Origin of the sequence: Weissella sagaensis, assembly GCF_010306265.1 — a bacterium.
Classification (GTDB): domain Bacteria; phylum Bacillota; class Bacilli; order Lactobacillales; family Lactobacillaceae; genus Weissella; species Weissella sagaensis.
In genome coordinates this window covers 173,015-230,685 of record NZ_BLKA01000003.1, presented here as the reverse complement: position 1 = coordinate 230,685, position 57,671 = coordinate 173,015, and the positions used below count along the sequence as shown (strand labels likewise).

General features: G+C 37.2%; 51 protein-coding genes, 9 tRNA genes, 1 rRNA gene, 2 riboswitches and 1 other annotated feature (1 of these 64 cut by a window edge). Of the genes, 48 read left to right on the top strand and 13 right to left on the bottom strand.

Annotated features, from left to right (window positions below; translation table 11 throughout):
* The 4 genes from G7Y65_RS05120 to G7Y65_RS05105 all read left to right on the top strand — a co-directional run.
* Positions 1 to 429, top strand: partial view of a Ppx/GppA family phosphatase gene (locus G7Y65_RS05120; RefSeq protein ID WP_150189949.1) — the 3' portion only. 516 nt of this gene lie to the left of the window's left edge; the window shows 429 of its 945 coding nt (coding positions 517-945); its start codon lies off the left edge, out of view; the stop codon is at positions 427 to 429.
* A gap of 203 nt (positions 430 to 632) precedes the next feature.
* Positions 633 to 749, top strand: a 5S ribosomal RNA gene (gene rrf, locus G7Y65_RS05115).
* Between the two features lie 7 nt (positions 750 to 756).
* Positions 757 to 829: transfer RNA gene (locus G7Y65_RS05110), tRNA-Asn, on the top strand.
* 58 nt (positions 830 to 887) lie between these two features.
* A complete protein-coding gene (locus G7Y65_RS05105; protein WP_052348413.1) occupies positions 888 to 1,214 on the top strand; it encodes a hypothetical protein in 327 nt (108 codons plus the stop codon).
* Between the two features lie 65 nt (positions 1,215 to 1,279).
* On the opposite strand, the gene G7Y65_RS05100 is transcribed toward G7Y65_RS05105, so the two are convergent.
* A complete protein-coding gene (locus G7Y65_RS05100; RefSeq protein WP_042493109.1) occupies positions 1,280 to 2,155 on the bottom strand; it encodes a LysR family transcriptional regulator in 876 nt (291 codons plus the stop codon).
* A gap of 105 nt (positions 2,156 to 2,260) precedes the next feature.
* On the opposite strand from G7Y65_RS05100, the gene G7Y65_RS05095 reads away from it, so the two are divergent.
* Together G7Y65_RS05095 and G7Y65_RS05090 are read left to right on the top strand one after the other, a co-directional pair.
* Positions 2,261 to 3,892: a malolactic enzyme gene (locus tag G7Y65_RS05095; RefSeq protein WP_042493108.1), complete on the top strand. Its 1,632-nt coding sequence runs from the start codon at positions 2,261 to 2,263 to the stop codon at positions 3,890 to 3,892.
* 3 nt (positions 3,893 to 3,895) lie between these two features.
* Complete coding sequence (locus G7Y65_RS05090) at positions 3,896 to 4,852, top strand: AEC family transporter (protein WP_165314693.1); 957 nt, start codon at positions 3,896 to 3,898, stop codon at positions 4,850 to 4,852.
* A gap of 109 nt (positions 4,853 to 4,961) precedes the next feature.
* Here G7Y65_RS05090 and G7Y65_RS05085 read toward each other — a convergent pair whose 3' ends face one another.
* Positions 4,962 to 5,315, bottom strand: a complete 354-nt coding sequence (locus G7Y65_RS05085) for an iron-sulfur cluster biosynthesis family protein (protein WP_042493105.1) — start codon at positions 5,313 to 5,315, stop codon at positions 4,962 to 4,964.
* A gap of 199 nt (positions 5,316 to 5,514) precedes the next feature.
* Here G7Y65_RS05085 and G7Y65_RS05080 point away from each other — a divergent pair, with 199 nt between their 5' ends.
* Positions 5,515 to 5,766, top strand: a complete 252-nt coding sequence (locus tag G7Y65_RS05080; protein WP_042493103.1) for a GlsB/YeaQ/YmgE family stress response membrane protein — start codon at positions 5,515 to 5,517, stop codon at positions 5,764 to 5,766.
* Positions 5,767 to 5,781: 15 nt separating this feature from the next.
* On the top strand, positions 5,782 to 6,438 hold the full coding sequence (locus tag G7Y65_RS05075; RefSeq protein ID WP_042493102.1) for a hypothetical protein: 657 nt from the start codon (positions 5,782 to 5,784) through the stop codon (positions 6,436 to 6,438).
* Positions 6,439 to 6,497: 59 nt separating this feature from the next.
* Here G7Y65_RS05075 and G7Y65_RS05070 read toward each other — a convergent pair whose 3' ends face one another.
* A complete protein-coding gene (locus G7Y65_RS05070) occupies positions 6,498 to 7,340 on the bottom strand; it encodes a MurR/RpiR family transcriptional regulator (RefSeq protein ID WP_042493101.1) in 843 nt (280 codons plus the stop codon).
* Positions 7,341 to 7,493: 153 nt separating this feature from the next.
* Here G7Y65_RS05070 and gnd point away from each other — a divergent pair, with 153 nt between their 5' ends.
* The 8 genes from gnd to G7Y65_RS05030 all read left to right on the top strand — a co-directional run bounded on the left by gnd (position 7,494) and on the right by G7Y65_RS05030 (position 16,413).
* Positions 7,494 to 8,402: a phosphogluconate dehydrogenase (NAD(+)-dependent, decarboxylating) gene (gnd, locus tag G7Y65_RS05065; RefSeq protein WP_165314692.1), complete on the top strand. Its 909-nt coding sequence runs from the start codon at positions 7,494 to 7,496 to the stop codon at positions 8,400 to 8,402.
* A gap of 126 nt (positions 8,403 to 8,528) precedes the next feature.
* Positions 8,529 to 9,218: an FGGY family carbohydrate kinase gene (locus tag G7Y65_RS05060; RefSeq protein ID WP_042493096.1), complete on the top strand. Its 690-nt coding sequence runs from the start codon at positions 8,529 to 8,531 to the stop codon at positions 9,216 to 9,218.
* A 604-nt stretch (positions 9,219 to 9,822) separates the two neighbouring features.
* Positions 9,823 to 11,082 (top strand): tyrosine--tRNA ligase, encoded by a 1,260-nt coding sequence (tyrS, locus tag G7Y65_RS05055; protein WP_042493094.1) that lies wholly within the window; start codon positions 9,823 to 9,825, stop codon positions 11,080 to 11,082.
* Between the two features lie 130 nt (positions 11,083 to 11,212).
* Complete coding sequence (locus G7Y65_RS05050) at positions 11,213 to 12,247, top strand: branched-chain amino acid aminotransferase (RefSeq protein ID WP_165314691.1); 1,035 nt, start codon at positions 11,213 to 11,215, stop codon at positions 12,245 to 12,247.
* A gap of 387 nt (positions 12,248 to 12,634) precedes the next feature.
* Positions 12,635 to 13,735 (top strand): PTS sugar transporter subunit IIC, encoded by a 1,101-nt coding sequence (locus G7Y65_RS05045; RefSeq protein WP_165314690.1) that lies wholly within the window; start codon positions 12,635 to 12,637, stop codon positions 13,733 to 13,735.
* A gap of 111 nt (positions 13,736 to 13,846) precedes the next feature.
* Positions 13,847 to 14,182, top strand: coding sequence for a thioredoxin family protein (locus G7Y65_RS05040; RefSeq protein ID WP_042493086.1), 336 nt, complete (start codon positions 13,847 to 13,849; stop codon positions 14,180 to 14,182).
* A 71-nt stretch (positions 14,183 to 14,253) separates the two neighbouring features.
* Positions 14,254 to 14,489, top strand: a binding site (T-box leader).
* Positions 14,490 to 14,540: 51 nt separating this feature from the next.
* Positions 14,541 to 15,011: a free L-methionine (R)-S-oxide reductase MsrC gene (msrC, locus tag G7Y65_RS05035; RefSeq protein WP_042493085.1), complete on the top strand. Its 471-nt coding sequence runs from the start codon at positions 14,541 to 14,543 to the stop codon at positions 15,009 to 15,011.
* A gap of 55 nt (positions 15,012 to 15,066) precedes the next feature.
* Complete coding sequence (locus G7Y65_RS05030; RefSeq protein WP_042493084.1) at positions 15,067 to 16,413, top strand: dihydrolipoyl dehydrogenase family protein; 1,347 nt, start codon at positions 15,067 to 15,069, stop codon at positions 16,411 to 16,413.
* A gap of 110 nt (positions 16,414 to 16,523) precedes the next feature.
* Here the strand turns inward: G7Y65_RS05030 and G7Y65_RS05025 are convergent, their stop codons facing one another.
* Positions 16,524 to 17,699 (bottom strand): MFS transporter, encoded by a 1,176-nt coding sequence (locus G7Y65_RS05025; RefSeq protein WP_042493083.1) that lies wholly within the window; start codon positions 17,697 to 17,699, stop codon positions 16,524 to 16,526.
* Positions 17,700 to 17,888: 189 nt separating this feature from the next.
* Positions 17,889 to 17,987, top strand: a riboswitch (purine riboswitch).
* Positions 17,988 to 18,098: 111 nt separating this feature from the next.
* Between G7Y65_RS05025 and G7Y65_RS05020 the strand changes: the two genes are divergently transcribed.
* The 5 genes from G7Y65_RS05020 to G7Y65_RS05000 all read left to right on the top strand — a co-directional run bounded on the left by G7Y65_RS05020 (position 18,099) and on the right by G7Y65_RS05000 (position 24,258).
* A complete protein-coding gene (locus G7Y65_RS05020) occupies positions 18,099 to 19,403 on the top strand; it encodes a nucleobase:cation symporter-2 family protein (protein WP_042493081.1) in 1,305 nt (434 codons plus the stop codon).
* Between the two features lie 5 nt (positions 19,404 to 19,408).
* A complete protein-coding gene (locus G7Y65_RS05015; RefSeq protein ID WP_165314689.1) occupies positions 19,409 to 19,981 on the top strand; it encodes a xanthine phosphoribosyltransferase in 573 nt (190 codons plus the stop codon).
* A gap of 253 nt (positions 19,982 to 20,234) precedes the next feature.
* Positions 20,235 to 21,104 (top strand): NAD(P)-dependent oxidoreductase, encoded by an 870-nt coding sequence (locus tag G7Y65_RS05010; protein ID WP_165314688.1) that lies wholly within the window; start codon positions 20,235 to 20,237, stop codon positions 21,102 to 21,104.
* A 26-nt stretch (positions 21,105 to 21,130) separates the two neighbouring features.
* On the top strand, positions 21,131 to 22,723 hold the full coding sequence (gene asp1, locus G7Y65_RS05005; RefSeq protein ID WP_165314687.1) for an accessory Sec system glycosyltransferase Asp1: 1,593 nt from the start codon (positions 21,131 to 21,133) through the stop codon (positions 22,721 to 22,723).
* Positions 22,724 to 22,728: 5 nt separating this feature from the next.
* Positions 22,729 to 24,258 carry a glycosyltransferase gene (locus tag G7Y65_RS05000; protein WP_042493073.1) on the top strand — a complete coding sequence of 510 codons (1,530 nt, stop codon included), beginning with the start codon at positions 22,729 to 22,731 and terminating at the stop codon, positions 24,256 to 24,258.
* Between the two features lie 57 nt (positions 24,259 to 24,315).
* Here the strand turns inward: G7Y65_RS05000 and G7Y65_RS04995 are convergent.
* Positions 24,316 to 24,386, bottom strand: a tRNA-Cys gene (locus tag G7Y65_RS04995).
* Positions 24,387 to 24,599: 213 nt separating this feature from the next.
* On the opposite strand from G7Y65_RS04995, the gene G7Y65_RS04990 reads away from it, so the two are divergent.
* The 7 genes from G7Y65_RS04990 (at position 24,600) to G7Y65_RS04960 (ending at position 25,286) form a co-directional block, all read left to right on the top strand.
* Positions 24,600 to 24,672: transfer RNA gene (locus tag G7Y65_RS04990), tRNA-Val, on the top strand.
* A gap of 2 nt (positions 24,673 to 24,674) precedes the next feature.
* Positions 24,675 to 24,748, top strand: a tRNA-Asp gene (locus G7Y65_RS04985).
* Positions 24,749 to 24,756: 8 nt separating this feature from the next.
* Positions 24,757 to 24,829, top strand: a tRNA-Phe gene (locus tag G7Y65_RS04980).
* 40 nt (positions 24,830 to 24,869) lie between these two features.
* Positions 24,870 to 24,940: transfer RNA gene (locus G7Y65_RS04975), tRNA-Trp, on the top strand.
* Between the two features lie 14 nt (positions 24,941 to 24,954).
* Positions 24,955 to 25,027, top strand: a tRNA-His gene (locus G7Y65_RS04970).
* A gap of 50 nt (positions 25,028 to 25,077) precedes the next feature.
* Positions 25,078 to 25,161: transfer RNA gene (locus G7Y65_RS04965), tRNA-Leu, on the top strand.
* 41 nt (positions 25,162 to 25,202) lie between these two features.
* Positions 25,203 to 25,286: transfer RNA gene (locus G7Y65_RS04960), tRNA-Leu, on the top strand.
* Between the two features lie 123 nt (positions 25,287 to 25,409).
* On the opposite strand, the gene G7Y65_RS04955 is transcribed toward G7Y65_RS04960, so the two are convergent.
* Positions 25,410 to 26,141 (bottom strand): alpha/beta hydrolase, encoded by a 732-nt coding sequence (locus tag G7Y65_RS04955; RefSeq protein ID WP_165314686.1) that lies wholly within the window; start codon positions 26,139 to 26,141, stop codon positions 25,410 to 25,412.
* A gap of 11 nt (positions 26,142 to 26,152) precedes the next feature.
* Positions 26,153 to 27,079, bottom strand: a complete 927-nt coding sequence (locus G7Y65_RS04950; protein WP_042493070.1) for an ArsR/SmtB family transcription factor — start codon at positions 27,077 to 27,079, stop codon at positions 26,153 to 26,155.
* A gap of 216 nt (positions 27,080 to 27,295) precedes the next feature.
* Here G7Y65_RS04950 and G7Y65_RS04945 point away from each other — a divergent pair, with 216 nt between their 5' ends.
* From G7Y65_RS04945 to G7Y65_RS04900, 10 genes are all read left to right on the top strand, one after another.
* On the top strand, positions 27,296 to 28,558 hold the full coding sequence (locus G7Y65_RS04945) for an extracellular solute-binding protein (RefSeq protein ID WP_165314685.1): 1,263 nt from the start codon (positions 27,296 to 27,298) through the stop codon (positions 28,556 to 28,558).
* Positions 28,559 to 28,596: 38 nt separating this feature from the next.
* A complete protein-coding gene (locus G7Y65_RS04940; RefSeq protein ID WP_081839301.1) occupies positions 28,597 to 29,505 on the top strand; it encodes a carbohydrate ABC transporter permease in 909 nt (302 codons plus the stop codon).
* A 20-nt stretch (positions 29,506 to 29,525) separates the two neighbouring features.
* The gene (locus G7Y65_RS04935) at positions 29,526 to 30,368 is read left to right on the top strand and encodes a carbohydrate ABC transporter permease (protein ID WP_137600505.1); all 843 of its coding nucleotides are present in this window, start codon (positions 29,526 to 29,528) and stop codon (positions 30,366 to 30,368) included.
* Positions 30,369 to 30,374: 6 nt separating this feature from the next.
* Entirely contained in the window at positions 30,375 to 30,740 is a 366-nt protein-coding gene (locus G7Y65_RS04930; RefSeq protein WP_137600504.1) for a hypothetical protein, read from the top strand.
* A 19-nt stretch (positions 30,741 to 30,759) separates the two neighbouring features.
* Complete coding sequence (locus tag G7Y65_RS04925) at positions 30,760 to 32,601, top strand: glycoside hydrolase family 2 protein (RefSeq protein WP_042493065.1); 1,842 nt, start codon at positions 30,760 to 30,762, stop codon at positions 32,599 to 32,601.
* 43 nt (positions 32,602 to 32,644) lie between these two features.
* The gene (locus G7Y65_RS04920; protein ID WP_042493063.1) at positions 32,645 to 33,751 is read left to right on the top strand and encodes an ABC transporter ATP-binding protein; all 1,107 of its coding nucleotides are present in this window, start codon (positions 32,645 to 32,647) and stop codon (positions 33,749 to 33,751) included.
* Positions 33,752 to 33,963: 212 nt separating this feature from the next.
* Positions 33,964 to 34,866 (top strand): 3-hydroxyacyl-CoA dehydrogenase, encoded by a 903-nt coding sequence (locus G7Y65_RS04915; RefSeq protein ID WP_275669043.1) that lies wholly within the window; start codon positions 33,964 to 33,966, stop codon positions 34,864 to 34,866.
* Positions 34,867 to 35,202: 336 nt separating this feature from the next.
* The gene (locus G7Y65_RS04910) at positions 35,203 to 36,342 is read left to right on the top strand and encodes a trans-sulfuration enzyme family protein (protein ID WP_042493060.1); all 1,140 of its coding nucleotides are present in this window, start codon (positions 35,203 to 35,205) and stop codon (positions 36,340 to 36,342) included.
* Between the two features lie 87 nt (positions 36,343 to 36,429).
* Positions 36,430 to 37,452 carry a dTDP-glucose 4,6-dehydratase gene (gene rfbB / locus G7Y65_RS04905; protein WP_042493058.1) on the top strand — a complete coding sequence of 341 codons (1,023 nt, stop codon included), beginning with the start codon at positions 36,430 to 36,432 and terminating at the stop codon, positions 37,450 to 37,452.
* A 65-nt stretch (positions 37,453 to 37,517) separates the two neighbouring features.
* The gene (locus tag G7Y65_RS04900) at positions 37,518 to 38,471 is read left to right on the top strand and encodes an aldo/keto reductase (RefSeq protein WP_042493056.1); all 954 of its coding nucleotides are present in this window, start codon (positions 37,518 to 37,520) and stop codon (positions 38,469 to 38,471) included.
* Positions 38,472 to 38,581: 110 nt separating this feature from the next.
* Here the strand turns inward: G7Y65_RS04900 and G7Y65_RS04895 are convergent, their stop codons facing one another.
* Positions 38,582 to 40,063: a hypothetical protein gene (locus tag G7Y65_RS04895; RefSeq protein ID WP_165314683.1), complete on the bottom strand. Its 1,482-nt coding sequence runs from the start codon at positions 40,061 to 40,063 to the stop codon at positions 38,582 to 38,584.
* A gap of 244 nt (positions 40,064 to 40,307) precedes the next feature.
* On the opposite strand from G7Y65_RS04895, the gene G7Y65_RS04890 reads away from it, so the two are divergent.
* Together G7Y65_RS04890 and G7Y65_RS04885 are read left to right on the top strand one after the other, a co-directional pair.
* Positions 40,308 to 41,138 carry a class A sortase gene (locus G7Y65_RS04890; RefSeq protein ID WP_137600501.1) on the top strand — a complete coding sequence of 277 codons (831 nt, stop codon included), beginning with the start codon at positions 40,308 to 40,310 and terminating at the stop codon, positions 41,136 to 41,138.
* Between the two features lie 69 nt (positions 41,139 to 41,207).
* A complete protein-coding gene (locus G7Y65_RS04885) occupies positions 41,208 to 41,885 on the top strand; it encodes an SDR family oxidoreductase (protein WP_137600500.1) in 678 nt (225 codons plus the stop codon).
* 89 nt (positions 41,886 to 41,974) lie between these two features.
* Here G7Y65_RS04885 and G7Y65_RS04880 read toward each other — a convergent pair whose 3' ends face one another.
* Complete coding sequence (locus G7Y65_RS04880; protein ID WP_042493049.1) at positions 41,975 to 42,358, bottom strand: winged helix-turn-helix transcriptional regulator; 384 nt, start codon at positions 42,356 to 42,358, stop codon at positions 41,975 to 41,977.
* 109 nt (positions 42,359 to 42,467) lie between these two features.
* On the opposite strand from G7Y65_RS04880, the gene G7Y65_RS04875 reads away from it, so the two are divergent.
* Positions 42,468 to 42,974 (top strand): type 1 glutamine amidotransferase domain-containing protein, encoded by a 507-nt coding sequence (locus G7Y65_RS04875; RefSeq protein ID WP_165314682.1) that lies wholly within the window; start codon positions 42,468 to 42,470, stop codon positions 42,972 to 42,974.
* A gap of 83 nt (positions 42,975 to 43,057) precedes the next feature.
* Here G7Y65_RS04875 and G7Y65_RS04870 read toward each other — a convergent pair whose 3' ends face one another.
* Positions 43,058 to 44,068 carry a LacI family DNA-binding transcriptional regulator gene (locus G7Y65_RS04870; RefSeq protein WP_042493047.1) on the bottom strand — a complete coding sequence of 337 codons (1,011 nt, stop codon included), beginning with the start codon at positions 44,066 to 44,068 and terminating at the stop codon, positions 43,058 to 43,060.
* Positions 44,069 to 44,193: 125 nt separating this feature from the next.
* Between G7Y65_RS04870 and G7Y65_RS04865 the strand changes: the two genes are divergently transcribed.
* The 7 genes from G7Y65_RS04865 to dhaL all read left to right on the top strand — a co-directional run bounded on the left by G7Y65_RS04865 (position 44,194) and on the right by dhaL (position 53,795).
* The gene (locus G7Y65_RS04865; RefSeq protein ID WP_042493046.1) at positions 44,194 to 46,239 is read left to right on the top strand and encodes a beta-galactosidase; all 2,046 of its coding nucleotides are present in this window, start codon (positions 44,194 to 44,196) and stop codon (positions 46,237 to 46,239) included.
* 14 nt (positions 46,240 to 46,253) lie between these two features.
* Complete coding sequence (locus tag G7Y65_RS04860; RefSeq protein ID WP_150189534.1) at positions 46,254 to 48,155, top strand: sugar MFS transporter; 1,902 nt, start codon at positions 46,254 to 46,256, stop codon at positions 48,153 to 48,155.
* A gap of 166 nt (positions 48,156 to 48,321) precedes the next feature.
* Positions 48,322 to 49,878, top strand: coding sequence for a hypothetical protein (locus tag G7Y65_RS04855; protein ID WP_042493045.1), 1,557 nt, complete (start codon positions 48,322 to 48,324; stop codon positions 49,876 to 49,878).
* 73 nt (positions 49,879 to 49,951) lie between these two features.
* A riboswitch (SAM riboswitch) is annotated at positions 49,952 to 50,039 on the top strand.
* A 97-nt stretch (positions 50,040 to 50,136) separates the two neighbouring features.
* Positions 50,137 to 51,330: a methionine adenosyltransferase gene (gene metK / locus G7Y65_RS04850; RefSeq protein ID WP_042493044.1), complete on the top strand. Its 1,194-nt coding sequence runs from the start codon at positions 50,137 to 50,139 to the stop codon at positions 51,328 to 51,330.
* A 452-nt stretch (positions 51,331 to 51,782) separates the two neighbouring features.
* A complete protein-coding gene (gene dhaM / locus G7Y65_RS04845; protein WP_042493042.1) occupies positions 51,783 to 52,181 on the top strand; it encodes a dihydroxyacetone kinase phosphoryl donor subunit DhaM in 399 nt (132 codons plus the stop codon).
* A 9-nt stretch (positions 52,182 to 52,190) separates the two neighbouring features.
* Entirely contained in the window at positions 52,191 to 53,177 is a 987-nt protein-coding gene (gene dhaK / locus G7Y65_RS04840) for a dihydroxyacetone kinase subunit DhaK (RefSeq protein ID WP_042493041.1), read from the top strand.
* Positions 53,178 to 53,195: 18 nt separating this feature from the next.
* Entirely contained in the window at positions 53,196 to 53,795 is a 600-nt protein-coding gene (dhaL, locus tag G7Y65_RS04835) for a dihydroxyacetone kinase subunit DhaL (RefSeq protein ID WP_042493040.1), read from the top strand.
* A 62-nt stretch (positions 53,796 to 53,857) separates the two neighbouring features.
* Here the strand turns inward: dhaL and G7Y65_RS04830 are convergent, their stop codons facing one another.
* From G7Y65_RS04830 to murQ, 3 genes are read right to left on the bottom strand one after another with little or no spacing between them, the layout of a single operon-like run.
* Positions 53,858 to 54,700 (bottom strand): MurR/RpiR family transcriptional regulator, encoded by an 843-nt coding sequence (locus G7Y65_RS04830; RefSeq protein ID WP_137600498.1) that lies wholly within the window; start codon positions 54,698 to 54,700, stop codon positions 53,858 to 53,860.
* 27 nt (positions 54,701 to 54,727) lie between these two features.
* Positions 54,728 to 56,704 (bottom strand): glucose PTS transporter subunit IIA, encoded by a 1,977-nt coding sequence (locus tag G7Y65_RS04825; RefSeq protein ID WP_165314681.1) that lies wholly within the window; start codon positions 56,702 to 56,704, stop codon positions 54,728 to 54,730.
* Between the two features lie 18 nt (positions 56,705 to 56,722).
* The gene (murQ, locus tag G7Y65_RS04820; RefSeq protein ID WP_165314680.1) at positions 56,723 to 57,610 is read right to left on the bottom strand and encodes an N-acetylmuramic acid 6-phosphate etherase; all 888 of its coding nucleotides are present in this window, start codon (positions 57,608 to 57,610) and stop codon (positions 56,723 to 56,725) included.
* Between the last annotated feature and the right edge of the window lie 61 nt (positions 57,611 to 57,671).

Genomic DNA, 57,671 nt, shown 5'->3' with positions numbered 1-57,671 from the left:
ATTGAAGCTTCCGAGTTATTTAAGGCAGTTATTAGTATGAACGATATTTATCAAAATATTTGGTGGTTAAAAAATGGGATGAATTTACCAATTATTGGATTAGGTGGTAGCAATCGTACACTGGCTAAAATTAATCGACGTCGTGATCAATTATTTAATATGGAAGATATTCACGGTTACAAAATTAAAGGGACACAGGCGAATAAGACCTTTGAGGATATTATTGGGTTAGATTGTGAAGGCCGTAAGGAAGTGCCTGGAATTAGTCGAGATCGTGCTGACATTATCGTTGGTGGGTTAATACCGATTGTATTATTAATGAATACTTTAGATTCTGAAAAAATTACATTTTCTACTAGTGGTTTACGTGTGGGTATTTTATATGAACATTTACATGATATACTGCGGGCAAATGTGGAAGGTGAATAAAAATACATGTTAAAAGTTTGTGGGTCTGACAGTTTTGTTAGGTTTGCAAGCTTTTTTTAATAGGGTAATTTATTTGTCGTGTTATTTATTAATAGCGCAATGAATCGCATAGTTGTGACATATTATATTAAAAGGTATTGACAGGGACTTAATTTAGAGATAATATAGTTAACCGTAGGTGATATACTTATATAGATATAACGTGTCGTGATGATGGCACTGAGGTCACACCTGTTCCCATACCGAACACAGAAGTTAAGCTCAGTAACGCCAAAAGTAGTTGGAGGATCGCCTCCTGCGAGGATAGGACGTCGCGATGCATATCATTCCGAATTAGCTCAGTTGGTAGAGCACACGACTGTTAATCGTGCTGTCGTCGGTTCGAGCCCGACATTCGGAGTCTGATAGCCATTCCATTGTGAATGGCTTTTTTTGTATCTAAACGGAGGTGGGATAGAATGAAATTAACGATGGAAGAACAAATCAAACAATTAACGGTAGCGTTAGAGCAAGCTCGAAAAGAAGCAGAAAAATGGCAAACAGGTGCTGAAATTTATGAAGCACAAGCAACTGAATTACAGGAAACCATGCAATTAATGGCGCAAGAAATTGAAAAATTGCGTCATGAAAACGAGGTACTTCGTCAAAAACAGGTTCAGGTGCAGACCATGATCCCAGTTAAGCAACAGCGAGTGGTAGCTGATCAAGAGTTAGCCCATTATCGTATTATTGAAGATGCGTTAATTAGTAAAATTCAACAATTAGAACAACAACTAAGAAAATAAAAATGTTATAGACAGTTTTCAAAAGCCACTGCGTTTTATACGCAGTGGCTTTTTTGTGGCGATATTTATTGAAAGGCACTTTTAATAATTTCGCTAACTTTAATTTGATCTTGTGTCATGTAGTGCTGTTTTCTAAATGCCATATAGACATGGAAATTAGGTTGGGGTTGATCAATTAGACCAATTTTTTTTAAACCGATTTCGTCTTTTTGCATCGCTAATTCTGTTAGAAATGCTAAACCAATACCTTCGCGAACTAAGTTTTTCATAGCTGTAACGTTATTGCTTTGATAAATAATATGAGGTTGAACACCTGATTGATTAGAAAGTGTTTTAAAAGCTTTTGGATGAACGAATTGCTCGTCCAAAGAGATGAAGGCATCATTGGCAAAATCGGCGAAAGAGGCGAAGTTTCGTGGGTCATTGGCCTTGGCAACGATAATAAATGGAAAGCTAGCTAATTCAACAACTTCTAAGTCAGTTAAATCAAAATTTTCGGTAGCACCTATCAGTGCAATATCGATATTACCTTGACGTAAGAGTGTTAATAATTTGGAACTACCGACTTCTTCAGTCTCAATTAACTGCAAAACATTAGCTTTCAGTAGCTTTTTTGCGACCTTTGAAAATAAATATGTCTCAATAATGGGAGGCAATCCTAAATGAATTTTATGACGATTTAAGCGTTGAATTTCTTTGGTGGCAGTTGACCATTCAACCTGTATATGGCGAGCACTTTGTAATAAAATGGCACCTGCTTCAGTTAAATTAACTTCTTTATGCGCTTGATTTCGTGTGAATAATGTTGCGCCAACTTCTTGCTCTAATCGCTTTATGGCATAAGTAATAGTCGGTTGAGTCACATGAAATTGTTCAGCAACTAATGTGTAGTTTTTATGGACAGCTAAACTCTCAAAATAAGCCAAATCTTTTAAATGCATGCTATTCACCTAATATAAATATTTTTTATGTAAACGGTCGCTTTTGACTATACCAGTTTTAAAAGTTTATTATACGCTATTGTACTTAATAGGAGGTAATTTGAGATGAAAAATGGAATGCAAATTTTGCAAGATCCTTTTAGCAATAAAGGAACTGCCTTTACAATGGCAGAACGTGAAGAACTGGGCTTAGTTGGTTTGTTGCCAACTAAAATTCAATCATTAGGTGAGCAAGTTGCACAAGCTTACGAACAATATAATACTAAAGTTAGTGATATTGAAAAACGCCTATTTTTGAGCCAAATTTTTAATGAAAACCGTACTTTATTTTATGCAGTATTAGGTGCACATTTGACTGAAATGATGCCAATTGTCTATTCACCAACTGTTGGTGAAACAATCGAACACTATTCAGAGCTATTTGTGAATCCACAAGAAGTTTCTTTTTTGGATATTCACCATCCAGAAAATATCGCTGATAGTTTGAAGAATGCTGCTAATGGTCGTGATATTGATATGATCGTTATCACAGATGGTGAAGGTATTTTAGGTATTGGTGACTGGGGTGTACAAGGAGCTGACATTGTTGTTGGTAAGTTGATGGTTTACACAGCAGCTGCTGGTATTGACCCACGCCGCGTTTTGCCAGTTGTTTTAGATGCTGGCACAAATCGTGAGTCACTTTTGGAAAATGATGGTTACCTTGGTAATCGTCATGAACGTGTTCGTGGTGATGAATACTTTAACTTTATCGATCAATTGGTTGATGAAGCTGATCAAATTTTCCCAAACTTTTACTTGCACTTTGAAGATTTCGGTCGTTCAACAGCAACAAAATTGTTAACACGTTACCAAGACCGTTTGGCTACGTTTAACGATGACATCCAAGGTACTGGAATTGTTGTAACAGCGGCAGTATTGAGCGCATTAAAGATTACTGGTGAGAAATTAACTGATCAAACTTATATTACATATGGTGCTGGTTCAGCTGGTGTTGGTATCGCTAATCGTGTGTTGCAAGAATTTATTAATGCTGGTTTGACAGCAGAAGAGGCTCGTAAGCACTTTTACTTAGTTGATCGTCAAGGTTTGCTATTTGATGATGATGAGAATTTAACGCCAGAACAACGTCCATTTGCTCGTTCACGTGATGAATTTGATAATGACACTGATTTAACAACTTTAGAAGCAACTGTTAAGGCTGTACACCCAACGATTTTAGTTGGAACATCTGGTCAAGCAGGTCACTTTACTGAAGAAATTGTTCGTGAGATGGCTGCTCATGCAGAGCGTCCAATTATCTTGCCATTATCAAACCCAACTAAGTTACACGAAGCAATTCCAGAAGATGTCATTAATTGGTCTGAAGGTCGTGCGTTGGTAGCAACTGGTATGCCATTTGAACCGGTTAATTATGATGGTGTTGCGTACCACATTGGACAAGCTAACAATGCCGTTGTTTATCCTGGTATTGGGCTAGGTGTGATTGCAAGTAAGGCAAACTTATTGACTGAAAATATGCTGTCAGCTTCAGCTACAGCTTTGGGTGAATTGGTTGATACTAGCAAGGTTGGTAGTGCTATTTTGCCATCATTTGAGAAGCTATCTGAAATTTCAACGGCAGTGGCGACAGCTGTTGCACAAGCCGCTATTGATGATGGTGTTGCACAACAACAAGGGGATGCTAAGACGTTGGTAGAAAAATACCAATGGCACCCAGTTTATGGAGAGGACTAAATCATGGATGCAATAGTAACCTCATTAAGCAGCATCGTTAAAATTATTTTTGTTGTGTTAATTGGTATTTATTTACGTAAAAAGGACCATTTCCACGATACTTTTAAAAAAGATTTGGAATTTTTAATTGTTAATGTTGCCTTGCCAATTTCTGTTTTTGTGGGTATTCAAGAAAATTTGACGCGTAAATTACTTGGATCATTTGGTATGAGCGTGTTGTTTGTCGCAGCAGCATTCTTTATTCTTTATGTTTTAAGCTTCATTGCTAATAAAGTATTTAATATTCGTGTGGGTCGTCGTGGTATTATCACGAATACTTTTACCAATGATAATGTTATCTTTATTGGTTTGCCATTAGCATTAGCTATTTTTGGTACTAAGGCAATGCCATTTTATTTGGTTTATTACTTAGTTAATACAATTTCAACATGGGCAATTGGTATTTTCTTTATTCAAAATGATACGACTGAGAAAAATGAAAAATCATCATTTAATTGGAAGAAGCTTGTGCCAGCACCAGTGCTTGGTTTTGTGATTGGTATTATTTGGTTATTGATTGGTTTACCATTGCCAGAAGTTGCAGGTTCAAGTTTGAACATGGTGGGTGGATTAGTAACACCACTTGCTTTGCTATACTTGGGTATCATTATTGCAGATGCCGGTTTGAGTTCACTAAAGATTGAACGTGATACCATTATTGCTTTAATTGCGCGTTTTGTTATTGGTCCAGCAGTTATGTTTATGATGTTGAAGTTTATTCAACAAACACCATTTGCATTATCTGGTTTAGGTGTAAAAGTTATTTTCCTAATGTCGGGTATGCCAGCTTTGACAGCAATGGCATTACTTGTTGGTCAAGCTAAAGGTGATACAAAGTTTGCAAGTAACGTTATTACAATTTCAACTTTGCTATTTATTATTTTAGTGCCTGCTTACTTGGCAATCGCAAACTTAATCTAAGTGTTAAAAATAACGATTTAAATAAAAATAAGCATTTTCTAATATAAAAAACAGGCAGTTATCGATATATCGGTAACTGCCTGTTTTTGATTTATGATAGCAAATATAACTATGCTGTTGTTTGTAAATTACGTAAAGTCACGCTAGGATCTAAAATACCAGCATCGCTAGATAAACTATAGCGTAGGTAACGATCAACATCTAATTTTAAATTGGGTTCTAATTGGCTAGTTGTGTAGTCTTTGATGTAGACCGGACCAAAGTCACTGTCAATTGTTTCATTAAAATCAGCTGATAAATCATCAGTTTGGCAAAGTACAAGATTAAAAGCCACATCAAATGTGCATGTTGCAGAATCAGAAAATGGACCGACACCATCATCTAAATCTAAAGCGATAGTTGTGTTTGGTGTGATAAGTTTTGAAATACGCTCTTTAGCAGCGTCTGTAAATGTTAAGTACATAATAATCCCCTTTTAAGGATATTGTAACAGTAACATTAAATATTTAAAAGTAAATTGACACGTCAATAAATGTATTCTTACTAAGGTAAAAGTCATAATATTTTATATATATAAGAAAATTGTGTATACTTATCGTAGTGTTGTATGTGATAACATTGTGTATGATTATCATCGGTTTATATAGAGAAGGAGATTTATTATGTTTCATTTGATTTGGGTATTAATTATCGGTGCTGTTATTGGTGCTATTGCGGGTGCTGTTACTAAGAATGGTGGCTCAATGGGTTGGATCGCAAATATTGTAGCTGGACTAATTGGATCATGGTTAGGTGAAAAGGTCCTTGGTTCTTGGGGACCTCACGTTGCTGATATGGCAATTATCCCATCAATTATTGGTGCCGTTATCATTGTAATCATTGTTTCTTGGCTATTAGGTCGTGCAAAGAAATAATTAGAGGAGTGGGTTGTGGTTAAACAAGGTCATTATGCTGGCGTTCAGTCTAACAAAAAAAGGCGTTCAATACGTCAACGTCAGACAAAGCCAGTTGCAAATAAAATTACTAGACAAGATGTTAGTGAGTTTATACAAGGGCGTTATGTTTTAACGCAGCGTGGTACGTCAGATCTGGTTGATGAAACAATGCAACGTTTTTTATCAACATGGCTATTGCAAGCAACATCAGCAGATTCAGATGTTTGGGATATGAAAATAATTACCCAACAGACCTTCACGCATATTGCTAACCAAGTACCTTGGCAATTTTATGCGGTTATTGTGAAACAGTGGGATAAATTAAGCCATTTTTTGATTAAAGAAGTACCTGCTGTGCCAGTCGCAACGCCAATAAAATTAATGCAACAAGTGTTTGATATAAAGCTTTTAATCAGTCAACAATTGGCTATTAATTGGTATCTAACGCGTTTTAATACTGAAAGTCAGCTAGCAACGATTAAAACAACAGATATTTCACAATTAGTGAAATCATTTGTCGCAGCTGATGAAATAGTTTGGCAAAATGTTGCTGTTGTTTATTCAACAATCCCATTCAAGATTAAAACAGATGATGTAACAACAAAAAAATGGTTAGTTAAGCTAAATAGTTTACAACCTGAACAAGTTTAAAAAAATCCTGCTAGTTATTAGATTGATTGATGTCTAAGATTAGCAGGATTTTTAAATTTTTATTCACGACTAGCTTCAATTGTTCGACGCGTCTTTTCAACGACAGCCTGTGTTTTATCACCTAATTGTACGCCAATTAAGGTGAATAAACTGTCAATGATAGCAATTTGAGCTACTAGTGAAGACATAGATTCGCTACGAATATTAACTTCTTCAGCGACGCTTGCTAGAGTGACTGAGGCAAGTTTAGCTAATTCGGACTTGGGGTAAGCAGTGATTGCAATAATTTTGACGTGATTGTCTTTTAGACGTCGGGCAATGTTTAACGTATTGTGGTTACGACCAGAATGTGAAATAACAATAGCAACATCTTGACTTGTCATATGCACGGTTTGCATTAATTGCACATCATAGTCAGGGTGTTGTTCGATGTGTAACGGGGTACGTAAAAGCTTATGATAAGCATCTAAGGCAACAATAGCTGAACCACCAACGCCAAAAATACCGATGGTTTGTGCGTTCAGTAACCAATTTGTTGCGGTTGACCATGATTCTGGTTTAATTAAATTAACTGTTGCATCAAGGGCATTTTGGGCGCCACTAAACACTTTTTGGACGATACTATTTTGATCATCGGTTGCATCAATTTCCCCAAAGAAACTACTTTGCGTGACAGATGAACTAGCTAAGCTCAATGAAAACTCACGAAACGAATTAAAACCAACTCGTTTAACAAAACGTGAAATCGTTGCAGTTGAAACGCCAATGGCATTAGCTAACTCTTGAATCGTTAATGAACGAATTTCGGTAGGATTATCTAAAATGAATGTTGCTATCTTACGATCAGAACCAGTAAGGTGTTCAAACAAAGATCTGATTCGAGCGAAACCTGATTGTGACATATTTTCTCCTTAATAATTTCAATTAATATACAGATGATAAAAATTAAAACAACCCATGAAAACATTTTACAACAAAATACTTGCATTGTGAAAAAGTTTTGCATTATAATAATAATGTAACAAAAACACACATAGAAAAAAGGGGTATTAAACATGAAGTTCGCAATGATCGGTCTTGGTAAGATGGGCTTGAACTTGGTAAAAAATGCCGTTGATAATGGTCATGAAGTAGTTGCTTATGATTTGAGTGCAGATTCTGTTAAAGAAGCTGACGAATATTCACAAGCTGTTACTGGGGTTACTGACTTAGACGACATGTTGGCAGCATTGCCATCACCAAAAGTTGTTTGGGTAATGGTTCCAGCTGGAAAGCCAACTAACTCAACCATTGATACTTTGATTGAGAAGATGGAAGCCGGAGATATCATTATTGATGGTGGAAACTCAAACTACAAGGATAACTTGGAACAAAACAAGCGCACCACTGCTGCCGGTATTAAGTTCTTTGATGCTGGTACTTCTGGTGGTATGTCAGGTGCTCGTAATGGTGGAAACTTCATGGTTGGTGGAGATGATGCCCAAGCATGGAAAGTTATCGAACCATTGTTTGTATCTATTGCTGAAGAAGATGGATACCTATACACTGGTAAGCTAGGTTCAGGTCACTACTTGAAGATGGTTCACAACGGTATCGAATACGGTATGATGCAATCAATCGCTGAAGGTTTCGAAGTTTTGGAAGCCTCACAATACGATTACGATTACGAAGCCGTTGCTAAGCTATGGAACCACGGTTCAGTTATCCGTTCATGGTTGATGGAATTGGCTGAAGATCAATTCTCAAAGGATCCTAAGCTAGACAAGATTTCTGGTGTTATGCACTCATCTGGTGAAGGTAAGTGGACTATTGAAGAGTCATTGGACTTGCAAGTCCCAGCACCTGTTATTGCTTTGTCATTGATGATGCGTTACCGTTCACTACAAGAAGATACGTTTACTGGTAAGGTTGTTTCAGCTTTGCGTAACGGCTTTGGTGGACACGCTATGAATGCTGCTAAGTAATGATTGCTTGGTAAAACCCATAAAATATTTTGATTGTGAAAGTGAAGCTGGGGTAGAATTATGCTGCCTCAGCTTTTTTTGTACATCTGTCGTATAATGATAAAAGATGCAGTTAGAGGAGTTATTATGAAATATACATTACTTATCGATGTCACACTGTTGGCAGTCAATACGACACTGATTGATGAAAATGAAGTATCATCACAACAAACTTTTGCATATTCACAAACGACTAAAAATGTGATTGCAGAACAGATTATGACGACAGTGATTACTGCGATAAAGCAAGTACAAACGGTCTTAAATGAGAGTGATTGTATTGAAACAATCACATTTACGGAAATGACCGTAGATAGCTTAATCCCTTTTAATGAACAGAAAAAATCATTAATGCCGGTAAAGTATGGTTATGAAACGCAAAAGTATATCGATGCACTGGTGATGAACGGTGTTATTGGTCAATTAGAACGAAAAACAGGATTAATATTCCAAGAAGTTACGCCACTCATGCAAATTCTCTGGTTGAAAAATGAACAGCCAGCTATATTTACTGATGCAACGCAATATATGAATGTTCAAAGTTATATAATGTACCGGTTATTTGATTTGTATGTTACATCGCCAGCTGCTGCAGGGCGAACGGGTTTTTATAATTTAACAACGCAAACATGGGATGCCCAAGCACTTGCGTTAAGCGGACTTAAAGAACAAATGTTACCGCAAGTAATTGATTTTCAAACACGTAGCTTTATTTTAATGCCGGAAATGTGTACTTACCTAGGGATTGATGAGGATACGATATTTCACGTGAATTAAAATATGATATAATAAATACTGTTATCGGGGATGCAGTTGGTCAAGGGGTGATGTCCTAGGACCGCCTTTTCGGAGGGTGCAATTCCCTGCTGTCCGATAATGGTTTTGTTGAGGTTGTGAAGGAACCTCAGCGAAGCGGAAGGAGTTCTAAGACGGGATTCTTAGAACAAAGGGGATTGTTAATGGGGTGGTGCCCGTTAACATGATATGGTGAAAAAGTATAAGTGGTACGTGGTGGTCCACTTATACACGGAGAGGCCTGCGCTCATTTAGTGAGAGAGGCCTCTTTTTTTGTTATTATACAAAATGTAATCATCTATGCTATAATCGTTTTATCATGTATGATATCAAGTAGGAAGATGAGTGGACAGATAAGCGAATTAGTGGTCGGTGTAAACTAATCAAACTCATTAACGAATTACAATCATAAAAGCGCATGAACGGGCGTCTCACGTTACGAGAGATAAGTGGTCACAAATTGTGGCAATTTAGGTGGTACCGCGTTTAACTGCGCCCTAATCAAGAACGATGTCTTGGTTAGGGTGCTTTTTATTTATTGTGAGAAGTCAAAAAAATAATGACTAATAATTTGGAGGCAAAGTAAATGGCAGTAGATATATTAAATGAACTAGCTTGGCGTGATGCAATTAACCAAGTTACTGACGAAGAAGGTTTACGGGAATTAACACAAAAAGAATCAATTGGCTTATATGCTGGGATTGATCCAACCGGTGATTCAATGCATATCGGACATTTGATTCCTTTTATGATTTTGAAGCGATTCCAATTAGTTGGGCACAAACCAGTAATTGTTGTTGGTGGTGGAACAGGTTCAATTGGTGATCCTTCGGGTAAGAAATCTGAACGCCAGTTACTATCACAAGAAGACGTTGCAAGCAACGTTGAAAAAATTCGTGCACAAATGGCTAAGTTGTTTGGTGAAAATGGTTTCACTATTGTTAACAACTATGACTGGTTGGGTAAAATGTCCTTGTTGGGGATGTTACGTGATTACGGTAAGTTGTTTTCAATCAACACAATGTTAGCTAAAGATGTCGTTGCTTCACGTCTAGAAGCAGGTATTTCATTTACCGAGTTTACATATCAAATTCTACAAGCTATTGATTTTTATGAACTATACCAACGTGAACATGTACGTCTACAAATTGGTGGTTCTGATCAATGGGGAAACATCACAAATGGTGTTGATTTAATTCATAAATTAATCGCAAGTGATGCACCAGCTTTTGGATTAACAGTGCCTTTGTTGTTGAAATCAGATGGAACAAAATTTGGTAAGACTGAAGGTGGTGCAGTTTGGCTAGATCCAGAAAAGACCACACCATTTGAATTCTACCAATTCTGGTTGAACACAGCTGATGCCGATGTTGAAAAAATGCTAAAGTTCTTTACGTTCTTAACGCAGGATGAAATTGCTGATTTAGTTGCTGATTTGTCTAAAAATGCATCAGCTCGTAATGCACAACGTCGTTTAGCACAAGAAGTCACCACTTTCGTGCATGGTGAAGAAGCCATGCATACAGCTGAAGTCATGACAAATGTTTTGTTTGGCAATGCTGATGTTGCGACATTAACAACTGAAGAAGTTGCTGTTTTGGCTGGTAATGTACCAACGTTTACAATTGATAATACTGAAATTGGCCTATTAGACTTGGTTGTCGCTGCTGGTTTTGAAAAGTCAAAGACGGCGGCTCGTCGTTCGGTTAAGGACGGTGCTGTGCGTGTGAATGGTGTACAAATTAAGGATGAAGATGCCGTTATTAATCCTGCTGATAAGTACGATGGTAAATATGTTATTGTAAAACGCGGTAAGAAGAAGTGGGCTGTAGCAGTCGTTAAATAAGTAGGTGAAGGTCTAGGCATGATTCGAAGTGTTTAGATCTTTTCTTTTTGTCGTAAAATAAAAGCTTGACAATAATCTCATTGTATTCTAATAATTGATTAGAAATTTATGAACTTGGGGGAATTATAAGATGGCAAAAACAAAAGTATCTGATTTAGATTGGCAAAATTTGGAATTCGTTTACCATGATTTACCATATCGATATCGTGCAGAATACCATAATGGTAAGTGGGAAGCTGGTAAACTAGTCACAGATAGTCATTTAGAAATGAGTGAGGCTGCAGTTGGGCTTCATTATGGGCAACAAATTTTTGAAGGGTTAAAGGCTTACCGTCGTCAAGATGGCGGTGTTAATATTTTCCGGCCAGATCGTAATGCTGCACGTATGGCACGTTCAGCAGAACGGTTATTGATGGCAAGCTATCCAGAAGATTTATTTGTTGAGGCCATTAAAGAAGTGGTAAAGGCTAATCAAGAGTTTGTCCCCCCTTATGAGTCAGGGGCGACCTTGTATATTCGACCATTGCTAATTGCAGCGACACCAGACATTGGTGTACATCCTGGTAATGATTATATTTTCAATATTTTTGTGACGCCAGTTGGTGCATATTATCCAGGTGGATTAGCACCGACAGCTTATGTTACAAGTGATTTTGATCGTGCTGCGCATGGCGGAACTGGTCAAGCCAAGGTCGGTGGAAACTATGCTGCGTCAATGTTACCAGGCGAACAAGCACACCAAGCTGGTTATTCTGATGTGGTTTATTTGGATCCACGCTTACATGAAAACATTGAAGAATTAGGTTCAGCGAATTTCTTTGGTATCACTAAAGATAATCGTTTCTTAACGCCGAAGTCACCATCTATTTTGCCATCAGTTACGAAGTATTCGTTACTAGAACTGGCTGTTGAAATGGGCTTGCAGCCAGAAGAAACCACAATTAGTATCTATGATTTAGATAAGTTTTCAGAAGCCGGTGCCATGGGAACTGCAGCTGTTATTTCACCAGTTGGTTCGATTACGCACCAAGGTAATAAACATGTGTTTTATTCTGAAACTGAAGTTGGTCCCAAGACGCAGGCTTTGTATGATCGTTTAGTTGCGATTCAATATGGGGATGAAAAAGGGCCAGAAGGTTGGGCAGTTGATGTGCCATTAGATTAAGTATCCGAAAATAGGATTAAGTGTAAGCAACCGACGATGTGTGGGTTGCTTTTTTAATTATTAACTGACAACTATTTTTATTAAAAATAAATTAGAGAAAAGTGTTGACATTCAAATTTTTAGGTTCATAATAATAAACATCAAATAAAAAACGGAGAAACAAAATGATGACAAAGACAGTAATGAACAACACAAATAACGGCTTATTACTCGGCTTAATTTTAGACTTGATTATTATCAACTAAAAGGTCGAGCAATTTGTGTCGGCCTACAAAAAGGGCCGACTAGTTCATCACTGGAATGTTATATTCGTGAACCGCTAGTTAGGAACAGACTAACTAGCGGTTTTTTTGTATCTTCAGGGTTATACGGAGAAGGGGTAAAATTATGGAGCAGGCACAAACACAGACACAGGCACAAGAAAAAAAGCTAACAGCGAAAGATTATGTTTTTTTAGTTTCACAAGGTGTTTCAAATACAGTTTTGGTATTTTTGGGAATTGGCTTGTTGGTTAATACGGTGGGAACAACGATTCACTGGGATGCATTGGTGCAAGTTGGTAATATTGCCCAAAAATTGTTAGCGCCTGCTTTGGGGATGGCAATTGCTGTGATGATGCGCACATCAACTTTGGTGATTGGTGGTACAATGATTGCATCAACAGTTGGTGCCAATAGTGTTTATTTCACGTCAGGTGCAGTAGCGAACACAATAACAGCCACTGGTTGGCAAGCAGCACAAGATGCTGGGTCACAAATTATGACGGCCGGTCAGCCTGTTTCAGCTGTGCTGGCAGGTGTGATTGCTGCAATGTTGGGAAAGTGGATGACCGGTAAGACGCCATTGGATATGGTGTTGGTCCCATTTGCTGTGACAATGGTGGGTTCAATTGCTGGTCTAGGATTGGCATCTGTCACAACACCTGCCCTTAATTGGGTAAGTGGTGCGCTTGGGCATACAATGCAAGTTAATCCAGTCTTGGGTGCTTTAGTTGTTTCACTTTCGTGGTTTGTCTTTTTGATGACACCTGCTTCTTCTGCAGCACTGGCGATTGCAGTCCAACTAGATCCGATGTCTTCAGGGGCAGCTTTGATTGGTACAACAGTTGCTTTCGTTTCATTTACTGCAATGTCTTATAACCAAAATACAATTGGTGGCAATATTGCCCAAGGTTTGGTGACACCGAAAGTCCAATTTGCAAACTTGTTGAAACGACCTATTTTAGCCGTAGGACCAGCAGTTATTGCAATGATTACAGCAGTTATTGCAGTTGTCGGCTTTGATTTTAAAGTTCCCTATGCTCTTGCTGGATTGGGATTGAATTCACTGATTGCACCACTATGGTTGGCGGCACATGATATGCGTGGTTTGGTATTGCTAATTGTATTTGGCATTGTTATACCGGCTGGGTTGGCATGGGGTTACTACCGTTTCTTGAAGGTGATCGGCCAAACAAAGATGCAAGATTTGCGCTTGCAAGAGGTTTAATACGTTCACTTGCCAAATATTTTGTAATCGTGCATACTCAAAAGAGGTTAATTTGACTAATGACGGGTTAACTATTATACTTACAATAAATAAGTGAAAGAGGGCACGGACATGGAATTCTACCAACCAGAATTAAATGATGATGACGTTATTCGTCAAGAAATCGCTAAGCCCGGTAAGCAAGTAATGTTCTTACAAGCTGACTGGTGTGGTGATTGCAAGGCAATTAAGCCATTTGTTAAGGATATTAAAGCAAGCGTGACTGCAGCTGGCGTTAACTGGTTTGATGCTGATCGTGATGCTAATTTAGCTATTGCACAAGAACAAGGATTGATGGGTATTCCAGCATTTGTTTTGTTTGAAGATGGCAAGCAAATTGATCACATCGGTAATGGTGAACGCTTAACACCAATTCAAGTTATGGATTGGATTGCACAAAACGTTTAAATGAAATAATTTCTCATTTAATGATTGACAATTATCTTTGGACTTCGTATGATATGGTCAATTATATTTTTAGAAATTCGATGATGAGAAGAGTAATGTTACCGAGCCAATCTAGAAAGCACTTGGTTGATGGAAAAGTGTTTGGCAGGAACTTGAAGATGAACTCGGAGAATGATAATTCGTGCAAGCGATTATCACGGTGAATACCGTTATCAACTACAGTTTATGCATAAATGCACTAACATCAGAGGCTTATTTAATGCGAAATAAGTGAATTTGGGTGGTAACACGATACATCGTCCCTTATAGGAACTATTAGTTCTTATAAGGGACTTTTTTATATTTGGAGGAAAATTAAATGGCAGAACAAGTAACCCCACTATTATCACAATTATTAACTTCATGGATTTCTGGCGAAGAATCAGAAGAGTTGCCATTAGCTAATCTATCAAATGCTGCGGCTATTTTATTTGAAAACTTAGCAGATGTTAATTGGGCAGGTTTCTATTTGTATAACCCAACGAAAGATGAACTAATCTTAGGACCATTTTTAGGAAAACCTGCTGTTGTTCGCATCAAACCTGGTTCAGGTGTTGTTGGACAAGGTTATAATAGTCAAGAATCAATTATCGTCGCTGATGTGCACCAACATCCAGGGCACATTGCTTGTGACTCTGCTTCAAATGCTGAAATTGTTATTCCGTTGACACGTGCTAATGGTGAAAAATTAGGTGTGATTGATATTGATTCAACGCGCACAAATCGTTTTACAGACCAAGATAAGGCGGATTTGGAACACTTTGCCCAAACTTTGTTAGCTTATATTTAATAAAAATTTGCGATAATAGTATTAAGAAATACTTGGTAAAGGATGGTGCAAGTTAATGAGTGAAACTGAACAGTATGATGTTGCAATTATTGGTGCAGGTCCTGCAGGCTTAGCAGCCGCACATCAATTGCATGATGCTGGGAAAAAAGTTGTGATTATCGAAAAATATTTATGGGGTGGTACATGTCCAAATTACGGCTGTGACCCCAAAAAGATATTATTAGGTGCCGTCGAAGCAAAAGAATATGCTGATTTTCTAACTGGTACAGGTATTGATGGCAAAGTGACAATTAATTGGACTGATTTAATGGCACGTAAAAATCAATATACTGATGGTATTTCACAAGGGACAGAACAATCATTAGTTACTAGTGGTGTTGATCACTTAGCTGGTAAAGCGACGTTTATTGATGAGCATACTGCAGTGGTCAGTCAAGATAATCAAGTTGCGGTGCACGTAACCGCAACAGATTGGATTGTAGCAGTTGGTCAGCGACCAGCTGAATTAACTTTTCCAGGTGTAGAATTAACGATTGATTCTGAGCAATTCTTGAGCTTACCATCATTACCTGACGAAGTTGTGATTATCGGTGGTGGATTTGTTGCGATTGAGTTTGCAACAATTGCAGCAGCTGCCGGTGCTAACGTAACGTTGTTAGTGCATAGTGATCAGTTATTACGTTCATTTGATGATGAGATGGTTGATTCGCTAATGGATCAGTTAGATGATCGTGGTATTCACATGTATTTCGATACTGAAGTCACGGAATTAAAAGCCGTTGATGATCAGTTTGAAGCAACGTTAAGCTTTGGCAATACTTTAACAGCTGGTGTGGTTGTTCGTGCAGTTGGACGTGTTGGCAATCATGACACCTTGGCATTGGATCAGGCACAAGTACAATTTCGTGATGAAGGTATCTTAGTTGATCGTTATTTACGTACTAGTAATGCGCATATTTATGCAGTGGGGGATGTTGCTTATTCGCCAGTTCCTAAAATAACGCCGGTCGCTTCGTATGAGGCGCACCATGTTGTACAAGAAATTTTAGGGACATCGCACCCAATTACCTATCCTGCAATGCCAGTTGTTGTATATGGGACACCGAAATTAGCCAAAGTTGGGGTTCAAACAGGGACAGCAGCTCAGAATGGTTATACCGTTAAGGATATTGATATGACTAGTTGGTATACTGCTTATCGACAAGGTGAACCAGCTTCACGGATTAGAGTAGCTATTGATCAAGCTGGGCGATTGGTAGGTGCAACGGTTATGAGTAGCCATGCTGATGAACTGATTAATTATTTAACAACGGCAATTAATCAAGGACTAACGCAAGAAACCGTTACGCAACAGTTGTTTGCTTATCCTTCAGTTGCATCAGATTTATCATATTTTTTCTAAAATAAAGTATATAGCACCAAAATTTTTATGAAATACCAAAAAGCGTCAAATTACCAGGTTAAAATACGGTAACTTGACGCTTTTTGACGTGCTTTAAAAGATTGGAAAATTTAATCTAATGCGGGTTGTTTCGCATTAACCTTGTTCAACATAATTGTTGCGATTAGTGCACACAAAATAAATACGGCACCCCCGAGTCCAACATTATTTAAGCCAATATTGGCAACAACTAGACCACCGATAGCTGAACCTAGTGAAATACCTAAATTGGAAAAAATTGAATTTAATGACGATGCGAGTACGAGTGATTGCGGATAATCACGTTCGGCAACGCCCATAATGTGTAGTTGTAATGGTGAATTAATCAGATACATAAACACACCAACTAACATAATGTTTATAGTTCCTAACCATGTATTGGCCAGCAATAAAGGCATTGCACCGAGTAGGAAAAATTCAATTGTATACAGCGTTGGCATTGCCTTTAAGCCTTTGTAATCAGCAATTTTCCCACTAGCCTGGTTACTAATTAATGACATGACACCATAGACTGTTAGCAAGATTGTAATGAGGCTAGGATCAAAATTAAGTGATTTTGAAAAGATTGGGCGTAAATAAGTGTAGAATACATAAATGCCGGCTAAACTACATGTTTGTAAAATAACACCTAAATAAATGCGTGGATCTTTAAAGATAATAAATTGCTGTAAAATATTTCCTTGTTTTTGTTGTACCAAATTATGTGGCAATGTCTTAATAATTAAAAAGACAGTTAACAAACTAAAAATCGTAATCGTAATAAAAGTGATACGCCAGCCAAATGTGGTACTGATCCAGGTTCCCAATGGAACACCAAAAACGGAAGCGACGCTGAACCCTGAAAAAATCCAGCTAACGAGCCAAGCACGTTTTTGAATGGGAGCAATGACGGTTGCGAAAGTTAATGATAGCGAAACTAGGGTACCTGAAACAATGGCAACGATAATACGTGAAATAACTAATACCGTGTAATTTGGTGCGAATATGGTTAAAGCATTACCAAACGTAAAAATAATAGCTAAGACTAGCATGGCATGATATAAATTATGCTTTAAAGTTGATGTAATGATTGGCGTACTGATTGCATATACCATGGCAAAGATGGTCACTAAGTATCCAACCGTGGCGACGTTAACTGAAAACTCCTTGGCTAAATCGTCAAGAATCCCAATAATGATAAACTCACTAAACCCTAATACGAAAGAGATTAAAATCAGGACAAAACTTTGAATTCTGAATTCTTTCACATGAAACCTCCTAAAAACTGTTGTTGTGTAACAGATATAAACCTATAAAATGTCTACTCAAGCTAAAATATAGTAATTGATGGCACGTTGTCAATGTGTTTTATTGATAAACTGGCATGAAGTTTAGGATTATTAAAAATCTGACTATTTCCAAATGCCGTAATGTCTGCTATATTTAACTACATAATAATAAAAGACGTAATCACTATCGGTATAATTGTTGGAGAATGGCCAACGAGTTCCTACCCGTCTCCCAAGAGATGGACTACCGATAGTGTTTTGATTTATTAATGCACCCATTCTGCATGCTTTTTAATGCATAGGGTGCATTTTTTTATTGCCAAATGTCTATTGGAGATAGTGGTTACGTGTGTTTCTAAATTGGAGGAGAGTTTAGTTATGGAGTCGCACACACAGACATCGACAGAACGTTTCAGCAAGTTGCGTAATCTTATTTTAGGATTACAGCATGTTTTGGCGATGTATTCAGGTGGTATTTTAGTACCACTATTAATTGGTGCAGCATTACAATTTAATGCGCAACAAATGGCTTATTTAATATCTGCTGATATTTTTATGACTGCAGTTGGAACACTATTCCAATTGAAGGGAACGCGGTACACAGGAATTGCCATGCCAGTGGTTATTGGTTCGGCAGTCCAGACTGTGTCACCATTAATTAATATTGGTAGTACGTTAGGAATCGGGGCAATGTACGGGGCTACAATTGTAGCTGGTGCTTTTGTGTTCTTAATTAGTGGTTTGTTTGCACGACTACGTGCATTTTTTCCACCAGTTGTAACGGGTTCGTTAATTACAGTTATCGGGTTTACGCTGATCCCAGTTGGTTTTCAAAATTGGGGTGGTGGTGACTTAGAAGCAAAGAGTTTTGGTAGTTTAACAAACTTGTCAATTGGGTTGGTTACGATTGTCATTATTTTACTATTTAACTTATTTGCAAAAGGTTTTGCTAAGTCAATTGCAATTTTGCTAGGAATCGTATTAGGAACAATTTTTGCAGGATTACTAGGAGAAGTGTCACTGCAACCGGTAGCTGACGCCTCTTGGTTCCATATGCCAACGCCGTTTTTCTTAGCTGCGCCAACTTTCCATTGGTCAGCAATGATTACAATGATGATTGTTGCCTTAACATCAATGATGGAATCAACTGGTGTTTATTTTGCGTTAGCTGATTTAACAGGTCGTAAGTTGACTAATGAAGACATGGCTAAGGGATATCGTGCAGAAGGATTAGCAGTTATTTTGTCAGGTATTTTTAATACTTTTCCATATTCAACTTTCTCACAAAACGTTGGTGTTGTTCGTTTATCAGGTGTTAAAACAAGGACACCGATTTACTATGCTGTATTAATTTTATTGCTAATCGGACTGTTACCAAAATTTGGTGCACTTGCAACGATTATTCCATCATCTGTATTAGGTGGTGCAATGATTATCTTATTTGGTACAATCGGGGTACAGGGAATTACGATTTTGAAGCAAGTTGATTTTAATTTAGAACGTAATTTGATGATAGCAGGAATCTCAATTGGCTCAGCTATTGGTGTGACGGTTTACCCACAAATTTTCCAACATTTGCCAGAATTAGTAAAATTAGTTATTCAAAATTCAGTTGTTGTCACTTCAATATTAGCAGTTCTATTGAACATTGTATTACCAGGTCGTCAGAAAGAGGTTATGTAAACAATATGAAAATTTTAGAAGAGCGTATTAAAAAAGATGGACGTGTTTTGGGCGAAGACGTCTTGAAAGTTGATAATTTTTTGAACCATCAAGTTGATCCACAATTGATGCAAGAAATGGGTGATGAATTTGGCCGTTTGTTTGCTGATGAAAAGATTGATAAGGTTTTAACGGTTGAATCATCAGGAATTGCGCCAGCTATTTTTGCAGCTGGAGCACTAAAAGTGCCAATGGTCTTCGCACGTAAGAAGAAGTCAATTACACTTTCAGCAGAGTCATATATTGCCGATGTCTACTCATTTACTAAGCAAGAAACTAATCATGTCATGATTGATAAGCGCTTCTTGCATGAAGGTGAACGCGTCTTGATTATCGATGACTTTTTGGCAAACGGTCAGGCTGTAACCGGCTTGATGGAAATTGTGGATGCTGCACAAGCACAAGTTGTGGGTGTTGGTATTGTTATTGAAAAGACATTCCAAAAGGGACGCGCAATGTTAGATGAACAAGGTGTTCATGTTGAATCATTGGCGCGTATTGCAGCTTTTGAAGACGGACACGTTGTGTTTGCCGATTAGGCCTCAAAAATAAAACTCGTAAAATTATTTGCAAGACATACCCACATTAGGCGTAACTGGCTAATTAAAGTTGGATTGTTGTGTAATAAATTTACGAGTTTTTTTGTGTATTTAAGGCAGATATAAATTAATTATTAGATTTATGGATTTTTTTGTGAAATTAACTGAATTTAAGATAAAATCATTAATATATAGTACGGCGTATACAGAGCAGATTTATTATCAGACAAAAGTCTAATTGGGGGATATAAAAATGAAATTAGGATTTATTGGTACAGGTGTAATGGGACGAGGCATCATTAATAATTTGCTAAAGGCTGATTATGAAGTTTTTGTTTATAATCGAACAAAGGCCCATGCACAATCTGTTATTGACAATGGTGCAATTTGGCAAGACTCGCCACGTGAAATTGCAGAATCAGCCGATGTTGTGATGACAATGGTTGGGTATCCCAAAGATGTTGCTGAACAATACTATGGTGAAAAGGGCATCTTTGCAGGTTCACATCCAGGTCAAATTATTTTAGATATGACAACATCAACCCCCACTTTGGCTAAAGAATTAACGGATGCAGGACGTGAGTTTAACGTGAAAGTGTTGGATGGCCCAGTATCTGGTGGTGACACAGGAGCTAAGAATGGGACGTTAACCATCATGGTTGGTGGTGATGAAGCAGCATTTAATGAGTTAAAGCCAATGTTTGCGGCAATTTCAAAAGCAGCAACGTTATTTGGTACAGCTGGTCGTGGTCAAAATGCCAAGATGGCTAATCAAATTATGATTGCAGGTACTATGTTGGGGATGGCAGAATCAATGGCATACGCTAAAGAGTCTGGATTAGATTTGCCTCAAGTGCTAAAGACACTTGGAGGTGGTGCAGCCCAAAATTGGTCAATGGATAACTATGGTCCGCGTGTGTTGTCTGATGACTATGAGCCTGGTTTCTATGTTAAGTATTACATCAAGGATTTACGGATTGCACTTGATGAAGCCCAAAAAATGCAGGTGGATTTACCCATGACGACAATGGCTGAACAATTTTATACGACATTAGTTGATGAACAAAAATTAGCAGATGCTGGTATACAAGCAATTGTTAAATTATGGACGCAATTTGCTTAGTATATCCGGAGTGAAAGGCGTAACAGATGAACTTTTTTATTAATGCAACGATGCCTGACCATAAATCTGGTATCGAACATGCAGAACTTAAGCGATTGGCGTTGTTTAACAAAAATAATGAACCATCGAAATTAGTTTTATGTGATTGGGATCCCAATGGGCATATAACGGCCAATCAAGCCGGTATTCAAGATGAACAAATAATCAATTTATTTGATTATTTTCAAGAAACGAGTAATGTCACAGCTAAATTAATACAAGTGCAAGATATTGAATATGGTGTACTAGATGCACAGTATACAGATGATCCGACGAATAGTCGTTATTTGGTGACTGCTAATAATCAATTGATAGCGCGTGTAAATTATAAGCAAGATGATACACGTCCAGTTAAATCAATTGAATGGTTTGATGGCTTTAATAATTTGTACTGTGTTGATCATTATGATGCAAGAGGCTTTGTTTCATTAAAACAATGGTATACAGCTGACAATAAGATTGGGACAGAAACTTGGCAAACACCAACTGGACGTGTGGTAATTGAGGCGTTTCATAAGCAAACAATGCGTGGCAATATGCAAAAAACAAGTTGGCGGTTGATTGATCGTCATAATAAATGTCAGCAATTTGACACACGAACAGCATTAATAACTTATTTTTTGGATTGTTTAAATGAAGATTATTGGTCACTTGATTACCCGAATGTTTTTATTTTGGATCGCTCACATTTAGGTGATCAAGCATTGTTACAGTTAAAAAAGCCAGCCTATACAGTGTTTCATTTGCATAATGCACATACAGCAGATGCGCAAGATCCAGAGGCACCATTATTTAATAATAATTATGAATTTGCTCTAAATGTTATTGATGGTTATGATGCTGTGGTCTCAGCAACGCATAAACAAACAGCTGATGTACGAACTAGATTACAACCTAAGGCCCAGTTATTTACCATTCCAGTAGGGGTTGTGTCTAATAAATTATTAACAGCACCACATGTGCCATTAGCAAATCGCCAATTTGGTAAGATGGTGGTTTTTGCTCGTATTGCTTGGGAAAAACATTTGGATGATTTAGTGCGTGCGATTGGCATCGTGCATCGAGAAATCCCACAAGTAACATTAGACTTATATGGATATCCTGACCCTGGCGATAATTATAAAGCGCAACATGAAGTTGAAGCAGTTATCGCAGAATATGACTTAGCTGATGTCGTGACTTTGAAGGGGTATACGACCAAGATTGATAAAGTCCAAAATAATGCTATGATGTATGGGCTAACTTCGCGTATGGAAGGCTTTAATTTAGCAATTATGGAAGCTATTTCACATGGATTAATTTCTTTTTCATACGATGTTAATTACGGGCCAAATGAAATTGTTGCTGATGGTGTAAATGGTGCGGTTGTGCCATATGGTGATTATCAAGCATTAGCGGCAGCCATTTTACAAGTTTTACGTGATCCAGCATTGGCTGAAAAATATATTGAGGGTGCCTATCAATCAGCAGAACGGTATTCTGAAGCTGCAGTGTGGGATGCTTGGAAAAAATTGCTATCAGATGCTCAGGCTAGTTGGGCAACCAAAATTGCGGCAATGCCTGGTCATCGGAGAGGATAGTGAAAATGTATTATTTTGTGAGTGAAAACATATTTGCCTATAACTCTGGAACCGAGCATGCTCAAGCTAAACGAGTGCAATTTTTCAATCGTGAATATCAACAAAATCGTTTAGATCAAGCGGCTTATGTGACGCGAGATTATAACCGTTTTTTAAATCGTGATGCTGCAGCGATTGGTTTAAATAATGATGAAGTGTTGAATATGTATGATTATTTTCAAGGAACAACCAATGTCCCACGCAAAAAACAGCACTTACGTTTATTACCGCAATTACCGCTTGATCGATATCATATCGTTGGTCATGGGCCAAATTATTCAACAGTCGAAGACAAAGGACGGGTTATTGCGCGTATTAATGTTATGCCAGCAACGGTTGGTCTGGTGAATGATATCACCTATTATGATCGTGCTGATAATATCACAGTACGTGAAAACTTTGATTGGCGAGGATTTAAATCATCAGTCGATTATTTCCATCCAGATGGTCAACTTGCTGTACAACAGTTTTTGAATTTAGCTGGTGATCCTGTTATTGAAATTACGCATATGAATGTTAACGGTCAATTATTGCCTAGTATGTATAAATTGAAAAACTATTTAGGACATGATTATCGCTTTAATTCGCAAGAACAATTATTTTTATTCTTTTTAAATGAAATTGCTCGTCAGCAGCCAGACGTAACTTTAATTTCTGATCGTCGTGGATTGGACCATATTGTTGCAGCAGTGCAAGGGACTGTACATAAATATGCCTACTTACACGGGATTCATGTTGGAAACGTAAAACATCCAGTACGGGGTAAATTATATGATGCTTATACTAATGTATTGGAACGCTTTGGGGGTGCTTTTACAGCAATATTAGTATCTACGGTGAGCCAGCAAAAGGATTTAGCAAGTCGTTATCCAGCGTTATCGATTAAAGTGGCGCCTGATATTTCATTGTCACCAGTAACTTTAAATAAAGCGCCGGTTACTTTACAAAAGCAACCATCACATCAATTAATTTACGTTGGCCGTCTATCACCAGAAAAACGACCTGATCAAGCTTTACGTGTATTAGCTAAGGTCGTTAAGACAATACCGGATGCAACGCTTGTATACTACGGCTATGCCGCATCACAGGATATTATGGACAATTTGCAAACATTGGCACAAAAATTAGAGGTTACTGATCATGTGACGTTTGGTGGCTATGTCAATGAAGAAAAGTTACAGCAAGCATACCAGCAAGCACAAGTAATTTTGCAACCATCTATCGCTGAATCTTTTGGTATGAATTTAGTTGAAGCAATGGGTGGTGGTGTACCTGCAATTGTTTATGATGTGCCGTATGGTGCACATGTATTGGTGGCAGATGGTGTTAATGGCTATATTGTGCCAGATGGGTCTAACAATACGATGGCACAAAAAGTTGTGACGTTGCTATCAGATGATAATTTATGGTCACAAATGTCGACGGCGGCATATGAAAAAGCCCAAGCATTTGCTGATGATAAAATGACGATAATGTGGCAGAACGTTTTAAAATAAAAGACAAAACAAAAAGGACAAGCTGACGCGACACTGTCAATTTGTCCTTTTTGTTTAAGGTAGTGGCGGGAATCGAACCCGTGATGACGGTTTTGCAGACCGTTGCCTTACCACTTGGCTACACTACCGTAATTACTACCACAATTACATATTATAGGGGAAATTTAGTAAACATGCAATTGTATAATAACACAGAAAAGATAATCAAACGTTTTTTTGTAAAAATTTGTTCATTTGGTGGTTTTTAATAAAGAAATATTTCAAATTATATATTAAATATAAAAGATACATGGTTTAGGGGGTTGCCAATAAAGTGAAATATAGGTATAATTATTTCTGTTGTACGTTTAGCTCAGCTGGGAGAGCACCTGCCTTACAAGCAGGGGGTCACAGGTTCGATCCCTGTAACGTCCATTGGTCGCATGGTCTAGTTGGTTAGGACGTTCGCCTGTCACGCGAAAGATCACGGGTTCGAATCCCGTTGTGACCGTTTATAATGGCGCGGTAGCTCAGTTGGTAGAGCATACGATTGAAGCTCGTAGTGTCGACGGTTCGATTCCGCCCCGCGCCATTTGATAATACGATGTATTATCAAATAACCATCTTCAAATAGGGGTATAGTTTAATGGTAGAACAACGGTCTCCAAAACCGTCGGTGGGGGTTCGACTCCCTCTACCCCTGTTTAATTGATGATGGCGGTAGTGGTGAAGTGGTTAACACACCGGTTTGTGGTACCGGCACGCGTGGGTTCGATCCCCATCTACCGCCCTTAAAGTTAGTGATAACTTTTTATTTTAATATATATAATAATTAGATATGCCGTTGTGGCGGAATTGGCAGACGCGCTGGACTCAAAATCCAGTTCTCGCAAGGGAGTATGGGTTCGACCCCCATCGACGGCATTTAACCAGATATGGTCAAATTGCTTATTTAATTATTATATGCCGTTGTGGCGGAATTGGCAGACGCGCTGGACTCAAAATCCAGTTCTCGCAAGGGAGTATGGGTTCGACCCCCATCGACGGCATTCTAATACTCGACAGGTTCATTTATGGATTTGTCGAGTTTTTTTGTTGCATTAAAAAAGACGTTAGTCAGATACACTTCACTAACGTCTCTTTAATGATCGGTTCAAGTCATGCAGCCTGCTTTAAACATTTTGTTTTAATGGTAACCAAGCCAAAACATTTTGAATTTCTTTTTCCAAAAAAAACCAATCATGATTACCGGGTGAGACATGATAATGATCATCCAGTTGATGTTTGGTCATAAAATGAGTGAACTGATCATTTGCAGGTTTTAAAAAATCGCTTTCACCAATGGTGCGGTACCATTTAATGGCTTTTAAATCATCTATTTTAGCTGTTTGCGCTAGACTTTGTAGATAGTCTTCTGGGATTTCATCACCAAAAACACGCTTAATATCAGGCATAATTGGTATAACATCAGTTAAATTAATGACAGGTGATAGGGCCGCAACATAGCTAAATAATTCCGGATGACTAAAACCGAGTTTTAAAGCACCAAAGCCCCCCATAGAATTACCAATAATGAAATTATTTTCGCGATGACTGTTTAACGGCAACAAATGTTGCATTTCAGGCATTAATTCTTTTGTAAAATAAGTCCAGTAAGGTAGACCATTTATTTCATCCATATAAAAACTACGATCAACGTTAGGCATAATAATCGCCACTTGATAATTTAGTGCAAGATTTTCAATTGTTGTCCGAGTAGGCCAGCAAGTACCATTTTCACCAAGGCCATGTAATAACCAGATAGTGTCTAAAGGTGCCTGTGGTAGTTGGTCGGGGAGTATAACACCAATATTCATGTGTGTTTGCAGAGTGCTTGAAAAACGTGTGATTTGTATATGTGCCATAATATCCCCCTTTAATTTACGCTATGATCATTTTGTGAGTAAAAGACGGTTGCCTTGATATTTTGTGGATGATTCCCAAAATCACTACCAAATAATGTTAGTCCCCCATATGTATCATTATCCATGGGTAAAACGGCCATTTTTAAAGTTAACCGGCGTGTCTTATCTAATTCAAGATCATTAATATTAACATTAGAGATACTGACGCTATCAATGGACGTATCTAATTCCCCAATTCGAATATGATTTAATAGGCCGTACTGACTGAATTTTTTTGGCCACCAATCTGGTGTGTAACGGCCTTGTACATCAGAATAATTACCAGGTAATTCAGTTGAACCAATAAATTTATCATTTAGCCAAAAACCAATTTTAGAATGCCAACTGTTGTTAGACATTGGAAATTCGCTAGCCATTTCGATATCAAATTCTAACAATTCAATTTTGCCATTTTCTGGAATTTCATTAGGAATAATATATTCAATGCTGCCTTGTGTAAACCATAATATTTGGGCCTGGAAACGATGTGTACTAAAAAAGACATTCATATCATCCATTGGTGTAATGACTTCTGTATTTGTGGCCAACCCACAGGAAGGGGCCACATCTTCAATGGCAAAATAATTACCAATCGGAATATCATAACTTTTTTTATAATAATCTGGAAAAATCTGTTGTGGGAAATTAATGGAAATTTTATCAATGTTCACACAGGGAACGTTTTGACGATTATCGGTTCCCTTTTGAAACTTAATAATATTTGCATTTTCCAAAATATGTAAGTTTTTAGAAATGGCAGCTTTACTAATATTCATACGCTTCGCTAATTGTGTTGCCGTTACTTTTTCATGCGAGATAATGTCAATCATCTCTAAGCGAACTGGAGAATCTAGTGCTTGATAAACAGGTAGATAGTTAATGCTAGTGTCAATATCCATAAAAACCCCTCTTTTCATGATAGTTAACTATTTTGTTAACTATCATACGAATTTTCAGCAAGTGTGTCAATGATGTTCCCGTTATTATTAATAATGGCTGCATACTGTCATAACAACGTTGACAGCGCTTACAAGTTGGGCAGATAATACAACTGTTAGGAAGTTAAGCTAAATGTTAAACATTTTATTAGGTACTTAGTTTAAGAGGGGAATTTTATGAAAAAGTCACATTTTTGGGGTGTAATCGTGACATCTATTGCTGTATCACTTGGATTAACAGGGTGGACAAGTACAGCAGTTCATGCAGATGACACCAAAGAAATTATTTTTTGGAATCCGTTTACTGGGCCGGATGGGACTAGTATGCAAAGTTTTGTTAATCAATATAATAAGACAAATCCAAAGTATCGGGTTAAGAATGTATCGCTAACAGAAAGCAATATGTATTCAAAAATCCCAACTATTGTGAATTCTAAGAAAGGTATTCCGGATTTACAAATTGTCCACGTAGAACGAATTAAAGACTACGTGAATAATGGGTTACTAGATAGTTATAATCCCTATCTAAAAAAATTTTCAGGCATCAACAAAGATAATTATGTACCAGAAGCTTGGGTAAATGGTGCTTATCAAGGAAAACGTTATGGTGTGCCGTTAGATATTCACACATCATTCATGTACTACAATAAAAAATTAGTTCAGAAATATGCACCACATGCATTGGACGATAACATTGTGACTTTTGATGAAATTAAGGCCGCAGGTAAAAAATCACAAAAAGATGATATCGCAGGTATGGGATTAACATGGTGGAAACCATTGTTCCTATCATTGTACGGTCAAATGGGGGGCGAATTAACCAAGAATGGGAAAGATCCTGATTTAAATAATAAGACGTCACGTCGTGTTGTTAATTTTTATAAGGATATGCATGATAAAAAAATTACCACACAAGATGGGGATGATCCCATGCAACTATTTTTGACAGGTAAGCAAATCTTTCTTCCTGAAGGAATTTGGATGAATAATCAGATTAAAGAAAGTGATATTGATTATGGTGTTACCAATGCACCACAATTATCTTCTGATCCAAAGAAAATTGTTAATTGGTCATCAAGTCATCAATTCGTTCTATTGAAGCAACCCAAGCGTGATCAAGCAAGGACAGAAGGCACGTTAGCCTTTGTTAACTGGGTTCGAACACACTCAATAAAGTGGGCTGAATCAGGGCAAAATCCAGCGTCACTCGCAATTACTAAAGATCCAAAATACCTTAAGATGCAACAATCGTTTTTGTTAACAAATAAGGTTGAACAAGATTCAATGACAATCTTTAATTATCGCTACAATGGTTACTTAGCTGATTATTTGGATCGATATGCTTACGATGCTGTCTTTAATAAGACAAGCGTTTCACAATATTTGAAGAAAATGCAAAATACTGTGCAGGATGAAGTTGATGCACAAATGACAAATTAAAGTAAGGTCTATAAAAATTAAGAGGGAGTTACATACTAATGGCAGAAGTTTCTTTAAAGTCACATGAGCAAGTGAGTAAGCATAAGCGTACGCGCAGCCATCCATTTGTTTATCTATTGCCGCATTTAGCGATTTTTACGATTTTTTTCTTCATACCGCTAATTTTTGGGATTTATATTGCTTTTACAAAATGGGATTTAGTTCGAACACCAGTCTTTGTTGGTTTGGATAATTTTAAAAATATTTTGTTTTCAAACTCTATTTTTCATGATCAATTAACGAGTGGTTTATGGCATACAATTTTGTTCGTTTTGATTTCAGTACCATTCTGTGTGTTAGTGCCATTATCACTAGCCGTAATGTTAAATACAAAACCAAAATTTGCAAAATTCTTCCAAGGATTATTCTACTTACCAAGTTTATTTTCAATTTCTGCCGTGGTTATTGTGTGGTCATTGATTTTTAATCCTAATTATGGTCCCTTGAATACATTGTTTAATTGGAATCAGGTTTGGACAGGTACGCAACCATGGGCATGGATTACAATTGTCGTGCTAACAGTTTGGTGGACAATTGGTGGTAATATGATCATTTATCAAGCAGCTTTAAACGGTATTCCACAAGACTACTATGAAGCAGCAGATATTGATGGTGCTTCAAGTTGGAAGAAATTTGTTCATATTACTTTACCAAGTATTCGTGGTCAGTTGCTATTTACGATTGTGACAACAACGATTGCACAATTCAATATTTATGGACAACCATTAATGTTGACAAACGGTGGACCAAACGGCTCTACGACCGTTTTGATGATGAATGTGCAACAAAATGCGTTTGGATCAGGACAATCGTTAGCTGGAATTTCTTCAGCAATGTCAGTTATTTTGGGTATCTGCATTATGATCGTATCCATGGTTCAACTATTCTTGTTGAGAAATAAAGATTGATGTAGGAAGGTAAAGAAATCATGAAAAATAAGAAGCAAGGTGCATCACAGTGGTTATCGTTTATCTTTTTGATTCTATTAAGTATTATTTGGATTATGCCATTGCTATACGGTGTGATGTCATCATTTAAAAGTAATATTGAAATGCAATCAGTTGGATTTAAGTTTCTACCAATCAATTGGATATTAACAAATTATTCAGATTTATTACAAAATACAGCAAATACACCAGTGTTCCGCTGGTTCTTAAACTCAATTGTCATTTCAGGTGGTTCAACAATTTTAGTATTAATTGTCACCTCATTATCAGCATTTGCCTTTTCGCGTTTGCGATTCAAAGGAAGAAATGTCTTGTTCATCTTTTTGTTAGCGACCATGATGTTTCCACCCGTAATGAACATCATCCCGCTATACAAAATTATGACATTGCTAGGTTGGGCAAATACACCATGGGCAATGATCTTCCCAGCTGCAACGGGGGCATTTAATATTTTCCTAGTTCGTCAGTTTATGGATAATATTCCACTTGCTTATGATGAAGCTGCTCGAATTGACGGGGCAAGTGATTGGCAAATCTTTAGAATTATTATTTTGCCATTAATTAAGCCTGTCTTGTTTGTTGTTGCGTTGTTTACATTTACCGGTTCATGGAATGATTTCTTGTGGCCATCAATTGTATTTTCAGATATTAATAAGATGCCGATTACACCTGGTTTGAAATTATTGCAGGGAATGTATGTTGCTGATATTCCAACTTTGATGGCAGGTGCAATCATTGCTATCATTCCAACGTTTATATTATATCTAGTCGCACAAAAGTATTTCTTGCAATCAATGTCTTTGTCAGTAGGTGTGAAGGGATAATTATATATGTTAGAAAGAAACTGGGATAAAAAACTATTACTAATTGCTGCAGTTTGGCAATTTATTGATGGTGCATTAACGATAGGGTTAGGAATGTTTGATGCCAGTACGACAACAACTGAAACTTTATTGCCAGTAAGTTCATTGAGTGGATTAGTTGGAACGTTGTTTATTCTAGCTGGTTTAGTTAACCTATTATTCGCTAAATATTTCTTAAAAGAAAAAGAAATTAATAAATGGGTGTTGCCAATTTTGATTATTGAAGTGATTATTGCATATTTTTGCATGGATGTTGTTACGGTAGCTTTATTGGTACCAACAACAATAATTATTAGTTTAAAGAGAAAAAAACAAAAACTTGTTAATTCATAAAAGAGAAAGTAGGAACGATATGTATCGAACAGAATACCCGCAACCGCAATTTCAACGTGAAAATTGGACAAACCTCAATGGTAGTTGGGACTTTGATTTTGATGACCAAAATCAGGGGATTAAAGATCAATGGTACCAACAAGAGAAGTTAACGCAAAAGATTGAAGTTCCTTTTGCCTATCAAACACAATTAAGTGGTATTGACGATCAAAGTGAACATAGTGTTGTTTGGTATCAACGTCATTTTCAAACAGACCAGTCAACTGATGAGGTAACCATTCTCCATTTTGGGGCCGTCGATTTTAAAGCTGATGTTTGGATTGATGGTCAACATGTTGGTACACATTCTGGTGGTCATACTAGCTTTTCGTTTGATATTACAAATTTTGTAAAAGATGGTGCCAATCATGTCATGACAGTCCGTGCGGATGACCCAATTCGTGATGAAGAATTAACGCGTGGTAAGCAAAATTGGACCGGTGAGAGTACAGGTATTTGGTATACAAATACGACAGGTATTTGGCAAACCGTTTGGCTAGAAAAAAAGCCAGTTACTAATTTAGCAAGTGTTAAATATGTGACAGATATTGATAAGGGTATTGTAGAAATTTCTGGTGAAATTGATAATTTCATTCCTGGGACGGGCGTTACTGCAAATATCAAATTTGGTGACGACTTGCTAACAAAGGTAACCATCTATCCTGAAGATAGTACTTTTGAATGGGGGATCAATATTTTAGGTAATCACATTTTCCGAATGGGTTATCACAATGAAGGCTGGCTTTGGACACCGGAGCATCCTAATTTATTTACCGTTGATTTTGAGACAACAGCACCAGATGCAGTAACTGATAAAGTTAGTTCATATTTTGGTATGCGTAAAATTCATACGGCGAATGGCATGACTTATTTAAACAATCGTCCATACTATCAAAAGTTAGTGCTTAACCAAGGATATTGGCCAGAAGGACTATTGACTGCACCAAGTGATGAATCTTTCAAAAAAGATATTAGTTTAGCTAAAAAAATGGGCTTTAATGGTGCCCGTATTCATCAAAAAGTTGAAGATCCAAGATATCTTTACTGGGCTGATAAAATGGGATTTATTTGCTGGGGTGAATGTGCCGCAGCACCAGTATTCACACAAAAGGCTGAAGCAACTTTGTATAAAGAATGGCTAGAAATTATTGAACGTGACTATAACCATCCATCAATTGTTACTTGGGTACCGATTAATGAAAGTTGGGGTGTCCCACAAGTTCATATTGACCGACAACAACAACACTTTACGCAGGCGATGTATCATTTGATTCATTCATTAGACACAACACGTTTGGTACAGTCAAATGATGGTTGGGCACAAACGGAAACAGATATCTGTGCTGTGCACAATTATGCTCATGGTACTAAGGATGATAAAGAAACCTATGACTATTATCAAGAAACATTGCATTCATGGGAGAGTATCATTCGTAATCCACCAGTATGGGACATTTTTGCTGAAGGCTTTAAGTATCAAGGCCAGCCAATCTTATTAACTGAATTTGGTGGTATTGGTTATAACAAACAAGATGCTGATAAGGGATGGGGCTACACTGGTGCTAAAAGTGATGAAGAATTTATCAGTGAATACCAACGAATTATGAAGGCAGTTGCTAAATCACATAGTTTAAATGGGATTGTCTATACACAACTAACGGATACTGAGCAAGAGGTGAATGGTTTGTTGACCGTTGACCGTCAGCCAAAGGTGGATCCTGAAGTTATTAAGAAAGCTAATGAATTCTTCATTCGTGCTTTTGTTGATGCTCCCCAAAAAGATATTGAAATTGCAGATATTTTAGATACTGACATGAATTAATAGTTCATTAAGAAATTTATAGAAGGAACAAGGTGATTTTCTAATGGTTCAAATTGCATTAGATCATATTTACAAAAAGTATGATAACGCGGCGGATTACTCAGTTACAGACTTTAACTTGCATATTAAGGATCAAGAATTTATCGTATTCGTTGGCCCATCAGGTTGTGGTAAGTCAACAACATTACGCATGATTGCTGGATTGGAAGATATTTCACAGGGTGAACTAAAAATTGACGATCAAATTGTTAATGATGAATCACCTAAAGATCGTGATATTGCGATGGTTTTCCAAAATTATGCTTTGTATCCTCATATGTCGGTGTATGACAATATGGCATTTGGGTTGAAACTTCGTAAGTATGATAAGAGCGAAATTGATCAACGTGTTAAAAATGCTGCTGAAATTCTTGGCTTAACAGAATATTTGAAGCGTAAGCCATCTGCCTTATCAGGTGGCCAACGACAACGTGTTGCTTTGGGACGTTCAATAGTACGTGATGCACCCATTTTCTTAATGGATGAGCCTCTATCAAACTTGGATGCTAAGTTACGTATTTCAATGCGTGCTGAAATTGCCAAGTTACATCAACGGTTGAAGACAACAACTATTTATGTAACACACGACCAAACTGAAGCGATGACAATGGCTGATCGTATTGTTGTCATGAAGGATGGAAAAGTCCAACAAATTGGTACACCACAAGAGGTTTACGATAATCCAACTAATGTATTCGTTGGAAGCTTTATTGGTGCCCCAGCAATGAATTTCTTCCATGTGACTTTACAAGATGACAAGATTCGTGAGAATGATGGAAACTTTACCTTGGAAGTGCCTGCAGGTTGTTTAAAGACATTGAATAATAAAGGTTATCAAGGTAAAGAACTTGTCTTTGGTATTCGACCTGAGCATATGCATACTGAAAATACATTTTTGGAAACATTTCCTAATGCAGTAGTGCCTGCTACAGTCGTTGTTTCAGAGTTACTTGGTGCGGAAACACAACTTTATAGTAAGATTGGTGATACTGAAGTAGTTGCGAAAGTTGATGCACGTGATTTTAAGAAGACAGGTGAACAATTTAACATTGGTTTTGATTTAAATCGTGCACATTTCTTCGATCCCGAGACAGAAGTTTCTGTATATTAATGTAATAGTTAAGATAAAATGTAAATCCGAATAATAAAGGCTGAATCGTCAGCCCTTTATAAGGATAATAAAAACGAACATGGCGCTAATAAGCAATACATGTTCGTTTTTTTAATACATGCTTTTTTATTAGATAATGCATATTATTAGGATGTTAAAAATATTTAAGCTATAATTAATTTTAGAGGATTATTTTTTCTATTCAGAAAAGGATATTAGGAGGAATTAACATGACAATCAAAAATGTTACTATTGCAGGTGGTGGTGTATTGGGAAGTCAAATTGCTTTCCAAACGGCTTTTTCAGGATTTAATGTCACATTGTATGATATTAATGATGCAGCAATTGCGCACGCAAAAGAATTATTAGCTAGCCATGTACCGGAATATCAAGCATTTTATGATGATGGTGATAAAGCAACGGCTGTCATTGAGCGTATGTCATTTAATACAGATTTAGCACAAGCAGTCGCTGATGCAGATTTAGTTATTGAAGCAATTCCAGAAAGTGTAAAAATTAAAGCTGATTATTACACGCAATTATCAGAGGTAGCACCTGAAAAGACAATTTTTGCGACGAATTCATCAACATTTTTGCCTTCACAATTTGTGGAATATGTTGATCGACCTGAAAAGTTTTTGGCTATTCATTTTGCTAACCAAATTTGGAAGAATAATAACGCCGAAATTATGGGACATGCAGGAACTGCCGATGAATATTTAGACGAGTTGGTTGCTTTTGCTAAGGATATTCGTATGGTCCCATTCCGCTTGTATAAAGAACAACATGGTTATATTTTAAATTCTTTGTTGGTACCATTGTTGGATGCTGCCCAAAAGCTATGGGTTAATGGGGTGGCTGATCCACATACGATTGATAAGTCATGGATGATTGCAACTGGTGCACCACAAGGACCATTTGCAATTCTTGATGTCGTTGGCTTGAACACACCATATAATTTGTCATTGGCGAAAGCTGAAGATGACGAAGAACAAGCACGCATTGTCAAAGCATTGAAGGAAATGATTGATGCTGGCAAGACGGGTGCTGCTGCAGGTGAAGGCTTCTATACTTATCCAAATCCTGAATTTACACAAGATGATTTCTTGAAATAAAAATAATTTATGAATTAGCTTTATAGCAAGTCTGATACTGAATCAGACTTGCTTTTTTTATAAGTCTTGACAAGTAAGCGACATCTCGATAGACTTGAGGCAATTAGTAATTGGAGGGGTTATAATGAGTCAATCACTACGAAACTTAACAGTATGTTTTTGTCGAGCAACGCGTTTTTGCGATGTTCGGCCTGTTAAGTGTCGTGTTTTTTGAGAAATATAACACAACACTAATAAATATAAGGTTGATATTAAGCTAAGAGCGCGATTTCTGTATGTAAAGCAGGATATCGGGCTCTTTTTTTGTTCATAATATAAAAAATGGGGTAATTAATAATGGAATTTGATACAAAATTGATTCATGGTGGTATTAGCGAAGACGAATTTACAGGGGCAACGTCAATCCCAATTTATATGGCATCAACGTTTCATCAGCAGACAATCGGGGCAAGTAAATATGAATATTCACGGTCAGGGAATCCGACAAGAGAAGCTGTTGAAAAACTAATTGCTGATTTAGAGGATGGAACGGCAGGTTTTGCTTTTGCATCTGGCTCAGCAGCCATTAATACAGTTTTTTCACTTTTTTCTGTTGGTAATCATATCATTGTCGGTAACGATGTGTATGGTGGGACATTTCGACTAATTGACGCTGTATTAAAGCGCTTTGGGATGACATTTACGGTTGTTGATACACGTGATTTACAGGCAGTTGAACAAGCAATTACGCCACAAACGAAAGCCGTTTATTTGGAAACGCCAACTAATCCATTATTACGAGTAACTGATATTGCAGCCATTGCATCACTTGCTAAAAGTCATAATATTTTAAGTATCATTGATAATACATTTGCATCGCCTTACATTCAAAAGCCCCTTGATATGGGGGTAGATATTGTGTTGCATAGTGCTTCAAAGTATCTGGGTGGTCATAGTGATGTCATTGCGGGTCTGGTGGTTACCAAGGATGTTGCTTTAGGTGAAAAAATTGGTTATTTGCAAAATGCCATTGGTAGCATTTTGGCCCCCCAAGAAAGTTGGTTATTGCAACGGGGAATGAAAACATTAGGTTTGCGGATGCGAGCACACTTGCAAAATACCCAAGCGGTGTTTGATTATTTAGATAAGCAACCATTAGTTAACAAGATTTACTATCCGGGTAATCCTAAAAATCCGGATTATGCTGTGGCTAAAAAGCAAATGAATGGTTTTGGAGCCATGATTTCATTTGAATTACAGCCCGGATTAGATCCACAATTATTTGTTGAACAGCTAAAAATTATTACATTAGCGGAAAGTTTAGGGGCGCTTGAAAGTTTAATTGAAGTGCCAGCGATTATGACACATGGGGCTATTCCACGCGCGAAACGTTTGGAAAATGGTATTACTGATGAATTAATTCGTTTATCAATAGGTGTTGAAGATATCGCAGATTTGTTAGCAGATTTGGATCAAGCATTTCGTAAGTTAGCATAAGTATGACGAGTTCAAGCAGTTGATTCAATTATGATATGATGAAAATAACGATAATTATTTTTATGATCCTAATTGGGGATGATGTTTATGGCAAAGTACAATAAAATTTTAGTAACAGGTGGGGCAGGATTTATTGGCACAAATTTTGTGCGTTATGTCGTAGCTAATCAGCCAGATGTTCATGTGGTGGTGTTAGATAAATTAACGTATGCCGGTAATGCAGATAATTTAAAGGATTTACCAACTGAACGTGTGCAACTAGTTGTCGGGGATATCAACGATAAACAGCTAGTTGATCAGTTGGTTCAAAAAACACAAGCCATTGTTCATTTTGCAGCTGAAAGTCATAATGATAAAGCATTACATGACCCTAGTATTTTTATGCAGACCAATTTAATGGGAACGTTTACTTTGATTGAAGCGGCTCGTAAATATCATGTGCGTTTTCATCATGTTTCAACCGATGAAGTCTATGGTGACTTACCCTTACGACCAACATTACCTAAATTCGATAAATTTACCACGAGTTCACAGTATCGGCCGTCATCGCCATATTCAGCAACCAAAGCAGGGGCGGATTTGTTAGTACGAGCCTGGGTACGGTCGTTTGATTTACAAGCGACTATTTCGAATACATCAAATAACTATGGTCCATATCAACATATTGAAAAATTTATACCCCGGCAAATTACAAATGTTTTGAGTGGTATTCGGCCAAAATTATATGGTAATGGTCAAAATGTACGTGACTGGATTCATGTATGGGATCATGTTGCTGGTATTTGGGCTATTTTAGAACATGGTGAAATTGGTGCGACCTACTTATTGGGAGCTAACAAAGAATTAAATAATTTAACAGTGCTACAATTAATTTTACAAAATATGGGTCAAGACCGGTGTGATTTTGATTTTGTTGCCGATCGACCTGGTCATGATTTGCGTTATGCAATTGATGCAACCAAAGCACAACAGGAATTAAATTGGCAACCACAATACACAGATTTTACGGCAGGCTTGCAACAAACAGTTCGCTGGTACCAGAATCATCAAAGCTGGTGGCAAGCAGACAAAACAGCGGTTGAAGCAAATTATGCTAAGCATGAACAATAAATATTAGCGTATTTTTGGTATTGAAAAAAGTGTAAAATGAATACTATACAGGGAGGGTGAATAATATGTCACAAATTAATTTAGGTGGTTCTGGTTTGATGGTACCCCAAATCGCATTGGGTGTTATGCGTATGGGTGATAAGACCGAGGCACAATCACAAGAAGTCGTTGAGACGGCATTATCAAAAGGCGTTAACTTTTTTGATACAGCTGATATTTATGGAAATGGTGCATCAACTAAGAGTTTGGCAAAGGCTTTAAAGGCTGTTGGGGCTGCACGTGAAGACATTATTTTGCAATCAAAGGGTGGTATTTTATCAGATGCAGGTCCAGTTGCAGATGATGGTATTTTGGGGCCACGCTATGAGTTTTCAAAGGAGCATATTATTGCTTCAGTTGATGCTGAATTGGCACGCTTAGACACAGATTACTTGGATGTTTTCTTGTTGCATCGTCCAGATGTGTTGATGCAGCCTGAAGAAATTGCGGCAGCTTTCAATGAGTTAGCCCAACAAGGTAAAGTAAAACAATTTGGTGTTTCTAACATGAATCCATGGCAAGTGGAGTTAATTCAATCAGTAGTTGACCAAAAATTGGTAGCAAATCAATTGCAATTTGGTGTGATGCATACAGGGATGGTGGATGCTGGCCTACATGTTAATATGGCTGATAGTCGTTCAGTTGATCATGATGGTGGTATTTTACCTTATTCACAATTGAAGAATATGACTATTCAGGCATGGTCACCATTCCAATATGGGATGTTTGAGGGCCACTTTATTGATAATGATAAGTTCCCTGAATTAAATATGAAATTGCAAGAAATTGCTGATAAGCACCACTCAACTAAGAATGGTATTGCGGTTGCGTTTATTTTGACACATCCAGCAAGTATGCAGGTGATTCTTGGTTCAATGACGCCAAGCCGTTTAGTTGAAATGATTGATGGGCAAAATGTACAACTATCTCATCAAGAATGGTACGACATTTACTTTGCTGCAGGTAATGATTTACCATAAAAAAGCATATAATAAGCCCCCATAAGTTAGTGTTAGCTAACTTATGGGGGCTTATTTAAAAGGTCATTCTAGTGTGGTTTATCGCAACTCAGTATAACGGACTTAACCTATTATTTAAATGGACTTGTGTGTTCACTTGAATTCATGATTTTATTTTGTCGTATACTAAAGATAAGATTATAAAAGGCACGCCACTGATTTTCAGAAGGCTTACTTTTCCAAACAATTTGATGAATGGACAGTTCTGGATTTAAAGTGTCGGTTAAATAAATTTCAGTATTATTAGTGACATTTTTATCAATTGTAATGTGTAAATCTCCTAGAGTGTTGAAAATATCAGAAATATAATCATTTAAAATACGACCAGATGTAAAATCAATAACGATATGAACTTGCAAATCTGTATGACGCATTACTAATTTTGGTAGGACAACTAAGCTGTAAATTTTATTAATTTCAGAAATTTCAATAGCATTAAAAGGTGATGTCGTCGTGTGCGTCACCATATCGGTGAATTCATGAATAAGACTATCGGCCTGTGGATTCATTGGGACTATATTATGTTCTTGTTTTGTAGAGTAGTGAAATAAATCAGTTTTAAAAAATGGGCTTAATACTCGGGCATTAACAATCGCTAACTTGTTTTGTAAATCAGAAAGGTCAATGTTTTTACCTTGCTTATCAAGCAGAAAGGCAACATGCTGCATCTGTCGTTGGGTTACAGCTTGATTAATTGTGTTTTCTTGTATAAAATCCAAATGTTTGTTGGGTAAACTGTATGTCGTAATTAGAAACGTAATATAATATCTGGTTGCGATTTCAGCATCCTCTTTTAAAAGATGCCATTTTTTATGCAGATGGTTCATAAACAAGAGCAATTCATTTTGTGATGTTAATGTAACAAGATAAGATAAATCACTTTTTAATAAAGGTGCGTTATTTTTAGCTCTTAATAAGTTCACTAAGCCAAAGTATTGGAAATTTTTTTGCTGACTACGTGAGGGATTAATATGCCAAACTAGCATTGCATAATTGGCAGTTTGTTTCATTTTAATTAAATCAGCATGTTGGGTTAAACTGTCGGGTGAATAATCAAAACATGAAAAATACACTAAAACAGTATGAATATAATAACGCATAAAAATTTCACTTTTTTTAAGGAGCCTAATTTTTTCTAAACCAATGGCATTGTTTAAATTCTTTTTAAGTCTAAAATATGTCGCAGTACTGATGCCGACAGATTGTTGAAATTCTGCATCAGACTGATTATACATGTTTAAAAAAGTATGCAAAAAAATCTGAAAAGGTAGTGAATTATAAGCTTGTTTATTGATGATTTTTGTAATGACAGCATTATTAATGTTATTTGTAAATAAGCAATCATTTTCAAAAATTAGGGTTACCTCTGGAAATTGTTGGGCAATGAGCACAGCGTTTTTACTAACTATGTTAGCTTTGTATACACTAATATCTAAAAAGTCTGCTATTTCATTCAATGTATGTGATGGTTCGCGATGACTTTCAATAAATTCAAATAATTGAATGACGAGACGCCGCTCTTTATCAATAAAAGGCATAAACTTTTCAATCACGACTGAGCCCCCCTCTCTAGAATTTTTGCAATTAAAGTATAATTAAGAACTAAATTAACACAAAAAAAGTCATGTATCATCTATAATAGTGTAAATTATGTTACTTTTATTGTAAAAACAAAACCATAACTATTGCATTTTTTAAAATAAAAATAAAAACTGATACTTTTAAGCTTTGTTTATTGTTTGGAAGTGAATCTAGAACATAAAAGGATGTTATTAAATAATAACAATTAATGAAAAAATGAAAAAAATAACAACGATTTTAATCGAGATAATATTAGGAATAGTACTAATACTTGGTATAGGATATGCAGCTTATCAATACAACTGGTTTGGGATACATGGGCAAGTTGTAAAAGAAATACAATCACACAAGACAACAGTAGATACCACACCAATTAAAAAAAATAGTGACAGACAGGCAATTATGCGTCGTTTAATGCGTGATACACAACCAGGGTTACAAAAACAAGGTTTTGTGAGTGTACCACAAGTTGGTATTTTAGAACCAATATTTGATGATGCTTATTCAAAAAAAGGACTGAATGCAGGCGCTAATTATGCAAATCGAACGCAAAATGATCCACAAGGGACACAAGCGCCAGTAATGGGGCAGGGTAATTATGGGTTAGCCAGTCACAATTTTGATGATGGCTTAACTGGTTTTAGTGGCTTGCAACAGCATTATCAAGATGATGCGCCTTATTTAGTGGCTGGCAAACGGCATGAAAATAAATGGTTAAATAATAAGCCAATTTATTTAGCAAATGCCAGTGGTATTTATGAATACCGTATTGCCAGACAAAAGGTTGTTACTGCTGATAACGTCAGTGTTTTAAATACGACTAACCGTGCCCAAGTGACAATCATTACCTGTCTATTTCCTAGCACGCAATTTCGAATTATCACAACCGGGTATTTGACAAAAACATATACTTGGGGAAAAGCGCCTAGTCGCGTTGTTCACTACTTTGATTTAACGAAGCAACCAACGAATGCACATGCAGACTGGTTTAATCCAGGAATTGAAGAAGGCAGTAATGGGGATGCTGGTGGTACAAAGGTAAAGTAAGTTACTTTACGATCTGATTAGTGTTGCGTTATGATGTATCTGTACTTACTAATAGAAAGGCGGGAAGTCATGAAAGTATTAGTTATTGGGGCACATGGTAAAATTGGTCAAATTTTGACTAAAAAATTACATGATAGTCATGATTTTGAAGAGATTGCTGGGTTACGTACAGCAGATCAACAACATGCTTATGAAGCAGTTGGTCTACAAACCGTTACACTTGATTTAGAAAAAGAACAAACTGATTTAGAAAATGTGATGCAAGGTGTAGATGCTGTTGTGTTTACTGCTGGATCAGGTGGCAAAACAGGACCAGAAAAAACAATGATGATTGATTTAGATGGTGCTGTTAAGAGTATTAAAGCTGCTGAAAAGCTTGGCGTTAAGCGTTTTGTTATTGTTAGTGCAATTAATGCGAATAAACGTGAATTTTGGTCATATGGGCGTCATGATTTAGGCGCAACTGGTAACTTTTATTATGCAGCAAAGCACTATGCTGATTTATATTTAGAGCACAGTAACCTAGATTACACGATTTTACGCCCTACGTTATTATTAGATGATGCAGGAACGGGCAATGTAACAGTGGTAGATGATCTAGCAACTGTTGCTTCACCCAAAATGAAAATTCCACGTGCTGATGTTGCAGAAACGATTATGGCTGTATTGCGTAATCAAAATACTGTGCGTCGTTCATTTGATTTGGATGGTGGGGATACACCGATTAAAGAAGCGATTAATGATTAGACGGTTATTGTTTTATCTAAAAAATTAGTTAAGACCTGTTCTCGCTATGAAAGTGAGGACAGGTCTTTTGAATACAGGTGGTTTGTATTTTATATTTTGGGTGTGTAATCAACGTCAAGTGTGGCTAAACGTTCTTTTCCCCATGAAAACATCATTTCAATGATGGGCATGAGTGATTGTCCAGTAGATGTTAATGAATAAAAGACAGCTTTGCGATTGTTTACCAAATCCTCCTGACGGGAAACAAGACCGTCTTCAACTAATTCATTGAGTTGTTGTGACAATACTTTGTGGGTAGCATGGTCCAGTAATTTTTGAATTTCGCCAAAGCGCATAGTCCCATCATGTGATAAATGGTAAATAATGACAATTTTATACTTACCTGAAAACATGGATAGTGTGTATTCTTTGGCGCAACTAAAATCTTTTTTCTGTACTTTTTCAATCGCATATTTTCTTACAATGTCAGTCATAATTATCTCCTATTTGATACGCAAACTCATACGCACAAAAAAGTGCGTTATTGTGTTATGGTACTTTTAGGTATAAATTATATACCATAATCAAAGGAGGATGTTAATCATGGCAAAAGAAGTTGCAGTTGTCGTAACTGACTTAGTTGAAGATGTTGAGTACACAGAACCTGTTGAAGCGATCAAGGCTGCAGGACACAATGTCACAACAATCGGATTTGAAGAAGGTACTGTTGAAGGTAAGCACGGCACTAAGATTACGATCGATAAGTCAATCGCTGACGTGAAGCCGGAAGATTTTGACGCACTATTCATTCCTGGTGGCTTTTCACCTGACCAATTGCGTGCAGACCAACGTTTCGTTGATTTTACTAAGGTATTCTTGGCAAAGAATAGGCTAACAGCAAGTATTTGCCACGGCCCACAATTAATGATCCAAACTGGTTTGGTACATGGTCGTACAATGACGTCATACTTAACTGTACAACCTGATTTGTACTATGCTGGTGCACGTATTGAAGATGAATCTGTTGTTATTGATGGTAACTTGATTACAAGTCGTGAACCAAAAGATATTCCAGCATTTAACGAAGCAGTTGTTAAGGCTTTGGCATAAGTAAATTAAACGTTCAATATATGAATGTTTACGAAATGAAAAACACGTGTTTGGCGTTAGCCGAAACACGTGTTTTTTGTATGTCAGTCATTTTTAGTGAAAGTATCGCGATAAACTAGGGTCGGTGTGACTAACGTTATTTCTTGCGATTGATTATGGAAGGTTATCATATCGTATAGTTTATTAAAACTAAGTGTGACCAGGTAATCAATATCAATGTGAAATGTTGTCAATGATGGTTGCGTGTAGGCAGCGCTGGGACTGTCATTAATACTAATGATGGCTAAACGTTTCGCTAACTCAGGGCTAATTTCGTTTAAGGCATCTAAAACACCAATGGCAAGTGAGTCAGATGAAATAAACAAAGCATCCAACGCTAACCCAGTTTTTAATTTGTTGGCAATTTCCGTGCCTATTTCATGACCACTAGAAACTGTAAAGTCACGTGCTTTGAATAATAATTCATCATTGTATAACGCTGCATCTGTCATGATGTTTTTAAAGTAATTTAAGCGACTATCTAGACGAACAATTAAGTGGCTAGGTGTATTGACATCCCAATATTGGCCAGTGACAATGCCAATATTTGTTAATTGCCGTTGAATGAATAAATTAACAGCTTTAGTTGTGGCGTATTCTAAATTAGGTTGTACAGAACTAAAGTGTTCAGGTTCAGGATTACTATCGATAAATAGAATATGTGAGAAAGCTGTATTTATTTCGATAAGTTGTGCATCATCAAAATAACCGACCGCAATAGCACCATCGAACTTGGTTAAATCTTGATTTTCAAGGTGGTTTATAAAGGTGACATCTATATATTCATCCTTAGCATGTTGCACAATGCTACGACGTAAATCGTAGTAATAAACATCTTCAATTTCACGTTGCGGATTTAGTGCAAATAAAACAGCAACTTGGTAAGTTTTCTTTGTTGTTGTTTGTGGTAATGGGTAATGTAGTTTTTTTGCAGTAGCCAATATTTTGTTGCGAGTTGCATCTGATACGGAAAGGGTAGCGTCATGATTAAATAATCGAGACACAGTACTCTGTGAAAAGCCAGATATCAATGCGATTTCTTTAATCGAAGTCATTAAATAATCCTTTTCATATAATAAGTAAATAAATTTACTAAATAACACTATATCATTTGCTGAAACCGCTTACAATTAAAAGTAACGGTTAATTAGCAAAGATAAGGATAACGTTGAGGTTAATTATGACACAAATAAAGGAATTTATACACGGTGGTGATTATAATCCTGAGCAATGGCTGGACCATCCAGAAATTATTGCCAAGGATTTTACATATTTTAAAAAAGCACACATTAATACCATTACAATTGGCATCTTTTCTTGGGCAAAATTAGAACTAAGCGAAGGTGAATATAATTTTGGTTGGCTTGATGAAGTGTTTGATCGAGCTGAGCAACAAGATATGAATGTTATTCTAGCGACACCAAGTGGAGCACGACCACGGTGGGTTGCTGAAAAATATCCAGAGGTATTACGAGTTGACGAGAATGGACAACGGGCTTTGTTTGGTGAACGACACAACCATTGCTACACTAGTCCGGCCTATCGACAAAAGGTGCAAAATATTGATCGGAAATTAGCCGAACGATATGGGAAGCGCAAAAGTTTGATTTTATGGCATGTTTCAAATGAATTTGGTGGACAATGCTATTGTGATTTATGTCAGGCGGCATTTCGTAAATGGGTACAAGCTAAATATCAAACTTTAGAAAATTTGAATAAGGCATATTGGGCAACATTTTGGAGCCATACGTATACCAGCTGGGATCAAGTTGTTGCGCCGTCACCACGTGGTGATGAAAATTTATTAGGTCTTAATTTAGACTGGCATCGTTTTGTTTCTGAACAAACAATTGATTTCTTTGAGGCAGAAGCACAGGTGCTACGAGAAGTGACACCGAATATTAAAATCACGACGAATTTCATGGGTGGTAATCCAGATGATGAGCATGTGTTCTTTGATTTAGATTATCAAAAGTTTGCGCAGCATGTGGATGTTATTAGTTGGGATTCATATCCAAGTTGGCGTAGTGATGCTAAGACAACTGCTCAATTAGCAATGAATACAGCTGTGATGAATGATGTTATGCGTAGTTATAAGCATGATAATTATATGATTATGGAAAGTACGCCATCACAGGTAAATTGGCATCCAGTTAATCGACCAAAGGCACCAGGCATGCATCGTATGGGTGTGTTACAAGAAGTTAGCCACGGTTCAAATGCTATTAATTATTTCCAGTTGCATCAGTCACGAGGCTCATCGGAAATGTACCATGGAGCTGTTATTGGCCATGATTTAAGAGATGATACCCGGATATTCAAAGAAGTGACGCAGGTTGGTGAAAACTTAATGGCGTTGCAACCAGTATTAGATACAACAGCGCAACAAGCAAAGGTAGCGATTGTTTATGATTATGACAATATGTGGGCTTTGAGTGATGTACGTAATTATGCAGGTGAAACAATTAAGTATTGGCGTACTATTCAAGAGCAGTACCAATATTTCTGGGAACATGACATACCAGTTGAATTTATTAGTACACAAGATGATTTGTCTACTTATCAATTAGTCATTGATCCCATGCATTTTTTGATGACAACAGACTTTGCGGATAAGCTTAATGCGTATGTCGCACAAGGTGGTACGTTAGTGGGATCATATATTTCAGGGCAAGTAGATGAACGTTATTTGGCTTATCTTGGCGGCTGGTTAAAGCCATTGCATGAAGTTTATGGTATGGAACCGATTGAAACAGACACATTATATCCTACGCAATCAGTAGCTGTTGCCGATACGACGCAACAAGTACAAGCGCATGATTATGCAACGATTATGGAACTGGATACGGCGCAGGCATTAGCACATTATACCAGTGATTGGTATGCTGATTCACCAGCAGTAACTGTCAATAAATTTGGTAAGGGAGCAGCGTACTATGTGGGTGCCCGTTTTGACCAAGCATATTTAGCAACTTTCTATAAAAAGATTGTGACTGATTTGCAATTAGAACCAGCATCACCGATTGAAAAGATGACAAAGGCGATTCATGTCAATATACGTGAAGATAACAATCAAGCATATTTCTTTGTCCAAAATTTTGCAGATAAAGCAACAACGATAACCATCACAACACCGGTTATTGATATTTTGACAGGTGAAGAAATAGCAGTCGGTAATCATCAAATGGCAGCATATGATGGTTTAGTTTTAGTTAAGAAAAATTAACGGAGAAATAAGAGATGAATAGGACGAGTTATAAGGAGCGAATTAGTTTCGCTCTGGGGAATTTAGGGCATTCAGCATTTTATGGGGCATTAAGTACTTACTTTATTGTGTATGTGACATCAAGTATGTTTGCTGACTTAGCACCATCTGTTGCGAATAAACTGATCGGATTAATTACATCATTAGTTGTGATTATTCGTTTAGCTGAGGTTGTATTAGATCCGATTTTAGGAAATATCGTTGATAATACGGAATCTAAATATGGGAAGTTCAAACCTTGGTTAATGATTGGTACGATTGTTAGTGCAATTCTGTTAATTGTTAGTTTTACAGGATTATTTGGGTTATCAAAAATTAGTCCATTATTGTTTGCAATTTTATTTGTCATTGTCTTTGTGGCATTAGATATTTTCTATTCGTTTAGTGACGTTGCTTACTGGGGAATGGTACCAGCGATTTCTGAAAGTAGTTCTGAACGTAGTGTATTTACAGTGTGGGGTAGTTTCACAGGAACGATTGGTTGGAACGGATTAACAATCATTGTGGTACCGATTACAACCTACTTTACTTACTTGGCAACTGGTAAGCATGAACAAGGTAGTGCAGGATGGCTAGCATTTGCCGTTATTATTTCAATAATTGCTATTCTATCTGCAGCAGCTACTGCATGGGGGACTAAGGAAAAGAACAACGTTATTCGTGAGTCGGCCAATAAAGAAAAAACGTCTATTAAAGATGTTTTCCTTGGCATCGCGCATAACGATCAAATGTTATGGACCTCATTGTCATACCTATTGTATTCAGTTGCATATGTGGCAACAAATGGTGTTTTGTTCTATTACTTCAAGTATGTTTTAGACAAACCAAACCAATTCTGGATTGCCGGTGTGGTTGCGACTATCGTTAGCTTCTTTACAGCACCATTATTTGGTATGTTAAACAAGTTTGTAACACGTAAGGTTTTATTTAGTATCGGTCAGATTTGTATGATTTTGGCTTATGTTATTTTCTTAACAGCTCATGACAACCCAACATTGGTAACGGTAGGATTAGTACTATTCAACTTTAACTATGCACAATTAGTGACGGTCTTAACACTGACAGACGCTATTGAATATGGTCAACTACAAAGTGGTAAACGTAATGAAGCAGTTACATTATCAATTCGACCACTATTAGATAAAATTTCAGGGGCCTTCTCAAATGGAATTGTTGGATTTATCGCTGTGACAGCCGGTATGACGGGATCAGCAACTGCCAAAGATATGACAGCAAGTAATATTCATACTTTTGAATTGTTTTCATTCTACACACCATTAATTTTGGCTGCAGGATCATTACTTATTTTCTTGTGGAAAGTAAAGTTGTCTGAAAAAGCGCACGCACAGGTTGTTGTTGAACTAGAATCAAAATTAGCAACTGAAGAGGGCATTACCACACCAACAAATGTCGTGACACAACAACAGTTGATTAGTGCACCAACTAGTGGTGTTATCACATCGTTGGCTGAATTAAATCAAGCACAACCATCATTAGACTTGTTTGAGGGTACGGGTTACGTTATTCAACCAAGTGATAATAAAGTTTATGCGCCATTTGATGGTAAAATTCGTTTTACATTTTCAACACAGCATGCTTTTGGTATTGAATCTGAAAATGGGCTAGCTGCAATTATTCACGTTGGTATGGGGACTGTTAACCTAAGAGGTGCTGGTTTTGATTTGCATTTCATTGATGGTCAAGAAATCCATCAGGGTGATTTGTTGATGACGTTTGATCGTCAATTGTTTGAAGCAAATGGCTATGAGGATACAATTGTGATGTTCTTTGTTGATCCTAAACGTATTCAAAATTTTGCGGTTGATGAAAAACATGTACAGCATGGTGATGATCTACAACCAATTTCTTTTAAATAATTAAGATAAAGCGACTTGGAAATGTTGATTTTTAAGTCGTTTTTTTGTGCAGTTATGAAGAACGAATTTTTACATATTGAGATAATTATACGTCATGAAAAATATTGTTATGTTTAAAAAAACAAAGTAGCATATGAATATAACAAATGACATAGAGGATATTTTAATGAGAACTAGTAAGCGGCCTATTAAATCTGGAACGACTGGCAAAAAATTAGTTGATGATTTAAAGCCTTTTGGAAAATTAATTCAGACAACGTATCGTAATGATAGTTTATTATCTAAACCCCAGTTAGCTAAATTTAGTCAAACAAGTCGGGTCATGCTAGGGACTATCCAAAAACAAATAGACACAAAATTAGTACAGTGTCCATTGGATGTGACCGCAATCACTTATTGTCATGATCGTCGTTTCATGAAGTTGATGGCTATTTTGCCTAGCGGTGAACGATATCGGGTGGATGAGCTTGTTGAGAAATTGAACGAGTTATTATTAGGTGACATAACAGAAGCAACTTTTTATCAGCAACAGCAGCCGAAAGTATTGGAAAAAAGCTTGCCAAATGATATTAGTGATAAAACAAAGCGAGCCAATCAAACGCTCAAACAACGGTTACGTCAACTAACTGAAAGTAAATTACAATTAACACAACAATATCAGCAATTAAAAGTAGCATTATCGCAAAAGGAAAAAGCATTGTGTGATCAGATGCTACTTAATCAAGAATTGACGCAAAAATTAGAAACAGTATGTGAAACGAATGCAACGTATCAATTTAAAATTAAAAAGCAACAACAAGAGATGGGAGCGATTCGTGAACAAGTACGTAAAAAACAGACAAAAATAAAGCAAGAACAACGTACGCAGCTTAAACCAGATACTAAACATATCTGTCCTAAAACAGATAATCGTGCGTTATATAAAAAAATAGCTGATTTACAGCTGAAATTATCGCTATCACAACAGCATCAGCAGCAGATGCAACAAATGAAAACAACGCAAGCCCAACAAATTAGTCGTTCTGAGAGAATTCGACAACTAACCAGTGAATTAAATCAAACGTGTGTGAGTGAATATCACCCATTACTGCGCTTAGTTGATAAGTATAATCAGTTGGTGTCTGAAGACGTTGTGCTATGGCATCAAATACAAGGACGTTTGGTACATGATGGGGATGAATGGTTATTTATTGATCGACAAGCAAATGAGTATTTATTAACATCAGAAGGTATGAACGGTTTGTTGGTTGAAGAATTAACAACGGCATATTATTATTCAGCACGACAACGATTGGATACTAAGTTTATTAGATTAATTCGGCAATTAAATATACCCGTTACGAATGAGCGTGATGTAGTCAAACAAGTGCATGAATCAGTAGAACCTATGATCGAAGCAAATTACCAAGTTTTAATTATTTCATGGTGGGGTGAAACTGTAAAAAATGCCACACAAAAGTTAAAGCGACTGGGTATTAAAGTTGTATGGCTTGATCCATCAGATGTTAATAATGATAAAATTGTGCATGAAATGCATAAGCCACAATATGATTTCCAATTAATTGTTTTGCGTGGGGCACATCATGAAATTGTGACTGCAGCACATCGGTTACGGCGTTTGGGACGCTGTGTGAAAGTTGCGAATAATCCAGGTGTCAGTGCAATGGTATCTTTTGTTCGAGAAGCTTTAAAAGAGAGGTGTGATCATCAAACCAGGGTTTAGTAAAAAATTAACTTGCGTAATTAAAAAAAAATCAGTATTATAGTTGAAGTATAAAAAAAGTAAATAACTCGACATCCTATCAAGAGTCAGGGAGGGACTGGACCCCATGATCTGACACCAACTACCGTTAAGGTGATGTGGTAATTTCTAGTAGATAGGCGCATATCGACTCAAACCCCGACATGCCGCCTATGTGTGGTACTCGGGGTTTATTTATTTTTGATTTTTGTAAAAGTAAAAAGGAGATATTGATATATTATGTCAGAAAAGCGTTTGTTTACGTCAGAATCCGTTTCAGAAGGACACCCAGATAAAGTGTCAGATCAAATTTCAGATGCCATCTTGGATGCTGTCTTAAAGCAAGATCCAGAAGCCCGTACAGCCGTAGAAACATCAGTAACAACTGGTTATGTTAATGTTTTTGGTGAAATGTCAACGCGTGCATACGTTAATATTAATGATATTGTGCGCAATACACTAAAGCGTATTGGTTATGATGATCCAGAAGCTGGCTTCTTAGCAGATGATATCCACGTTGGGATTACCTTGGATGAGCAATCACCTGATATCGCTCAAGGTGTTGATTCAGCTATCGAACAACGTGAAGACGGTGGTGTTGATCCACTTGATCAAATTGGTGCCGGTGATCAAGGATTAATGTTTGGTTTTGCAACAAATGAGACTGATGAGTATTTACCACTATCAGTTGTGTTGTCACATAAATTAGTTAAAAAGCAAGCTGATATTCGCCGTGCAGGCGTTTTGGACTACTTGTTGCCTGATGCTAAAGCACAAGTGACAGTTGAACTTGATGAAAATGGTGCACCTATTCGTATTGATACGGTTGTGTTATCAACACAACACCGTGCTTCAGTATCCTTAGAACAATTACGCCAAGATGTTCGTGAATATATCATTGATCCAATTTTACCTGCTGATATGGTTGATGATGATACGCGTTACTTTATTAACCCAACTGGTCGTTTTGTAATCGGTGGGCCTAAGGGTGATGCTGGTATGACTGGTCGCAAGATTATCGTTGATACTTATGGTGGTTATGCTCGTCACGGTGGTGGTGCTTTCTCAGGAAAGGATGCGACAAAGGTTGACCGTTCAGCTGCTTATGCAACGCGTCATATTGCTAAAAACATCGTTGCTGCAGGTTTGGCAGACAAGGTTGAAATCCAAGTTGCTTACGCAATCGGTGTTGCTGCACCAGTTTCAGTTAACGTTGAAACATTTGGTACAGCAAAAGTTGCTGATAATGACTTAGTCGCTGCAATCCGTGATTTGTTTGAACTGCGTCCGGCAGGTATTATTGACGATTTGGATTTGCGTAAGCCACGTTATGAAGCAACTGCTGCTTACGGTCACTTTGGTCGTCCAGAGTTGGACTTGCCATGGGAGCGTTTGGATAAGGTTGACGAGTTAAAGGCTTATTTTAATAAGTAAAAATGTTTAAAGGCTATCAATCCAATTACTGGATTAATAGCCTTTTTTATATTGTCATAAGATTCATTTGTGAAGAAAAAAATTTGGCTAATCGCAATCTAAATTTTTGGCAATTACTTGCATAATTTAGATGCAATTATTATTTAAAATGTAAAAACATTTCATGAATGATATGAGATGCGCAAAGTTAACTGATGATATATAAAATTCTATAATGGTCACTAGAATTTTATTAAAAAATTCGATTGTGAAGGCGGCCACAAACTGATTATTAGAAAAAATTAATTATTGTACATTTTATTATAACCATGTAAGCTTTATTAAAAGGAAAGATACCGCTTTCATTTTTGGGTGATATATGCATATGGAAGTGATATGTTTTTTTGTATCCAGAGGGGGATACAAAATATGTTTTTAAATGAATGTTAATACTAGATGCAAGGGGAGATATGATGAAGTATAATTTGTTGCTTGTTTCGCATAGTCAAAAGGTGACTGACGGGTTAAAAGAATTGATAGAAGAAATGAATATTTCTGAAGATACTGAGATTTATTCATTAGGGGGAACCCGCGATGGCGGAATTGGTTCTGATGTAACACGGATTACCGATATTATTGAGGCTTCTGACTCAGATACACATTTTTTGGCATTTGCTGATCTTGGTAGTGCTGTTTTGAATGTTGAAATGGCGTTAGATTTAATTAATGATGAACAAAAGCAACGCTACCATTTAATAGATGTGCCGTTGATTGAGGGCGCATTTGCGGCAGCCATTACGGTAGGGGTGACGGATGACTTAAACACAATTATTACTGAAGCTAAAAAGACGGTTGCAGATAAGTGGTATTAGGGGAATAACATGAAAAAAATAATTAACAACTTGGCGGATATTATTGATGAAATGATGAACGGATTGGCTGGTAGTTATGCTGATAAAATTCATCGTGTTGACGACTCACGTGTACTTGCACAAAATGATATTGCTGAAAAGCGGGTTGCTTTGGTGTCAGGTGGTGGTAGTGGTCACGAGCCAGCCCATGCTGGTTTTATTGGTGATGGGATGTTGAGTGCTGCTGTTGTTGGGGACGTGTTCACATCCCCAACTCCTGATCAAATTTTGACAGCGATTGATGAAGTTGATCAAGGTGAAGGGGTCTTGTTAATCGTTAAGAACTACACCGGTGACATTTTAAACTTTGAAATGGCACAAGAAATGTCGGAAATGAATGATCATGAAGTCGCAATTGTGGTTGTCGATGATGATATTTCAGTTGAAAACAGCGAGTTTACGGCTGGCAAGCGTGGCGTTGCGGGGACGATTCTTATTCACAAAATTTTGGGTGATGCAGCGCGTAATGGCGCTTCATTATCTGAATTAAAAGAATTAGGTGATCAAACCGTTGCTAAAATCAAAACAATTGGTGTGGCCTTGGGTGCAGCCACAGTACCAGAAGTTGGTAAGCCTGGTTTCAAATTAGGTGAAGAAGAAATTGAATTTGGTGTTGGTATCCACGGTGAAGCTGGTTATCGTCGCGAAAAAATTCGTCCATCTAAGGAATTAGCACAAGAATTAGTTACTAAAATTCTGGCTGATTATGCCAAAAAACCAACAAAAGTGGGGGTTTTGGTAAACGGTATGGGGGCTACACCGTTGATGGAACAATATATTTTTATGAATGATGTTTTGCATTTGCTTGCCGATGAAGGTGTTGAAGTAACCTTCACGAAGGTTGGCGATTACATGACGTCATTAGATATGGCCGGTATTTCATTAACTTTGATTGATTTAGGTGATGAAAATCTTGTAGCAGCTTTGCAGAGTGAAGTTTCAACGATTGCTTGGTAATTAGGGGAGTGAGCACACATGAATTTAACAGTTACAGAAGTACAAGCATGGTTAGCAAAATTTAGTACAGCCATTGTAGAAAATAAAGATTATTTGAGTGATTTAGATACACCAATTGGTGATGGTGATCACGGTAATAATATGGCTCGTGGTGTTATCGCGTACGAAGAAAGTGTTGCTAAGACAACACCAAAAGACATTAGTGCAACATTCCAAGCTTTATCAATGGCGATGCTATCTAAAGTTGGTGGTGCGTCAGGACCCTTGTATGGGTCAGCGTTTATGAAGATGACGAAAGCTACTAAATCAGTTGAAACTATTACGTCATATGAACAACTAGGTGATATTTTAGCTGAAGGGTTAGAAGGTATCAAGACTCGTGGTAAGGTTGAATTACAAGATAAGACCATGATTGATGTTTGGGATCCCGTCGTTAAGGCAATGCAAGTTGGTGAACTTGATTATGATATGGTGGAGACAGCTAAAGAATCCACGAAAGATATGGTAGCTCGTAAAGGACGCGCTTCATACTTAGGTGAACGTTCAGTGGGCCATATTGATCCAGGTGCGACATCTAGTGCATTATTATTTAAAATGTTGTTAGAAGTTGTTCATTAAAAATATAAGTAAAAACGCCACGGACACCCATTACTTTAAGGTGCCAGTGGCGTTTTTAATAGTTACAAATCTTGATCAATTCGGGCTCTTGTTAAAGCAATTTTTTCTTGTGCGTCATCATAATGATGACTGATATAAGTATAAAATAAAATATCGACAACATATAATTGTGATAATAGACCAGTAGTTGATGCGAAACGTACTTTATCAAATTGTGGTGTCGCAGTCTGTAATACCATATGGCTGTTAGTTGCCAGTGGGGTATCCGGATTACTAGTCATCACAATTGTTTTTAAGTGCAAATCAAGGCTAATTTTTTGGAATTTTAGTGTCTCATAAGTATTGCCAGATTCAGAAATAATAATGCTAATATCATTATCCGTTGCAATAGCTTGTACGCTGGTAATCATTTGATGAAAATCAGCATGATAAATCACTTCAATGCCAATACGTGTAAATTTTTGTTGTAAATCCTGTGCGACTAAAGAAGAAGCGGCAATACCATAAACGAAGATATGCTGAGCTTGTTCAATTAATTGTGTCGCAGTAAGAAAATTAACTGCATTATTTTGCTGCGCGATAGTATCAGGAATTAATTTAAAGCGTGCGCTGGTTTTTGCTAGGATGGCATCAACAGATTCATCTGCAGTGATTTCACTCAATGAGGGTTGCGTATTATCAGTCGTTGCTAAGGCAATGTCCAAGCGTAGTGCTGGAAAGCCTGAGTAACCTAATTTTTTAGCAAAGCGCACCACAGCAGCGCTACTAGTTTGAGTTTTTTCACCAATTTTAGCAGCTGTTGCGTCGAGAAACCATTGTGGATTTTTAAGTAATAAATCAGCAATTTTGCGTTCGCTCGCTGTAAAATGTTTTTCAGCCACTAAACGGGCGAATAATGAATTCATGTGTTACTCCATTTGATAATTAGTATATTATGATTTAATCGTTATGATTGTATCACCGATTTGAACATCTTGCGCAGAAATATCAGTAACAGAAGCAAAATCAGCACTGTTTGTTACTAGTATTGGGATTACAGTAGCGTAACCAGCTTGTTTAATAATGTTTAAATCCATGTTTGTAATTGGCTCACCAGCTTTTACAGATTGACCTGCTTCGACCAATGTCTCAAATCCTTGACCTTGTAAACTAACAGTATCTAACCCCATATGAATTAAAATTTCTTCATTATTATTACCAATAATGCCGATTGCATGCTTGGTTGGGAATACTGCTTGAATGGTACCGTCAATTGGCGAAACAACATGGCCATCACTTGGTTCGATGGCAACACCATCACCCATCATACCTGCGGAAAAGACGTCGTCTGGCACATCAGAAAGTGCAATCAAACGACCGTTAACAGGAGCTGTTAATTCAGTTGTAAATGACTTAGTTTCAGCAACTTCAGGAACAATTGGGCCATCAGTACGTGCTGAGTTGGTAGTCACTTGGTCCGTTGCCACGATTTTCATATCCTTTGGAATACCAAAGAAGTAAGTACAAATGAAACCACCGACATAACCAGCAGCTAAACCTATTAGATAGTAGACGACTTTATGGTTGGCAATCAATGGAATTAGTGCCCAGCCTGAAGGACCAACAGCGATGGCACCAACATGACCAAGCATTCCGATGACGGCACCACCAATACCACCACCAATACATGCGGTGATAAATGGCCGGCCTAGCGGCAATGTTACAGCATAAATTAAAGGCTCACCAACACCAAGCAAACCAACAGGGAGTGCACCTTTGATGTTTTGAACTAGTTCGGCTTGCTTGTCATTATGACGGAAGTATAACCAGAGTGCAAAAGCAGCACCAACTTGGCCGGCACCAGACATGGCAAGGATTGGCAATAGTGGTGTACTACCCATTTGGTTAATCATTTCTAAGTGGATCGGAATTAAAATTTGATGTAGACCAAGCATCACCATTGGTAGGAATAGCGCACCTAAGATAAAGCCAGCAACTGGCCCACCAACATTTAAGACCACATTGATAAATTGTAACAAACCATCTGAAACGACACCGGCAATTGGCATGATTAGGTAAATAGTTGCCAAGCCAATCACTAATAAGCTTAATGTTGGGGTAACAATGATATCAACTGCATCAGGTACCCATTTATGTAATCTTTTTTTGACTAATGATAAAATCCAAACGGCGAAAATGACACCGATGATACCACCTTGACCTGCAGCGATATCTTGACCATTAAATAAATTTTGAATTGGTGTATCAGGTGTGACACCGGATAACAACGTGACGGCTCCTACAGTACCACCTAAAGCAGGGGTAGCGCCAAATTCAGAAGCGGCATTGATACCTGTATAAATAGCCAAATAAGCAAACAAACCATTTTTAATAACATTTAAGACGGTTACAAATTGTGTGACATTATCGCCAGTTAATGTACCAGCTGTTACCAAATTTTGGAAAATAGAAGCAATACCGGCAATGATTCCGGCACCCACTAGGGCAGGGATCATTGGCACAAAGATATTAGCTAATGACTTCAAAATAGATTTGAATCTATTGGGCTTATTATATTTTTGTTTTGCTGCAGCTTTATTTTGGCTAGTTTGATCTTGTAAGTTTGCGTTATCAGGTTGACTGTTTTTTGTACTTGGGAAGTTTTCACCTAGTTTAACACCAACCGAATCTACCATACTTTGTGCAACTTTGTTGACTTTACCGGGTCCAACGACAACCTGCAAGGTCTCGTCTTCAACCACGCCTAGCACACCTGGAATGGCTTTTAGTTGCTCAATATCAGCTTTATTTTCGTCTTTTAGTGTTAAACGAACACGCGTCATACAATGGATGACTTTATCGACATTTTCTTCACCACCCACGTTTTTAAAAATGTCTTGTCCCATTTGATCATAGTTTTCATTTGCCATGATGTTATACCCCTTTGATTAGAATGTTTGATTAATAAAGCCATCAGCTTGCTTTAATTTAGCTTTGGCATCTGCATAGTTTACCCCTGTTAAAATCATAACAATTGCAGGCTTAACATGTTGTTCAGCAGCCGCAAATGCTTTTGCGGCAACGTCATATGAACAATCAGTTGCTGTCATGATAATGCCTTTTGAACGTTCAACTAATTTTTCATTAGTAGGTTGTACATCGACCATGAGGTTTTTGTAAATTTTACCAATACCAATCATTGAAATAGTTGAAATCATGTTAAGGACCATTTTTTGGGCAGTCCCAGATTTCAAACGGGTTGAACCGGTCAAAAATTCAGGGCCGACATTAATTTCAATAGCTGTTTGAGCATGTTGACTGATAATGGCATTAATATTTAAAGCTAAACTAACAGTTGCTGCATTAACGCTTTGTGCATAGTCTAAGCCACCAACGACATATGGTGTTCGACCACTGGCAGCGATACCAATAACAGTATCTTTGTCGTTTAATTGTAAGCTTTGCAAATCACTTGGGCCTAAAGTAAGGCTATCTTCAGCACCTTCAACGGCATGGATCATGGCTTTTTCACCACCAGCAATTAAACCTACGACTGTTTCTGGACTCACACCAAAAGTAGGGACACATTCAGCTGCATCTAAGACGCCTAAACGACCACTTGTACCAGCTCCCATGTAGATAATACGACCACCAGCTTTAAGTGAAGCCGTTGTTTTAGCAATGGCTTCTTCAATAGTAGGAAATGCTTGCGCAACTGCATTTGCAACAGTTTGATCTTCATTATTCATTAATACAGCAGCCTCATGAATATTAAGGCTATCTAAGTTCATGGTGCGTTCATTGCGTTGTTCGGTTGTTAATTGATCTAAATTCATCGTATAAAGCTCCTTTTGTAAGCGCTATCTATTATAGTTTGCATTATAATAGTTATGAAAT

Bases quoted from the DNA above. Each gene is read 5' to 3' on its own strand.
- G7Y65_RS05090 (WP_165314693.1), top strand. From the start codon at position 3,896: ATGGATGCAATAGTAACCTCATTAAGCAGCATCGTTAAAATTATTTTT.
- asp1 (WP_165314687.1), top strand. From the start codon at position 21,131: ATGAACTTTTTTATTAATGCAACGATGCCTGACCATAAATCTGGTATC.
- G7Y65_RS04940 (WP_081839301.1), top strand. From the start codon at position 28,597: ATGGCAGAAGTTTCTTTAAAGTCACATGAGCAAGTGAGTAAGCATAAG.
- msrC (WP_042493085.1), top strand. From the start codon at position 14,541: ATGGCAGAACAAGTAACCCCACTATTATCACAATTATTAACTTCATGG.
- murQ (WP_165314680.1), bottom strand. From the start codon at position 57,610: ATGAATTTAGATCAATTAACAACCGAACAACGCAATGAACGCACCATG.
- G7Y65_RS05095 (WP_042493108.1), top strand. From the start codon at position 2,261: ATGAAAAATGGAATGCAAATTTTGCAAGATCCTTTTAGCAATAAAGGA.
- G7Y65_RS04935 (WP_137600505.1), top strand. From the start codon at position 29,526: ATGAAAAATAAGAAGCAAGGTGCATCACAGTGGTTATCGTTTATCTTT.
- gnd (WP_165314692.1), top strand. From the start codon at position 7,494: ATGAAGTTCGCAATGATCGGTCTTGGTAAGATGGGCTTGAACTTGGTA.
- G7Y65_RS04830 (WP_137600498.1), bottom strand. From the start codon at position 54,700: ATGAATTCATTATTCGCCCGTTTAGTGGCTGAAAAACATTTTACAGCG.
- G7Y65_RS04880 (WP_042493049.1), bottom strand. From the start codon at position 42,358: ATGACTGACATTGTAAGAAAATATGCGATTGAAAAAGTACAGAAAAAA.
- G7Y65_RS04900 (WP_042493056.1), top strand. From the start codon at position 37,518: ATGTCACAAATTAATTTAGGTGGTTCTGGTTTGATGGTACCCCAAATC.
- G7Y65_RS05060 (WP_042493096.1), top strand. From the start codon at position 8,529: ATGAAATATACATTACTTATCGATGTCACACTGTTGGCAGTCAATACG.
- G7Y65_RS04950 (WP_042493070.1), bottom strand. From the start codon at position 27,079: ATGGATATTGACACTAGCATTAACTATCTACCTGTTTATCAAGCACTA.
- G7Y65_RS04920 (WP_042493063.1), top strand. From the start codon at position 32,645: ATGGTTCAAATTGCATTAGATCATATTTACAAAAAGTATGATAACGCG.
- metK (WP_042493044.1), top strand. From the start codon at position 50,137: ATGTCAGAAAAGCGTTTGTTTACGTCAGAATCCGTTTCAGAAGGACAC.
- G7Y65_RS05000 (WP_042493073.1), top strand. From the start codon at position 22,729: ATGTATTATTTTGTGAGTGAAAACATATTTGCCTATAACTCTGGAACC.
- tyrS (WP_042493094.1), top strand. From the start codon at position 9,823: ATGGCAGTAGATATATTAAATGAACTAGCTTGGCGTGATGCAATTAAC.
- dhaM (WP_042493042.1), top strand. From the start codon at position 51,783: ATGAAGTATAATTTGTTGCTTGTTTCGCATAGTCAAAAGGTGACTGAC.
- dhaK (WP_042493041.1), top strand. From the start codon at position 52,191: ATGAAAAAAATAATTAACAACTTGGCGGATATTATTGATGAAATGATG.
- G7Y65_RS05085 (WP_042493105.1), bottom strand. From the start codon at position 5,315: ATGTACTTAACATTTACAGACGCTGCTAAAGAGCGTATTTCAAAACTT.
- G7Y65_RS05020 (WP_042493081.1), top strand. From the start codon at position 18,099: ATGGAGTCGCACACACAGACATCGACAGAACGTTTCAGCAAGTTGCGT.
- G7Y65_RS05070 (WP_042493101.1), bottom strand. From the start codon at position 7,340: ATGTCACAATCAGGTTTCGCTCGAATCAGATCTTTGTTTGAACACCTT.
- G7Y65_RS05010 (WP_165314688.1), top strand. From the start codon at position 20,235: ATGAAATTAGGATTTATTGGTACAGGTGTAATGGGACGAGGCATCATT.
- G7Y65_RS04945 (WP_165314685.1), top strand. From the start codon at position 27,296: ATGAAAAAGTCACATTTTTGGGGTGTAATCGTGACATCTATTGCTGTA.
- dhaL (WP_042493040.1), top strand. From the start codon at position 53,196: ATGAATTTAACAGTTACAGAAGTACAAGCATGGTTAGCAAAATTTAGT.
- G7Y65_RS04925 (WP_042493065.1), top strand. From the start codon at position 30,760: ATGTATCGAACAGAATACCCGCAACCGCAATTTCAACGTGAAAATTGG.
- G7Y65_RS04890 (WP_137600501.1), top strand. From the start codon at position 40,308: ATGAAAAAAATAACAACGATTTTAATCGAGATAATATTAGGAATAGTA.
- G7Y65_RS04910 (WP_042493060.1), top strand. From the start codon at position 35,203: ATGGAATTTGATACAAAATTGATTCATGGTGGTATTAGCGAAGACGAA.
- G7Y65_RS04860 (WP_150189534.1), top strand. From the start codon at position 46,254: ATGAATAGGACGAGTTATAAGGAGCGAATTAGTTTCGCTCTGGGGAAT.
- G7Y65_RS04825 (WP_165314681.1), bottom strand. From the start codon at position 56,704: ATGGCAAATGAAAACTATGATCAAATGGGACAAGACATTTTTAAAAAC.
- G7Y65_RS05040 (WP_042493086.1), top strand. From the start codon at position 13,847: ATGGAATTCTACCAACCAGAATTAAATGATGATGACGTTATTCGTCAA.
- G7Y65_RS05045 (WP_165314690.1), top strand. From the start codon at position 12,635: ATGGAGCAGGCACAAACACAGACACAGGCACAAGAAAAAAAGCTAACA.
- G7Y65_RS05105 (WP_052348413.1), top strand. From the start codon at position 888: ATGAAATTAACGATGGAAGAACAAATCAAACAATTAACGGTAGCGTTA.
- G7Y65_RS04870 (WP_042493047.1), bottom strand. From the start codon at position 44,068: ATGACTTCGATTAAAGAAATCGCATTGATATCTGGCTTTTCACAGAGT.
- G7Y65_RS05080 (WP_042493103.1), top strand. From the start codon at position 5,515: ATGTTTCATTTGATTTGGGTATTAATTATCGGTGCTGTTATTGGTGCT.
- G7Y65_RS05015 (WP_165314689.1), top strand. From the start codon at position 19,409: ATGAAAATTTTAGAAGAGCGTATTAAAAAAGATGGACGTGTTTTGGGC.
- G7Y65_RS04865 (WP_042493046.1), top strand. From the start codon at position 44,194: ATGACACAAATAAAGGAATTTATACACGGTGGTGATTATAATCCTGAG.
- G7Y65_RS05030 (WP_042493084.1), top strand. From the start codon at position 15,067: ATGAGTGAAACTGAACAGTATGATGTTGCAATTATTGGTGCAGGTCCT.
- G7Y65_RS04885 (WP_137600500.1), top strand. From the start codon at position 41,208: ATGAAAGTATTAGTTATTGGGGCACATGGTAAAATTGGTCAAATTTTG.
- G7Y65_RS04855 (WP_042493045.1), top strand. From the start codon at position 48,322: ATGAGAACTAGTAAGCGGCCTATTAAATCTGGAACGACTGGCAAAAAA.
- G7Y65_RS04875 (WP_165314682.1), top strand. From the start codon at position 42,468: ATGGCAAAAGAAGTTGCAGTTGTCGTAACTGACTTAGTTGAAGATGTT.
- G7Y65_RS05100 (WP_042493109.1), bottom strand. From the start codon at position 2,155: ATGCATTTAAAAGATTTGGCTTATTTTGAGAGTTTAGCTGTCCATAAA.
- G7Y65_RS05050 (WP_165314691.1), top strand. From the start codon at position 11,213: ATGGCAAAAACAAAAGTATCTGATTTAGATTGGCAAAATTTGGAATTC.
- rfbB (WP_042493058.1), top strand. From the start codon at position 36,430: ATGGCAAAGTACAATAAAATTTTAGTAACAGGTGGGGCAGGATTTATT.
- G7Y65_RS04955 (WP_165314686.1), bottom strand. From the start codon at position 26,141: ATGGCACATATACAAATCACACGTTTTTCAAGCACTCTGCAAACACAC.
- G7Y65_RS04930 (WP_137600504.1), top strand. From the start codon at position 30,375: ATGTTAGAAAGAAACTGGGATAAAAAACTATTACTAATTGCTGCAGTT.